The organism is Pseudomonas lurida (genome assembly GCF_013522705.1).
Classification (GTDB): domain Bacteria; phylum Pseudomonadota; class Gammaproteobacteria; order Pseudomonadales; family Pseudomonadaceae; genus Aquipseudomonas; species Aquipseudomonas quebecensis.
Map to the genome: position 1 here is coordinate 168,779 of NZ_JAAMRE010000005.1, position 57,671 is coordinate 226,449.

The following is a 57,671-nucleotide window of genomic DNA, read 5'->3' on the forward strand; positions in this document are numbered from 1 at the left end:
CGCTCAGGGTCCGCTCGAAACTTCTCCTGGCATTTCAGGCTACAGAACCGATACGTCTGTCCCTGGTAAGTCTCAGCAAATTTACTCGACGAAGTGACTGCCATTCCACACACCGGGTCATGTAGATCAGCATCATCCCGGGAAGCAGCATGGGTGTGATTATGGTCGTGATGGCCAGAGGTGGTAGGCATGTCTATTCCCCTTGTAAGGTGCTACTAGAAATGAGCATATTCAGTACAACGATTATTTGCGGCTCCACAGTGGTGCGGTGATGTTTCCGCACGGACCCCGGCTGAGTAAGCGTTGCTATGTTACTTGACTTAGCGTAGCCAACTCTTGCGTCGGGCCGGCAGAAACAGCCGACTCCGGTTTATTTCAGATCAAACTCGCCGACCATTCCCGATTGGTAATGCCCCGGCACGTTGCAGGCAAACTGCAGCCCTGCACTGTCGTTGAAGGTCCAGATCAGCTCTTGGGTTGAGCCAGGCTCAATCAGGACACTGTTAGGGTCGTCATGCTCCATTGCGACCATCTTCATTCCGCCCATGCCGTGGCTCATGCCGCTCATCTTCCCGGTACCGGTAGGGCTTAGTGTTCCGTTCTTGAACATGCTTGCCATTTCTTTCTGGTGTGCTGCATGAGCAGCGGCTTTGCCGATGTTGAACTCATGCAGCAGCGAACCCTCGTTGCGAAGGACAAAGCGGATTGTTTCACCAGGTTTTACGTCAATGCTTTTAGGCTTGAAAAAAATGTCGCCCATCTCGACCTCTACAGTGCGGGTAACGTCAGAGGCCACACCAGGCTGGCCTATGTCGTCTTGTCCATGCCCAGCATTAGCCATAGCCGTAGCAGCGAAAAAAAGGGTCATTGCTGCGATGAACGGAGTAGCGAGCGTAGTTTTCATGGTGACCTCAGGAATACGTGGGAACATTGGCTATGCTAATGATGCTCAGCTGCCGGCTAACTGACTTGGGCATTACTTCTTTGTCAGTTTTCTAAATAGATACGGCGTCCAATTGACGCCGCAACAAGATGCTGACAAGTACTTATCCAGGGGGCGTTTATTGATGGTTTTCTGAAAGCATCAATTTGTGCTCGCGCTGCATCTGGCGCAAAACGTCATCAACGATTTTGTCGTGCTTCTCCATCCAGGCTAGATGCTCTTGGGGTGACATTGAGGCATCTGGGTGATCGTTGTGGAGCTGGCTCATGATGTCCCCAAGCATCTTCATGTGTTCTGCCATGTGGACGTGACGCTCTCCTTCAGGGGCTTGTTCAGCTTTCATCAACGTGGCTTCGGCCTTGTCGCGCAAACCTTCCATACGCTCAATCACACGATCTCCGCCGCTTTCAGCCCACACAGAAGCCGAGACCAGTATCGAGCTTACAAAAAACAGCATTTTCAGGTGGTTCATCGGGGTAGCTCCTCATGAGGGAATCCGACTTCCATACGATTCATCGCTCAGAGGTCGGTCGAGCACCAATGAAGTGCTCATGTCTGAACCCTAGCCAGCACTCGCTGACATCTACCTGAAGCCAAGATTACTTTTCTGTCAGTTGCTGGTTGGCTGCCAGTTTTCGTTGCAGACTCCGCTTAACCTTTATCTGAGAACGACCTCATGAGACTTCTTGTCGCTGAAGACGAACCAAAAATAGGTATCTATTTGCAGCAAGGGCTCAACGAGGCCGGGTTCAATGTCGACCGTTTCACGAATGGAAAAGAGGCGCTTCAGCACGCTTTGAGCGAAGCCTATGATCTGCTGATTCTCGACGTCATGATGCCGGGTTTGGATGGCTGGGAAGTCCTGCAGAAGGTGCGCGCTTCCGGGAAAGACGTCCCGGTGCTTTTTCTCACCGCCAGAGACCGCGTTGAAGACCGAGTGAAGGGACTTGAACTCGGTGCGGATGACTATCTGATCAAACCCTTCGCGTTTTCTGAATTGCTTGCTCGAGTCAGAACGCTGCTGCGTCGCGGTAGCAGCGCACCTTCGCAAACCTTTATGAAACTGGCTGACCTTGAAGTGGACCTGCTCAAGCGTCGAGCCATCCGAGGAGGCAAACGCATAGACCTTACGGCCAAAGAGTTCGCGTTGCTTGAGCTTCTGCTGCGTCGTCGAGGGGAGGTGCTGCCAAAGTCTCTTATCGCCTCCCAGGTTTGGGATATGAACTTCGACAGCGATACCAACGTTATCGAGGTTGCAGTGAGACGGCTCAGGGCCAAGATAGACGACGATTTTGAGGTCAAGTTGATTCATACCTCAAGGGGAATGGGTTACATGCTCGATGCACCAGATTCGGAGTCGTGATGAACCGGATGTCCCTGACGACTCGTATGAGTCTGATGTTTATGCTCGCGGTAACGGCCGTGCTCACGGTCGCCGGACTCAGTTTCAATAACCTCAGCCGGCATCATTTCAAGATGCTGGATCAGCAGGCATTGTACGAAAAACTCCACTCGACCCAGCGGATCTTGTCCGGGCTGAGCAACATCGATCAATTCAGCGAGGCTAAACCGGAGTTAGAAGCGCTGCTGGGCGCACACCGTGATTTGACTGCGCTTATCATCGATGGCGACGGCAAGGTGCTGTTTGCGGATCCCGGCCCGGTCGACGTTCCGAAGGCGTTTCGAACAACCACAAACACAACCGTCTGGGAATGGCGGGAGCAAGAGCAGATGTTCCGTGGTGTGACTGCGCAATCCGTAGTGACGGGACAAGAAAGGCCATTAACTGTCATGTTGATTTTTGACGTTACGCAGCATATGTCCTTTTTCGAGACGCTCGAACGATGGTTTTGGATAGGGTTGGTGATCAGCGCATTGGTCAGTGCTGCACTCGGCTGGATGGTAGCTAGCAGTGGCATGCGGCCTATCCGCCAGGTCACATGGGTTGCTGCCTCCATGTCAGCAAAATCACTCAAGGAGCGTATTCCCCTGGCACCCGTTCCGAAAGAGCTTCAACAGATGGTGTTGTCGTTCAACGCCATGTTATCCAGGCTCGACGATGCATTTGTCCGGTTATCCAACTTTTCGGCAGACATTGCCCACGAACTACGGACCCCCGTGAGCAACTTGATGACCCACACTGAAGTGGTGCTTTCGAGAAAAAGAAACATCGAGGACTACGAAGACAATTTGTACTCCAATCTTGATGACTTGAAGCGCATGAGCCGGATGATTGATGACATGCTTTTTCTGGCGAAATCTGACAATGGTCTAATTACGCACGAGAGCAAGCCAATAGACCTGGTGGCTGTCGTGGAAAAATTGCTTGAGTACTACCGCCTGTTGGCTGATGAACGAGGGATCGAGCTCAAGGTTTCAGGACGGGGGAGCGTGCGAGGTGATGTTCTTATGCTCCACCGAGCGATTTCCAATCTGCTCTCAAATGCGCTGCGCTACACCTATGAAGGGACGTCAATCAGTGTCGATATTCAGCACAAGGATGCGTCGGTAACGGTTGTCGTGGAAAACTATGGTGAGCCCATTGCCCCCGAACACCTTGAAAAGCTGTTTGATCGTTTTTATCGCGTGGACCCAGCGCGGCGAGAAGGAAGTCCGAGCAACGCAGGGCTAGGTCTGTCAATTACCCGATCAATTGTCGAAGCGCACAATGGCAAGATCTGGTGTACGTCAGGCGACGGGAAAACGGCTTTTCATCTTGAGTTTCCGGCCGTCGATTCCACGGTTAGCTGAGCGACAAAACATTGGGACCAACGACGTCTTGGCGTTCTGCGTTTGCTACGCCTCTGCGGATTTTTCAAAGTGATTGAGCTCCCCTGTCCTGCGGTACGCCGTGTCTTTTCCAGGTCTTGCTACGCTCAACGATTAGATGCCAAACATCGGATCAAGCTGACTGAAATGTAATCGAACAGTTTGTGATCGTGTGGCATCGTGTTCTCGCACTGTGACGTTAGGGCTAGCGAGTTTCTCCTGTTCAACCTGGCGAAGAGGACGGGGGCTCCAAGTTAATCAACAGTGGTTTTTAAAGAAATTAAAAACTAGTTCCTCCCAAAAAACCTCGAATCAACAGCGCTTGCTGTGAGGAGTCTTGCATGTCATTCCTTAAAACTACGTCCGTGGCTGTTGCAATCACTGCTGGTTTGCTTCTGAGTGCAGTGGCCCAGGCACATCCAAAACTACTTTCTTCCACTCCGGCAGAAGGCTCGGATGCGGCGGCTCCGTCGAAAATCGAACTGCATTTTTCTGAGAATCTCACCACTCAGTTCTCCGGTGCAAAGCTGATCATGACCGACATGCCAGGCATGCCTAACTCACCCATGGGTGTAAAGGCCGCCGTCGCTGCTGGTGGTGATCCGAAAACCATGGTGATTACGCCGGCTGCACCGCTGACCACCGGCACCTACAAAGTTGAATGGCGTGCAGTGTCTTCGGACACCCACCCGATCACCGGCAACTTTTCATTCAAAGTGAAATAATCCATGAGCGACTCATTAAATATCGTGGTTCGCTTTGCTCTCTATTTTGACCTGATGTTGTTATTTGGACTGGCCATATTTGGCTTGTACAGCCTCAGGGGAAAGGAAAGGGTATCGGGCACGGTCTTGAACTTTGAGTCGCTTCTCTACGGTACTTCTGTTGCAGGTGTAGTTCTGTCCCTTGCTGCGATGTTGTTGCTTGCAAAAGCAATGAGCGGTGTATCGGAGCTTATGGAGCTACATCACCACATTTTTGAAATGGTCATCATGGGCACCGACGTTGGGCTGACCTGGATGGTTCGGATAGCCGCCTTGGTGGGGGCAATTCTGGGCGTCGCGTTGAATAAACGATATCCGACACCCAGCCTCTGGATCGTCACCGTCTGTGGAGCAATCGCGTTGGCCACGCTAGCCTGGACGGGGCATGGTGCCATGGACGAAGGCAGCCGCCGCTACTGGCATTTTCTCAGCGACATTTTCCATTTATTAGCGGCAGGTGGCTGGTTGGGTGCTCTAGCGGCCTTCGCTCTACTGCTACGGTTGAAATCGCTGAAGGGTGAGGAGGAAGCACGTATTCTTGCCCGCGTGCTGACTGGCTTTGAGTCGGCCGGCGGTGTGATTGTTGCGATCATAAGCGTTACGGGAGTAGTAAATTACCTTTTCATCGTCGGTCCCAACCTTGATGAGGTCATGCTCAGTACCTATGGCCAGTTGCTGTTTTTGAAGATCCTGCTCTTTGCCGGGATGATCGTTTTAGCGACGCTGAACCGCTTTCACTTAAGCCCGCTATTGGAGCGCTCGGTTCGCAATGGTCAATACTCTGTAGCGGTCAATGCCTTGCGCCGCAGCATGAAATTCGAATTCCTGATGGCAATCCTCATCATCTGTCTTGTCGCATGGTTAGGCACGCTAAGTCCTGAAATGGAAATGAGCGCGCAATAGAGGTTTCTGGCAGCTAACCCAGAAGCCTGGAGCGTGATTGTTAGCACCATTTCTACTGGCTACACTTCAGCCCATGACACGCTGTCTACGGCTTTGCCTGATTTTCCTGATTAGCCTGGCGCTTCCCTTCAGCGGGATGGCGGGTGTTCAGGCGCCGACAGAGCCGTGCCCGATGCAAACCATGGGCATGGCGATGATGGACGGCATGGGCCAAGACTGCTGCCATGACATGAAAAGCCCAACCGAGCACGGTAAACCCTGTAAGCCGGGCCAGGAGTGCAAGACCGGCGGCATGCTGCAAGTCTCCATCATCAAGCCTCCGGTGACCCTGTCGAGCCCCCTCGCAGCGTCCATCTCCATAGATTCCCATCCTGTCCAAACTCCATCAGGGGTATGGCGACCTCCCCGCATTTGATTCCTGTACCACACTGAGCCTCATTCCGCGTCAGGCGGTATGGGATATCTGCGTGCATCTCTCATGAAGCACGCAGTGGATCATCACAGGAATCGTGAACATGAAATCCAAGTGCTATTGCACAGGGCGGCCCCTCGTGGCCATCTTGGCGGCAAGCGTATTGGCCACGCCGAGTTTCGCTGCTGCGTTGACACTCGATGATGCTTTGCAGCTGGCTGAAACCAATGCGCCGTCGCTGACTGCACAAGATGCAAAAATTCGTGCCGCCACTAGTGCAGCCATCCCAGCCGGGGAACTACCCGATCCCAAGTTGCTGGTAGGTATACAGAACTATCCCATTGGGGGGCCGGATCGCTGGAGCATCGATCAGGACTTCATGACCATGCAAATGGTCGGTGTCAGTCAGGAAATGCCGAACAGCGCCAAACGAAAAGCCCGAATCGAGGTTGCTGATGCAGCCATTGACCGCGCTGCCGCTGAGCGTCTGGTCGAACGTCTAAAGGTTCGTCAGGCCACGGCGCTGGCCTGGATCAGCAGCTATTCCGTTGAGCGTAAAGACGCGCTGTTCCAGGACTTCTATAGGGAAAACCGCCTGCTGGCCGATACCGTCCGCGCGCAGATTGCCGGTGGCCGCGCTCAACCTGCTGATGCCGTCACGCCCAAACAGGAGGCGGCACAACTGGAAGAGCAGCAGGACGATCTGATTCGCCAGAGATCGCAAGCCCGAGCAGCTTTGAAGAGCTGGATTGGACCAGCCGCAAACGATAAACCTGTGGGCAGCTTGCCTGAATGGCCTGTAGAAGCCTCTGGGTACTCTCACAACGTTCAACATCACCCAGAATTGGCAGCGTTTGCCCCAATGACCCGCGAAGCGCAGGCCAAGGTGCGCGAGGCCGAAGCGGAAAAGCGGTCTGATTGGAGCTGGGAAGTCGACTATCAGCATCGCGGCCGAGAGTTCGGCGACATGGTCAGCGTGCAGTTTTCATGGGATCTACCACTGTTTCCTGACTCGCGACAAAACCCAAAAATCGCAGCCAAGCATGCGGAACTCAATCAGCTTGAGGCTGAGCGTGAGGTCCTTTCACGCGAGCACACCCAGCAATTGGAGGATGACTTAGCGGACTATGAGCGCCTGAACCGCGCCGTTCATCGAGCCCAGACCAGCCTGCTCCCTTTGGCTAAGGAAAAGGTCGAGCTCACTATGGCCAGCTATCGCGCCGGCAAAGGCGATCTGAACTCCGTCGTGGCCGCTCGGCGCGAGCTTATCGAAGCCCGTCTCAAGCAGATTGATGTTGAAGAGCAGCGTGCTCTCACCAGCGCTCGCCTGTATTTCGCCTATGGGGAGTCCGCTCAATGATCTCTCGAACATGGAAAGGGGTTTTTGTTGTCAGCATCTCAATTGCTTTGGGAGTCGCCGGTGGTTACTGGTTGGCTCAACCGAGGGTGAGCGCAGTACCGGATGCAGCATCGGAGCCGAAGCCGGAGTCCTCAGTCGATCGCAAGGTTCTGTATTGGTACGACCCCATGTACCCACAACAGAAATTCGATAAGCCGGGTAAGTCGCCCTTCATGGACATGGAGATGGTCCCTCAGTACGCGGATAGCAAGGGGGACAGCGCCACTGTTCGCATTGATCCAAGCCTGACCCAGAATCTTGGTGTGCGACTGGCTACGGTCAATCGAGGTGTGTTTGCTTCGAGTCTGGACGTTGTAGGTGTATTGACCTTCAACGAGCGTGACGTCGCCGTCATCCAGGCCCGTACGGCGGGTTTCGTCGAGCGCGTGTATGCCCATGCTCCTGGCGATGTGATCAAAGCCAACGCCGCCTTGGCGGATATTCTTGTCCCGGAGTGGTCTGCGGCTCAGGAGGAGTTTCTCGCACTTAAGCGTAGCGGCGATGCGGGCTTGCTGGCAGCGGCTCGCCAGCGTTTGCGGCTTACCGGGATGCCGGCGGCATCGATTACTCAAGTAGAGCGCAGTGGCAAAGTCCAACCGAACCTGACCCTCACCAGCCCTATCAGTGGGGTGTTGCAAGAACTCGATGTGCGCGAAGGTATGACAGTGGCTGCCGGCCAAACACTGGCACGCGTGAATGGGTTGAGTAACGTCTGGCTGGCTCTGGCGGTCCCGGAGACTGAATTCGGGTCGATACAGCTGGGACAAGTGGCTGAGGCGCGTTTGCCCGCGTTCCCAGGCGTCGTGCTCAACGGCGTGGTAAGCGCGATTCTTCCAGAAACCAATCCCGATAGTCGCACCCTTCGCGTGCGCGTCGAATTGCCTAACCCGCAAGGCCGTCTCAGGCCGGGTATGACCGCACGCGTGAGCCTTAATCGCGCGACGGAGCAAAGTGTGCTGTGGGTGCCGAGCGAGGCGGTCATTCGCACCGGTCTACGTGCCCTGGTGATGCTCGCTGAAGACGCCGGTCGCTATCGTCCCGTGGAGGTGCAACTTGGGCAGGAAAGCGATGGCAAGACGGCGATATTGAAAGGGTTGGAAGAGGGCCAAAAAGTGGTTAGCTCTGGCCAGTTCCTGCTCGACTCAGAGGCCAGTCTTAAAGGCATCGTTGCCAAATCAGAGGAACCTTCACCCACCAGTGCAGCCGCCGCCGGTTTGCATGAAGCGGATGGGCAAATCGTTGAGATCAACGATAAAGAAGTCACTCTCGCTCACGGCCCTTTTAAGACGCTGGGCATGCCTGGCATGACGATGACGTTCCCGCTCGCCAATCCCGCTCTGATGCAGGGTCTTAAAACGGGCGACAAGGTCCGGATAGGTGTGAATCAGACCGACGACGGCTTGCGTGTTGAGCGTCTGGACAAATCAGGGGGCCAGCCATGATTGCAGCCCTGATTCGTTGGTCCGTAACCAACCGATTCCTGGTGCTACTGGCGACGCTGTTTATCACGGCGTGGGGCATTTGGTCGGTGCAGAGCACGCCCATTGATGCGCTACCAGACTTGTCCGATGTGCAGGTGATCATCCGCACCCCGTATCCTGGACAAGCACCCCAGATTGTCGAGAACCAGGTCACCTATCCGTTGGCCACCACCATGCTCTCAGTACCAGGTGCCAAGACGGTGCGTGGTTATTCCTTTTTCGGTGACAGCTTTGTCTATGTGCTGTTCGAAGACGGCACTGACTTGTACTGGGCTCGCTCGCGGGTGTTGGAGTACTTGAGCCAAGTACAAAGCCGCTTGCCGGCCAGCGCCAAGCCAGCGTTGGGGCCAGATGCGACAGGCGTAGGATGGATCTTCCAGTACGCGCTGGTGGATCGCACTGGCGGGCATGATCTGGCGCAGCTACGCGCACTTCAGGACTGGTTCCTCAAGTTTGAACTCAAGACCCTGCCCAATGTGGCGGAAGTGGCCACTGTGGGCGGCATGGTCAAGCAGTACCAAGTGCAGCTTGATCCGCTCAAACTGGCCAGTCTTGGTATTACGCAGGCCGAGGTGACCGAAGCGATCGGCAAGGCCAATCAGGAAACGGGTGGCGCGGTGCTGGAGATGGCAGAGACCGAGTTCATCGTGCGTGCATCCGGCTACCTGAAGACGCTCAATGATTTTCGGGCGATCCCCCTCAAGCTGGGATCGGGCGGTGTGCCGGTGAACTTGGGCGATGTCGCCACGATCCAGTTGGGGCCGGAGATGCGCCGTGGCATCACCGAACTCGACGGCGAAGGCGAGACGGTTGGCGGCGTGGTGATTTTGCGCAGCGGTAAGAATGCTCGCGAGACCATTGCGGCGGTCAAGACCAAACTCGACGAGTTGAAAAGCAGCCTTCCGGCCGGAGTGGAAATTGTCACCACCTACGACCGTGGGAAACTGATTGACCGCGCTGTTGAAAACCTCAGCCACAAGCTCATCGAAGAGTTCATCGTTGTCGCATTGGTTTGCGGGATCTTTCTTTGGCACCTGCGCTCCTCTCTGGTGGCTATTATTTCCCTGCCGGTCGGTGTACTGATGGCCTTTATTGTCATGCGCTACCAAGGGCTCAACGCCAACATCATGTCCCTGGGTGGGATAGCCATCGCCATCGGCGCCATGGTCGATGCTGCTGTGGTGATGATCGAAAACGCACACAAGAAAGTTGAGGCATGGCACGTGGCCAATCCAGGTGAGGAACTGAATGGTGAACGTCATTGGCAGGTAATGACCGAAGCGGCGACTGAAGTTGGACCAGCCCTATTCTTCTGTTTGTTGATCATCACTCTTTCGTTCATTCCGGTGTTCACCCTGCAAGCGCAAGAGGGTCGGCTGTTCGGCCCGCTGGCTTTCACCAAGACCTACGCCATGGCTGCAGCAGCGGGATTGTCAGTGACCTTGGTGCCGGTTTTGATGGGCTACTGGATTCGGGGACGGATTCCTAATGAAAAAAACAACCCGCTGAGCCGCTGGCTCATCCGGATCTACCAGCCGGCTCTGGATGCAGTGCTGCGGCGACCGAGGATCACGCTGCTTGTGGCGGCGTTGGTGTTTTTTAGTGCGCTATGGCCAATGTCGCGCTTGGGGGGCGAGTTTCTTCCGCCTTTGAATGAGGGCGACCTGCTCTATATGCCTTCGGCGCTGCCCGGATTGTCCGCACAGAAAGCGGCGCAACTGCTGCAACAGACCGACCGCCTGATCAAGACCGTGCCAGAGGTCGAACATGTCTTCGGTAAAGCGGGACGTGCCGAAACTGCCACCGACCCGGCGCCGCTGGAGATGTTCGAAACCACCATCCAGTTCAAGCCACAGGAGCAATGGCGACCAGGCATGACTCCGGAAAAACTGGTGGAGGAGCTGGACCGAGTGGTGCGAGTTCCTGGGCTGACGAATATCTGGATACCACCGATTCGCAACCGAATAGACATGCTGGCTACGGGGATCAAAAGTCCTATTGGTGTAAAGATTGCCGGCACCAACCTGACGGAAATCGATTCGGCGACTCAGGCGGTCGAGCGAGTGGCCAAGGGCGTAGCCGGTGTCAGTTCGGCTCTGGCCGAGCGATTAACCGGTGGACGTTACATCGACGTGGATATCGACCGACAAGCCGCCGCCCGATACGGACTGAATATCGCCGATGTGCAGTCGATCGTGGCCGGCGCTATCGGCGGGGAAAATGTCGGTGAAACCATTGAAGGGCTTGCACGCTTCCCAATCAACGTCCGTTACCCTCGGGAGTGGCGGGATTCGCTTAGCGCTTTGGAGCAGTTGCCAATCTACACCCCGCTAGGCAGCCAGATCACCCTTGGCACAGTGGCGAAGATCAAGGTCAACGACGGGCCGCCGATGCTCAAAAGTGAAAACGCACGGCCTTCAGGCTGGGTGTACATCGACGTGCGTGGCCGGGACATTGCATCGGTAGTCGCCGATCTACGTCGGCTCGTCAGCGAGCAGGTCAAGTTGCAGCCCGGCATGAGCCTGAGCTACTCAGGTCAGTTCGAGTTTCTTGAGAGGGCAAATGCACGACTAAAACTGGTGGTCCCCGCCACGCTGCTGATCATCTTCGTCCTGCTTTACCTGACATTTGCACGCTTTGATGAGGCTTTGCTGATTATGGCCACGCTGCCATTCGCTCTCACGGGCGGAGCATGGTTTCTCTATCTGTTGGGATTCAACCTGTCGGTTGCCACCGGGGTCGGCTTTATCGCCCTGGCTGGAGTTTCTGCCGAATTTGGCGTGATCATGCTGCTCTACCTGAAAAATGCCTGGGCCGAGCGTCAAGAGCTCGGTGACAACACAGAACGCGGGTTGATGGCCGCGATTCGTGAAGGCGCTGTGCAGCGCGTTCGCCCCAAGGCCATGACCGTTGCGGTGGTTATCGCTGGTTTGTTACCAATACTTTTAGGAGGTGGTGCCGGCAGCGAGGTGATGAGCCGCATTGCCGCCCCGATGATTGGCGGTATGGTCACGGCGCCGTTGCTGTCGCTGTTCGTCATTCCGGCGGCCTATCACCTCATGCGCCGTCGACGCCTATCCGCTGAGCCTGGCAGGCACTAACGCGGAAAAAATGTGCAAAAGGGGCTGCGCTTGCAGCCTCGTTTGAGTTGCACATCTCGTTGTCATCAGTTCTACGCGCGGTATGTATCGAAATTAGCGAGTTTATGTATTTTGCATAAACTCGCTAATTTCGATACATACGCTGTGGTCAGTGCCATTCCCCACCAGCACTTGCTAGAAAAACGCCCGCTTCCATCACTGCGTTTCGATGAGCCAAAAAAAGCACCCTGCTCAAAGCCGACTTAGCATTCGTCACCCTGATATCTCTCTTGAAATTGAGGCAAATGACCTTAATATGATCTTATCTTGCCGTCATCGTTTTCGATCATGGATGTTTCTCGGGGGGTAGGTCGGAATGGCAGAACAAGAAGACGCAAAGCCTGCGAGTGGGCGCTTTAATACGAATGATGAGACGAAGCGGATCGTATGGACACAGACCGCTGGTCATTGTGAACTGTGCGGCGCAGATCTAACGTTCGACTATCGTGCCGGCAAGCCAATGAAATGGGGCGAAGTGGCGCATATCCTACCCGCCAGTCCCAAGGGGCCTCGGGGACGTGCGGATCATGATGCTGAGGCGCACACAAACGATACTGCCAACCTGATGCTCCTCTGCCCAGGCTGTCATGACAGAATTGATCGTGACGCAGATGGTTACCCTGAAAATAGTTGGAGCCCAAGCTGAAAGAGATTTTGCATAGGGCAATTCTTGAGGGCTTCGACGAAGCTCGGGTGGCGATTCTGTCCCGAGATTATGGGCGCGCTTACTATTGGCTTGAACGTACCCACATCCTCTCACAACGCCGCACTTTGCTACGTGCAAAGTCACACGTCTTGATGCTGTACGTGGGCGTCAAGACACATGATCCTCGGGAGATCCTGGGACAAATAACACGAGTTATCGCTGCACTGCTATTTTCTAAAGTATGAGTGCCTTCGGGGAATGCTGGTCGTGCCCGGGTCAGTTCTTTTCAGGTGATGCCTCTTTCTCAAGAGCTGGAAACTCTTCTGAATGAAGATTGATCCTCATGCGCGGTCTGAGTCGTTGTCGCATCCGCTTACACCCATGGAGAGACATATGAGCGCTGGTCATAGTCACGGTCAAGCACGTGCAGGACATGAGAAAAAACTGTGGATCGCTCTAGCGTTAACGACGAGTTTTATGATTTCAGAGGTCATTGGGGCTTTCATTACCGGCAGCTTGGCGTTGTTATCGGACGCAGCTCATATGCTGACCGATTCCACTGCATTAGCTATTTCATTGGTCGCTATTCAGATCGCCAAGCGCGCTGCGGATAAAAAAAGGACATTCGGATATGCACGATTTGAGATTCTCGCAGCTGCTTTCAACGCGATTCTGTTGTTCATGGTGGCGGTGTACATCCTATACGAGGCCTACCAGCGGTTTAAAACTCCGACAGAAATAGAATCGATAGGCATGCTGATCGTGGCAGTGATTGGGCTAGTTGTGAACCTTGTCTCAATGCGCTTGCTGATGTCTGCCAGTGACGAAAGTCTTAACGTCAAAGGTGCTTATCTGGAGGTTTGGAGTGACATGCTAGGCTCCATAGGCGTGATAGGAGCCGCATTGATCATTCGCTTTACCGGATGGATTTGGGTTGACGCGATCGTTGCCGCAGCTATTGGGTTATGGGTCCTTCCCAGAACTTGGATCTTGCTTAAAGAAAGCATGAATATCCTGTTGCAAGGGGTTCCAGAGGGCATCGATATCGCTGAAGTGGAGCTAAGAATAAGGGCGGTTGAAGGCGTTGAAGATATTCATGATTTGCATATCTGGGCTTTGACCAGCGGCAAGAATGTCATGAGTGCACACCTTGTCGTCCAACGTTTCTCCCGCACCGAGCAGGAAATATTAGCTGAAGTAACGCACCTTATGAGCGAAGCGTTCCATATTAGCCATACGACGCTTCAATTAGAGGATTCGCGATTTCATGAAGGGCTCGAAGAAAGCGAAGGTATGCAGCACTAGTAAGATACGTCGCGAACAGCCCATGTCAATGGTAGGGCACGTAAGGGGAAGCCCCCTACACCACCAGAGTATTTCTAGAGGTATGGGGGGATTTGAGTGCGGATTATGCAAGCTTGATATTGAAACTCACCCCTGAACCCGTCTTGCCTGCTGCCAGGAAGTTTGTCCCTCGAGGTTTGGAAAGTTCAGCCTGAAAACAGTAATGCTACCAGGCATGCTCTGAACCTCCGCTGTTCCCTGATGAAGACTCATGATCGATCTGACAATCGCCAAGCCAAGACCAGTCCCACCTTCCGCACGGGAGCGACTGGTGTCGACTCTATAAAAACGGTCGAACAAGTGCGTCAGATGCTGAGGTTCGATTCCTGCGCCTGGATTGCCTACAAGTAGCGAGACTCGTTCGGCATGGCTTTCGATAACAATTGAAATAGATTGGCCGGCCGGGCAGTGGCGTATAGCGTTCGACAGCAGATTCGATATTGCTCGCTGAATCATCAGCCTGTCGCCAATGGTCTTGCCGTTTCCGGCGACGCTTAGGCTGATGCGCTTTTCTTCCGCCGACAGCGAAAACAGATCGACGACCTTCAATGCTTCATCTTCTAACGTAATTGTCTCGAACGGGACGAGCGCCGCTGGATGACTGACTTGAGCGAGGAAGAGCATATCCGAGACGATCCGGGTGACTCGGCCCAACTCTTCGGTGCAAGACTCCAACACCGCTTTGTACTCTTCTGCAGGTCGCTCCCGAGATAGTGTCACTTGTGCCTTCCCCATCAAATTGGTGATTGGGGAACGTAATTCGTGGGCCAAGTCATCGGAAAACTGCGACAGCTGCTGAATACCACTGTCGAGTCGGTGGAGCATGAAATTGATACCATGGGCCAGTTCACTCAGTTCCTGAGGCATTTTGACCACTGAAAGACGATGACTGAGATCTTGGGCCGAGATCATGGCGGCGACCTTTCGAAATTCTCTGAGGGGAGAGAGCCCTCGTTGCACCACAGCCCAAGCGCTAATTCCAATGAGTATCAGTAAAAGCGGTAGAGCAATGATCGTCGATCGAAGATACGCGCTGAGCAATGCTTCATCGTTCGCACTATCCATGGACAGCAAAACGGCGACATTTTTACCATTCTTCAATCGGATGAGTTTGTATGCGGTGAGGAAGTGTCGACCCTCACTATCGGAATTTGAAGAATATGAGAGATTGTCGATGGCGGCATTAGCAGCTTTCAATTCGATTCGTGGATCCGATAAACCAGTTCCGAATTTTAGTACTGGCGTCCTGAGGTTTGTCAGGTCATAAATGGACAAATTTAGATTGTCGTGCCCCATGACTTGATCCAGCAAGGAGTGCGGTTTCGAGTTCACCTCCGCCATATCCTCGTAAAATGAGAGGCTGTGTTCCACCTGCTCCATTTTCTTTTCCAGACTATGTTTCGCCAATTTATCCAGCTCATGCGTAAGCGCGAAAAAGGCCAATATAGCCAGAAACACCACTAACAAGGCCCCCAAGATACTCACCGTCAAACCTAGTCGCATTGACAGGCTCGCCGGCTTCATTCGCGTGCCTCCAATACATAACCAACCCCGCGAAGGGTGTGGATCAATTTGTTATCAAAGGGATCGTCAATTTTGGCCCTCAATCTACGGATTGAAACCTCTACAACGTTGGTGTCGCAGTCAAAATTCATATCCCACACTAAGGAGATGATTTGGGTTCGTGAGAGTACCTCTCCAGTCTGACGCATCAGTAGATGCAGAAGCGCGAACTCCTTGGTCGTCAAATCTATACGCTGCGCGCCACGAAAGGCACGGTGGCGCCCTTGATCGAGCTCCAGATCGGCTACTTTGAGTACCTGCGGTACAGGAATGTGTTCACTTCGACGCATAAGGGTTCGTACTCGGGCAAGCAGCTCTGGGAACTCAAACGGTTTAACCAGATAGTCATCAGCACCCAGATCGAGCCCGCGAATTTTGTCCGCAAGCCGTCCCCGGGCCGTCAACATCATCACCCTGGTATTGCTGCTTTGGCGCAGATGTTCAAGAACACCCCAGCCATCAAGTTCTGGAAGATTAACGTCGAGTATCACCAAATCATAGACATGTTGACGTGCAAGATGAAGTCCATCTGCTCCGGTTACCGCACGGTCGACTATATAGCCACTTTCTGTCAGCCCTTGATGCAAGTATTCGGCAGTTTTAGGCTCGTCCTCAATTACAAGGATTCGCATGATATTTCGCCCTCTTCAATAGGAAGTCAGTTGGGTCAGAAGTGTTATTGTTTTATTTTCTGAGAAGAATTATATAATTCGAAACCATTTAATTTTTTGCGCTTACCGATATCCGGCATTAGATATTAAATAATGATCTTAAAGCCTGTAGCCGCTACAGGGTCAAGCTTAAACCCCCGGTCTTGAGCCATCACAGCGACTCCTTGCGACAACGTGTCGCACTTTGACCGTTGAATCGAACACTGGGCAAGCGCCACACATGGTTAACCAAAATCGACAAGTGCTGTTCGGCAGATACCAGGTTGGTATTTGTTTCGGCATATTGCTGCCCCCACGTTCGAATCTTTCATTCCTCCTATGCTAGTGCAAAAAAAATAGCTGCATCGTTGGATAACGTATTTGTAATTTTTCAGTCACCTTGCTGATAAGTGCAAAACTTTACATTTACGTATAGAGAATAGGCGTTGAAGGAACTATGAAATTGCGTCCGCATAGAAAGTTAACTGCACCCTTGAACATACAAAAGTCCTTACTAGTTGTAGGCTTGAGTTGTATGTTCTTAATGGCAGACACCAGTTTTGCCGCAGTTTCGTCTTCTCAGACGCTGACCATGGATCAGGCACTGGAATCGGCCTTTGCTAACAATCCCGATTTGGCGGCAGCACAATGGGAAATTGGTATCAGCCAAGGAGATCGAAAACAAGCGGGTTTGATTCCCAACCCCGAGCTTTCTTGGGAAGCTGAAGATACCCGACGGAGCTCGCGCACTACGACGGTAATGATCAACCAACCGATTGAGCTTGGCGGCAAGCGCGGAGCTAGGATAGACGTTGCCAGTCGAGCCCAAGACGCGGCTAGTATTGAATTGGAGCGTAAACGCAATATTCTACGTGCAGAAGTCATCCAGGCCTTTTCTAGCGCCTCGACGGCCCAGCAGAGATTGCTCTTATCGCGTCAATCCCTTGTGCTTGCCGAGCGCGGTGTTCGTGTTGCTCAAGGACGGATTAATAGTGGTAAATCATCCCCCATCGAAGGTACACGAGCAGAGGTACAGTTATCTGAAGTGCGCCTAGAACTGCGGCGTGCTGAGCGCGACGAAGCAAATGCCTATCAGCAGCTTGCGCGCGTAATGGGCGCACCGTTGCCTTCGTTTAAATCCGTCGGTGAGTCAGACCGGCCAATGCCCAACGTTCCGGAACCGTCACTGCTGCTCAACCGCATCGGTGAAACTGCCGAATTACGATTGGCAAAACTACAAATTGATCAGCGTGAAGCTTCTCTTGATCTGGAGAAGTCTCAGCGTGTTCCAGATCTCACCGTAAGTGTGGGCAGTCAATACGATGAACGAGAACGCGAGCGTGTGAACGTTGTGGGGCTGTCGATGCCCATTCCGTTGTTCAATCGTAATCAAGGCAATGTACTGGCAGCAGCCCGCCGAGCCGATCAGGCCCGCGACCTTCGCAATTCAAGCGAGTTACGCCTGCGTACAGAAATTCAGATCGCTCTGGATCAGTGGATGACGGCGAACACCGAAGTTACCTCTTTCAATCAAACCATCCTGCCTGCCGCCCAAAATGCCGTCGACACCGCGACCCGAGGTTTCGAAATGGGCAAGTTCAACTTCCTGGATGTGCTCGATGCACAGCGCACGTTGATCAGCGCACGTAACCAATACATCCAGGCCATTGCAGAGGCAACAGACGCCTGGGTGCGCATTGAGCGAGTTTTCGGTGATGTCACTCAATTAACTCGTTCCCAGTGAATTTCATATAACGCTTTTGTACCGCTGCTCAGCACTGCATTGTCACGCTAATCCGTGACTGCCCGATTGAGCTGCGTAGGGAGTTTCCATGGATAAAAAACAAATCTTTGTGATCGCGCTGACCCTGACGGTGGGCATGGGAATCGGCTCATTCTGGGTTGGTAAAACGTCTGCACCGTCCGCCGAAGCTCAGCCTCATGAGGAGCATGGCCACGATGACGACGGCAACAAGGATGCCGGTGGGTCAACAGCTGTAGGCGAACATGCCGAGGGCGAAGAGGAGGAAGGTCACCTGACACTTAGCGAGGAGCAGATTAGCGCGGCTGGCATCCAGTTGGCCGAAGCAAAGGCACACAGCATCAGCCTGTCATTGCCCTTCCCAGGAGAAGTCCGGTTCGATGACGACCGGACTTCCCATGTCGTGCCCCGAGTGCCTGGCGTCGTCGAGTCGGTACATGTCAATCTTGGCCAGCCGGTGAAAAAAGGCCAGCTACTAGCCGTGATCGCCAGCCAGCAAATTTCTGATCAGCGTAGTGAGCAAGCCGCAGCGCAACGTCGTCTGGAGTTGGCGCGTACCACCTACGAGCGTGAGCGACAGTTATGGCAAGACAAAATCTCTGCCGAACAAGATTTCCTTCAAGCCCGTCAGGCTCTGCAAGAAGCTGAAATCGCCCTCAGCAATGCCCGTCAAAAAATCAGCGTACTCAGTGGCAGCTCGGTAGCCAGCGGCGGCAACCGGTATGAGCTGCGTGCGCCGTTCGATGGCGTCGTGGTTGAGAAACACTTGGGCCTTGGTGAGGTTGTCAGTGAAACCACCAATGCCTTCACTCTCTCGGACTTGTCGCGTGTGTGGGTAACTTTTGGCGTCTCCCCCAAGGATTTGAACAAGGTGCTGGTGGGCAAGTCCGTCACCGTCAATGCCCCAGAGTTAAGTGCCGAAGTCACCGGCACCGTGGCCTACGTAGGAAGTTTGTTGGGCGAGCAGACCCGTACCGCCACGGTCCGCGTGACCCTACCCAATCCGAAAGGCGCCTGGCGTCCCGGACTGTTCGTTACCGTGCTGGTAGATACCGATACCCGGCAGACGAAAGTCGCGGTGCCAGAAGTGGCGATCCAGACGGTCGAGGATAAACCGACAGTTTTCGTTCGAACTGATGACGGATTTAAGGCGCAGCCGGTGGAAATAGGCAGTCGTGCGGCGGGTCTGGTTGAGATCACAGAGGGCCTGGAGCCCGGTGTTCAAGTCGCTGCTGCCGGCAGCTTCATTCTGAAATCAGAGCTGGGTAAAGCCTCGGCTGAACACTCCCACTGATCCGCCATTTCCACGAGAAGGTTCTTATGTTCGAACGCCTGATCCAATTTGCAATCGAGCAACGCATCATCGTGCTGCTCGCGGTTCTTCTCATGGCTGGCCTCGGCATCGCCAGCTATCAGAAACTTCCGATCGACGCAGTACCCGACATTACAAACGTCCAGGTGCAGATCAACACGGGTGCCGCAGGTTTCTCGCCACTGGAGACAGAACAGCGAATCACCTTCCCCATCGAAACCGCCATGGCCGGCTTGCCAGCTCTTGAGCAAACGCGTTCGCTCTCACGCTCAGGTCTGTCGCAAGTCACCGTGATATTCAAGGAAGGCACCGACCTGTTTTTCGCCCGGCAATTGGTCAATGAGCGACTGCAGGTGGCCAAGGAGCAATTACCCGAGGGCGTGGAAGCGGTCATGGGGCCGATCTCTACCGGCCTGGGTGAGATTTTCCTCTGGACAGTCGAGGCAAAAGAAGGCGCCGTTAAAGAGGACGGCAGCCCTTACACCCCGACCGACTTGAGGGTGATCCAGGATTGGATTATCAAACCTCAGTTGCGCAACGTTCCCGGCGTCGCCGAAATCAACACCATTGGTGGTTTCGCCAAAGAATATCAAATTGCTCCCGATCCAAAACGCTTGGCGGCGTACAAGCTGACTCTGACTGATCTTGTGACGGCGCTGGAACGGAATAATGCCAACGTCGGTGCCGGATACATTGAACGCAGTGGTGAACAACTCCTGATTCGTGCTCCCGGGCAGGTGGCAACCACCGACGACATTGCCAACATCGTGATGGCCAACGTCGATGGCACGCCGATCCGCATCAAGAATGTGGCAACAGTTGATATCGGCCGTGAGCTGCGCACGGGGGCCGCTACCGAAAACGGTCGTGAAGTCGTGCTTGGCACTGTGTTCATGTTGATCGGTGAAAATAGCCGAACCGTCTCTCAGGCCGTTGCCGCCAAACTGGAGCAAGTCAATCGGTCACTACCTGAGGGGGTGGTGGCGGTCACGGTATACGACCGTACCAATCTCGTGGACAAGGCGATTGCCACGGTCAAAAAGAACCTGATTGAAGGTGCGATCCTGGTCATCGCAATTCTGTTCCTGTTCTTGGGCAACATTCGCGCCGCATTGATCACTGCCATGGTTATTCCTTTGGCCATGCTGTTCACATTCACCGGTATGTTCACCAACAAAGTCAGCGCCAACCTGATGAGTCTCGGCGCGTTGGACTTCGGCATCATTGTTGACGGAGCGGTGGTGATTGTCGAAAACGCGATCCGGCGCTTGGCTCATGCACAACAGCACCATGGACGTATCCTCACACGTTCCGAACGGATGCATGAAGTGTTTGCAGCGGCAAAGGAAGCGCGCCGCCCATTGATTTTCGGTCAGTTGATCATCATGGTCGTGTATCTCCCGATTTTTGCCCTGACCGGTGTTGAAGGGAAAATGTTCCACCCCATGGCGTTTACAGTCGTAATTGCCCTGCTGGGCGCCATGCTGCTGTCCGTTACCTTTGTTCCTGCGGCGATTGCCATGTTCGTAACTGGCAAGGTCAAGGAACAAGAGAACGTGATCATGCGTGGCGCGCGTCGGATGTATGCACCTGCGCTGGATTGGGTCATGAACCACCGATCAGTAGCCTTTGCCATGGCACTAGGCCTCATTGCAGTGTGCGGGGTTGTCGCCAGTCGAATGGGAAGTGAGTTTGTACCGAGCCTCAGCGAAGGGGATTTTGCCCTGCAAGCACTACGCGTGCCGGGCACCAGTCTGACGCAATCGGTAGAAATGCAGCAGCGTTTGGAAAAGCTAGTGCTGGCAAAAGTGCCTGAAGTCGAGCGAGTTTTTGCTCGTACCGGTACCGCAGAGATTGCCTCCGATCCAATGCCGCCGAATATCTCTGACAGCTATGTGATGCTTAAGCCTAAGGATCAATGGCCTGACCCGAACAAATCCCGGGATGAGTTAGTCGCGGATATTCAAAAGGCTACGGCCGCGATGCCCGGCAGCAACTATGAGCTTTCGCAGCCAATTCAATTGCGTTTCAACGAGCTGATATCAGGCGTGCGCAGTGACGTAGCCGTTAAGGTCTTCGGTGATGACATGGTAGTGCTTAACAGCACAGCTGCGAAAATCGCTGCCTCTATGCAGAAGGTCGAAGGAGCTTCAGAGGTCAAAGTCGAGCAGACCACAGGGCTACCAGTACTTACCATTAACATCGACCGTGACAAGGCCGCGCGTTATGGCCTGAATGTTGGTGATGTACAGGACACCATAGCGGTAGCGGTTGGTGGTCGCCAAGCGGGTACGATGTATGAAGGAGACCGTCGTTTCGATATGGTTGTGCGTTTATCCGATGCCATGCGCAAGGACATTGAAGGGTTGTCTACGTTGCTGATTCCAGTACCGGCGCTGGTCAATGGCAATGCAGAACAGATTGGTTTTATTGCCCTCTCAGAAGTGGCAACTCTCGATCTGGTGCTTGGGCCGAACCAGGTCAGTCGCGAAAATGGTAAGCGTCTGGTAATCGTAAGCGCTAACGTGCGAGGTCGGGATATAGGCTCTTTTGTTCAAGAGGCCAGCAGCGCTATTGATCGAGAGGTACAGGTGCCGGCTGGTTATTGGACTAACTGGGGTGGGCAATTTGAGCAACTCCAGTCGGCTGCGAAACGTCTCCAAATCGTTGTCCCGGTGGCCCTGCTCCTTGTATTTGCCCTGCTTTTCATGATGTTCAACAATCTCAAGGACGGCCTCCTGGTATTCACCGGTATTCCATTCGCGTTGACTGGAGGGGTCATGGCTTTGTGGCTACGTGACATCCCGCTATCGATCTCGGCGGGTGTTGGTTTCATTGCTTTGTCGGGGGTTGCGGTGCTGAACGGTTTGGTGATGATAGCGTTCATTCGCAATCTTCGAGAGCGGGGGTATTCGTTAAATTCTGCTATCAATGAAGGAGCCCTCACGCGGCTTCGTCCGGTATTGATGACAGCTTTGGTGGCTTCCCTCGGCTTTATACCTATGGCTCTGGCCACTGGCACCGGGGCAGAGGTTCAACGACCACTGGCCACCGTTGTGATTGGGGGCATCCTGTCCTCGACTGCATTAACGCTGTTAATACTGCCTGCGCTCTATCAATGGGTGCACCGCCACGATGAAGATGAACCCGCAGAAGGGAGAATAACAACCCAATAGTTCTTTTGGTTTTGAGCCCGCTGCGGTTGTTCATCAGCGGGTTTTTTATACCAGGAACGATTACGAATATGTAATCTGAGCGCCACCGTGATGATAGGTTCGCATTGATACCCTAATAGCGTTATCTATATGAGGTGTCAGAATGAAACTTACTAAAATCTTTGCTGTTGCGGGCGCTTTGGCCCTTTCTTCATTCGCTATGGCGGAAGGCGGTGGAGACAGAACATTCGAGAAGATGATGGCGGCAAAAGATCTGGCAATGGAGAAGTATGTGGCGAAACAAGGAAAAAATGCCTCAGTGGTGTCAAGTGACGAAAAGAATGAGAAGGCTAAGTAAGCGTAGCCATGCAGTTTGGAATCAGCCCGCCCCTAGGCTCCTAGTGGCGGGTTTTTTTTGCCGGTTTGATTACATACTTGTAATTTTAGCGCCACCCGGTCGCAATCATTAGCCTGATATTATCTTGACTGTATTAGTTGAGGTGCTGAATATGAAATCTATCAACATTTTAGCTTTGTTCGGAGTTTTAGCTGTCTCGTCAAGCGTGTTTGCAGAGGGGGGAGGAGATAAGGCTTTCGAAAAAATGATGGCTGCCAACACCAAAGCTATGGAGAAGTACGCAGTCAGCCAAGGAAAAAGCGCGCCGGTACCGAAGCGATATGAATATGGAATGAAGGTGGATGTGGTAAAGGTGATCAGTGTGGTGCGGCCTGCGAAAATCTGCGCAGTAGTGCCGGCCGCAATGACTTATGAAGACTCCGTAGGGCAACTAAACACGATCACTTACACTGTAGCTGGAGACTGCCGTAGGCGAGGCGGTTAATACCTGCGCTGTCATATGACAATTAAACGCGCGACCCGCTTCGTTAGTCAAAGGTGTCGGGCGTTTTTGTTTGTTCGAGTTCTGAAAGGCAAAAAAAGACGCCCCGAAGGGCGTCTCAAAATTCACCTTACCAAAGGAGCAAAGGAGCTTCCAAAGGTGAATGGATATGACAACTGAACAGCATTGAGTTTGGATTTTCACAATCTAGCTACTCATCCATAGAACCCCAGCCAGATGCGCTAGCTAAGATTCTATCAACTCACGATAAGTATAAAAAACATAACCTAACGTGAAGATGATTGAAAAATGACATTTCTGTAACTTTTCGAAGGACGGGACGCTCGCACAGCGAGTCATCCCGTTCGATGTCACATGACAGCTAATGGATACTCAACAATCACACGTACTTCATCAAGGTCAGATTCAAACGCTGTAGCACGAGTGTTTGCTTGGCGCAGGCGGAAAGACATGTCCTTCAAAGATCCGGTCTGAACGACATATTTCACCTCAATATCGCGTTCCCAGCGTTTCTGATCGGTCAGCGGATTTCCCTCTGCATCCCGTCGCATGTAGGTTCCATTAGCGTTGGAGTAATCGGCATCGGTGCCACGGGCGTAACGTGTCATAAACGACAGTCCTGGCACGCCATATGTCGTCATATCCAAGTCGTATCGGACCATCCATGAACGCTCTTTAGGCGAGTTGAAATCGCTGTATTGGATTGAGTTGTCGAGAAAAATGGAATCCGATTGGCGGAGGTAGTCGAAGTCGTCGTTACCATTGTTTCGTTGGTGAGACAATGCGACAGAGTGTGCGCCATACTTCACGCCGACTTTAGCACTCCAAATATTATTGTTGAATTCACCTAGCAATTTTTTGCCTTCGTCGACGGCTTTGTAGTAGTTCAAGCCGCCGAATACGGAGAGTTCATCCGAAAGCGAATAGTTTAATCCCGTGCCGGCATAATATTGATTCCAGGCGTCTTTAAGGCGGCTGGAGTAGAGGCTAACGATCACATTCTTGTTCAGATTGTAGTCACCGCCAAAGTAGCCGACCCACGGTGAATTAACAGGTCCGGCATAAAATGTCGCGAAATTGTCGCGCATATTGCTGGAAGTTGGCTGGCTCATAGCGTGAAGGCGGCCCGCCTGAACAGTCAATCCGTCAAAGCTGGTGTTTGTCGCCGTTACGCCTGTGAAACTTTCTGGTAGAAGTCTGGAGTCACCAGCGGCAACGACTGGGTTAGATGGGAATACGTCGCCGACCTTTACTACCGTGTCAAAGGCGCGAATTTTTGCTGCACCTCCAATTTTAGTATATTCGTCTCTAGCCTGCCCATCACTATTGACCGGTAGTACATCGAACGAACTACGGCCACCATTACGCCCGTCACCTGTGTCGAGTTTCAATCCGATCATGGCGAACGCGTCAACACCGACACCCACAGTGCCCTGAGTAAACCCGGACTCGAATTTACTAATGATGGCATGTGCCCAGGCCTCGGAGTAACCGTTGCCCGTTGCACTCGATTGGCCGTTGCGATGATCACGATTGAAGTAATAGTTTCGGTTGAGAACAGTAAGGCTGCTGCCTTCCACAAATCCTTCGGCCTTTTCTTCCGCAAATACCGTGGACGGGCCAGAACTGACAACGATCGCCAACGCGGCCATCGAAAATTTCGTGTTGTTATTCATACATCACTCCTTAGGTTCGGCAGAACTAGAAAGCTCTTCGGCTGGAATTATTGTTTACAGAAAGCAGGATGTGCCTCCCGCATCGTCGCCGAGCTGTATCGTTGCAATCTGGAGATAACGTGGACATGATCAGAAAATTACAATTTTGTAATGTAAATCTGCTTTTTTAAAATTGCCTTTATTTGGAGCGCGTGTCAGCTGATGTGCAGATCTTGTTTGCTACCTTAACGTTCATGGGAGCCTTATGATCCGCAGCGCACCGGGTATTCACACGCAATCTGCGCTCAGATCGTATCGGTCCAACGAAACGCCTTTTTTGACGCAACTGCGAAGCTAATGATGTCCGCCGAGCCAATACGTGGGTGGCTGTATTCGCGGTGAGGTGGGAGCCTGTTGGTAATCCAGAATGTATTACGCTTACTTCGTAGGTGGGAGGGACACGAACCATGGCTTGCCAGCGGCTAGCGACGAGTCCTCCCCGAGCGACATGTACGTACTAGATACGAAATCATCTAAGCTTATCCATGGCTGGGAACGGCTCAAATCGTTACTCGACCAATGCCTAAGCTTCATGCTTACAGCCATTGGCTGACATCTCTGAACGGCCGGAAAGAGCGACTGATGCATTTTCAAACGGCGCGCATACCGGCTGCTTCGCTTTTCCTAGCTATGGGGCTCGAGGGTACGAGATCACCTCTTCGGTATATTCTAAGACGGAGCAGACAAGCTTAAGACAGGAATTGTGCGATCACTGAAGAGACGTGTACGCAAATTAGCGAGTTTATCTCTTTCACATAAACTCGCTAATTTCAGTACATACGCTGTGGTCAGCGCTCTTAATAAGTCGCATTTACCATAAAACGGCGCCGCCATTCCCCCTTCCGTTGGGGTCAAATACGACCTTGGTGCTTAAGACGATTCAGCCTCCGCCACTCTCAGATCTTTCTTGTATTTGGGGTGAATGACCTTAAGATGATTTTATCTGGCCATCATCGTTTTTTTCATGGATGTTTCTCGGGGGTAGGTCGAAATGGCAGAGCAAGAAGACGCTAAAGTCGCGAGCGGGCGCTTTAACACGAATGATGAGACGAAGCGGATCGTGTGGATACAGGCCGCTGGTCATTGTGAACTGTGTGGTACAGATCTAACGTTCGACTATCGTGCCGGCAAACCGATGAAATGGGGCGAAGTGGCGCATATCCTACCCGCCAGTCCGAAGGGGCCTCGGGGCCGCGCAGATCATGACGCTGAGGCGCATACCAACGATACCGCTAACCTGATGCTCCTGTGCCCAGGCTGTCATGACAAAATTGATCGTGACGCAGATGGTTACCCTGAAAATGATTTGAGTGGTTTACACCAAGCGTACATGGAACGCATCCGACTCGCCGCAACGACCCCCGATGGTGGCAGAGCCATTCCTCTCATCGTCCAGAGTCAGCATTTCCAGACTGTCACCGATATTCCCGTTCGCGATCTGTTGACTGCGATGTCTGCTGAGGGATTTATCGCCTTCGATCAAGGCATCAAAATCACTTTCCCTGCACCCGGACCGCGAGGTAGGGACGCGACCTATTGGCAGAACATCAAAGACAGTGTCCAGTATGAGCTGGAGCAGCAACTCAAGCGTCGCGGCGGCACCTATGGAGACTCGCCCGCGCTGGCGGTAGTCGGCTTGGCCGACATTCCGGCCTTGATGATGTTGGGCCAAAGTATCGGCGACCGTTCCAAACGCTTGATCTTCTCCTTTCACCGCGAGCATCTTTTGCGCTGGCCCGATCAGTCCGCTGAGCCGCCCGCTTTTTTGTTTACACCTCCCTCCGACGGCGACGGGCCACTTGCGCTTGTGCTCTCCATTTCTGCGCAAGTTCCAGTTCGCGACGTGACCGACGCTCTGCCCGGTGCACGTATTGCAGAGCTGTCGATCCCAGAGCCAAGCTATGCGATGGTACAAAACCGTCGGGTGATTCATGCCTTTCGTGACGCACTTCAAATACGACTGAGCCAGCTTGAAGCTTTGACTCCTGACCCTATTCACGTCTTCGCCGCTATTCCTGCGGCATTGGCCATCGAGTTTGGCGCGTTGCTCACTACGCAGCATCAACATACGTACCTGATCTTCGATCGGGACAAAGAAAACCAAGATCGGTTTACGCAAACACTGCAATTGGGCTCGGTGGCCCAGGAGGCTAGGTAAATGCTTTTGAGCAACGAACAGACCAAGCGCAGCAGTTGGGAATATTTTCTGCTTCGCGCCGCGCGGGAAATCTCGCTGTCGGAAGCGCAGTACGAAAAAATTAATGACCGCTACTCCCAACTGGAAAAAATCCTCTCGGCTTCCGACAACCCGCTGCTCGCTGAGGCCCATATTTTCGTTCAAGGCTCGATGCGGCTGAAAACGACCATCAAGCCAATCCCCGGCGCGCCTGCGGATCTGGACACCATTGATGCGGACGCGATTATCTGGCTCCCTCACGCTCAAGGCGCTGGTGCGAAGGAAGTTCTAGAAGCGATTGAGCAGCGTTTTAGGGAAGGCTCCCGCGTTCAGGAAGAAGTTAAGCAATTACGTCGTGGCATCCGGATCGTTTATGCCGACGAAAATCCAGGTTTCCACATTGATGTCACGCCTGCCCGCGCGATCAACGGAAATGGCGAAGCAAACGGCGAGGGTAAGCTGGAGGTTCCGGATCGGGTCACAGGGTGGAAAGCAAGCAGCCCTATCCCTTACTCGAACTGGTTGCAGGTTGCTTCTGCCCAGGAAATCTCTCTGGAAAGCTTGGTAGTTGCCAAAAACCAGCGGATGCTCGATGCCGCGACACAAGATCCATTGCCGCATTATCAGGATTACATCGATCAAGATCCCCTGCGTGCGACCATCAAGCTGCTCAAGCGGCATCGCGATGAATGGGCCATCAACACAAGGAGCGCTGATACTCGCCCCATATCTGCGGTCATTACCACTTTGGCTACTCACGCATACCTGGATGTCGTAAAGGAATCGCAGTCGAAGCCTCTGGCTCCGCTCGATGCAATTTTGGAAATCGTTCGCAGAATGCCGCAGCACATCGCGCATAGAGGTAGCGACTGCTATGTCTGCAACCCTGCCGATAACGGCGAAAACTTTGCAGAGAAGTGGAATCGACCGGGCGAGGGGCAAGGCTATCGTCAGGCATTCGCCAAGTGGCATGCGGACGCCAGTGCGTCTGTGTCATTAGGTTTGGAAAGTTTTGAATCCAATGATTCCTTTGCCGAGGCAGTGAAAAAGAATTTCGGTATAGCACCGGCATTCATCACGGCAGTGAACAATGAAATCCCTGCGAATTGGACGATGCCCGGCCGACCAGATGGCACTACTCGAAACTCTGCTTCGATGGGTTCGCTCTTCGGAGGGGCCAGCGGTGGCGGAACCTCTCAGTCGAGCGTAAAGCCAGTTGGACGCCTTGGCTGATCCTATTAAGACGCCATTGCAGCGCGGAATCGCCGCACTGCGAAACACCCTAGGTCAGGATGCTGCCGATGCATTGCTCCAGCCCGCACCCATGCGGGCTGACGAAGCGGCGTGCTTTCACTTCCCCTTGCCCATCGATTACACGGGGCAGGAGCGGCGACTGCGTATTGGTTTCCCCTCCAACTTTCCCCGTGGGCTCTTGCGCCTAAACGTCGAACCCTCTCCATGGCTGGTTTGGCCGCATGCCACCAAGTCGGGGCTTTGCCTTCATGGCTTTCAGGAACGCCCCATCATGGGCTCCCCGGAGGTCGTGGTAGAGGACAGCCTTGCTCGCTTGGCCCAAATCGTTTCGTTGTCCAAGATGGGATCAAGCCAGGCAACGCGCGATATCGAATTTCAGAATGAGATCACTACCTACTGGTCGTTTCAGCATGGTCAGTCATTCCAGAACCTCTTACTGTTGGATCGACCTCAGACTGCCTCGCAGTTGTTTGCGCTCAGCGATCCGCGCCGAGCTGTGCCATCCGGTCAGGAAACGGTTTGGTTAGCATCGAACGTAGCTGCACTCAAAGGGCATTACCGACGGGTTGTCGGGCGCTCCGCTGTCATTCGCGCGGCCGAAACTCCCGGTTTTTACGTCAAGCTTCAGACTTATCCGGACATACGCACCCCGGATCCCGAAGATTTATTGCTCTGGCTCACGCCACACCTTCAACCAGACGATGCCGAGCAATTGCTGGCATGGTTTGAGCTGCATGGAACGTTGCCGAGTCGATGGATTGTTCTGGAGCTTCCAGGAGGGGCAGATGCTCCAACATATTGCCTCAATGTTCGGTCGCTCGGCGTACAGCAGGAGCGGGGCGCAAAGTTTGGCTTGCGTACAGCGCGCCGTCGGCCAGCTATCGCAAATGCACATCCTCCGGCGCTCGTCCGAGCAACTGCCCTGGACGTGCTTGATCGAGCGTCCATTCTGTCCCGCGATATAAGTGGCACTGCACAGCATCTTGAAAATGCTCGAGTCGTTTTTGTTGGCGTTGGCTCATTAGGCAGTGCGGTGGCAATACAATTGGCACGATCCGGTGTCGGCCACCTAACCCTCATCGATCCTGACACTTTGGTGTCAGCCAATCTGGGGAGGCACGTACTGGGAGCGGATAGCCTAGGGAGACTGAAAGCCTTAGCGTTGAGGGACAAGATTCTGTTAGATCTTCCGACGACAGAATGTACCGCTTATGCGACTTTTGCCGAAGTGGTGATGAGCAGCAAACCAGAAGTGTTTGATAACGCAGATCTGGTGGTGATCACGACAGCAGACTGGCAGTCGGAGGTCACTGTATGGCGAGCCAAATCAAGCGGCGCTCCTTGGGGGCTTTTACAAGCCTGGAGCGAACCGTATACACAGGTAGGCCATGCTCTATTCGCACCAGCCGGCACCTTTGATGGCCGTCAGTTGTTCACGGACGTCGGCGATTTTCTGCATAGATTTACAGAGTGGCCGGGAGGCGGTGTTGTTCCACTGCCCGCGTGTGGCGAGAGCTTTATCCCAGGCGGCTCGCTGGGAATGACCAATATCGCCTCCATGGTGTCGCACACGGCCTTACGCGCATTGACCGGCAACATCGCCACTGCATCTTGGGTCAGCAGCATTTACAGACCTGAAGATGTGCTGAGCCTAGGAGGCCAATACCATGGGCCCAAGCTGCCAGAGGGGGCGCAGCAGATCCTACTCGAGCGCGGATGGCCGGAAGATAAGGACGAAACGGTATGACGGATATCGCATGGCGCTGGCGATGGCCGGAGGTGAATTCCGAGCTGTTGGTGTCCCAAGCTGTCGCGGACATCTTGGATAGCCATCGGCAGGGCCTTTTTGGCGTGGAGCGAGGGGGACAGTTATTCGTCAACCCGGTTGATCCGAAAGGGTTGCTGCTGGCCTTGGCCACGTTGCCTCATCGCGCCGATCGGTCAGGCTGGTCTTGGCTAGAGTTGGATGCGGAGCGGTGCCGTCAGGAGATCCAGGCTGCCAACGAACAAGGGTTACGTCTGGTGGGCTATTGGCATACGCACCCCCAATCCGTTCCGGTGATCTCTCCGGCAGACATCGGAAGCTTCTCCAAATTTGCTGCACGTTACACGCAGGATCTGCCGCACCCAATAGCCATTATTGTCGGCAAGTCCGAAAAACCAGAAGGTATCAAGGCGTGGTCGTTCAGGGACGGCAGATATGTTGAGGCAACCTGGGTCAGATGAGCTTCAAGTCCGTGCGGTGGAACGCAGGTCAGCGTTTACCTTTACCCGCTAGCATTAGTGCGAAGAGCTCTGCCTGAAAGCGGGCATCATCCAATGCGTTATGGTTCGGTTCGCTGAGTGGCTTCAGCGCAGCGGTCATCTTGGATGATTTTGTTTCCTGCCAGCTGCACCCTACAGCTCCCATGAAGTAGGCCTTCATGTCGATAGCTGTAAAACCAAAGGGGTTGGTTTCCAGGTATTTGTGGAAGTAGTAATTGACGAATGACCAGTCAAACGGTGCATTGAGTCCTACGAAAATGACTTTTTGTCCCGTTTGGCAGGACGATTTCAGCCACTGATCAAATGTCAGCATCGCCTGTTGCGGAGCGAGGCCCTCGCTCTCCAGCTTCTCCAGACTCAGCCCCGATACTGCCAGCGCTTCGGGGTCGTGTTTCGGACTGTCAGGCCGCAGTTCAAGATAGATGGACGTTTCAGGTTGGGCTACAAGACAAGCTCCAATGGAAAGCAGACTGTATTCGCCTGGTATAGGCCCAGAAGTCTCGACGTCGACGGAAACATAAAGCTCATCAGGGTGCATGTCATATCCTTTCGTGTAGTTACCTGATTACGCTCAGGCTCTTAGCCATGTGAAGGTGGAAAGGCAGGTATAGCCGTTGACCCATTTTTTGCCCTTTCACTCGTTATCCGGCGTTCGAGCAGCGGCAGTGCCTGTCTGTCAGCGGTTGCCCATTCCTTTGGTCAGCTCTGCGCCCAGGCATAATGATGTGTGTCATTCTGATGGCGGATGAGGGCCGGACGATCATGAGTGAAACCGAGCGTTGGATAGTCAAGTGCCAAAAAACTGAGGACGGTACTGGCGACATCATCATCGATCTGCCTCAAGAGTTGCTTGACCAAATGAGGTTAGGTGTTGGGGACGACCTGGAGCTAACCGTAGCGAATGGCACACTAGTGCTTACGCCCGTGCACAACGCAACATCATTGCGGCCCATGGTTTCTGGCGTCCTGCGTCAGGATGTCTATCATGCTTACCGCATGCGTCTGGAGAGGCTTCTTCATATCTCTGTCAATGCCTCGGATCTGGACATTCACGACATGATAGTAGCTGGCTTCTCGGTCAGCCTGATCAAAATGCTTTGTGATGATGGAACCTTAAGCGACGAAGAGCGCGACAGAATCATTCAACCCAAAACGCTAAAAACAAAACTGTCAGCCAATCAGCTCTTAACCCTGCCTGAGAGCGATCGCCTTTTCCGGTTTGTACATATTACCGCCATGGCCGAGGTGATCTTCGGTGACAAAGTTAAGGCCAAACAATGGCTTTCCAAACCCAAAGCCCGCTTTTTGGGAGAAAGCCCATCGTCGATGGTTGCTACAACCTTTGGCACACATCTAGTCGAAGAAATGCTGATTCAAGTGTCGGAGGGCATGTCATTTTGATTCAGCCGCAGCCAAACGGCGTCTACCGCTCCTTGAGTAACATGGATTTCAGGCGCCTATACCGGCGTCGCCTTGCCGATACGGCATCCACGGGCATCCATTGAAGCACTAGGTTTCACTCACATCGGCACGTACCGTTGAGAAAGATACACGCACGGCAATGGCATAGCTGGGTACTGGCGCAAACCACTTTATCGGGTGGCAGCTCGATAGAAATCATCCCGTTCAGTGAGATGAAGGGAGAAGACGAAACAGCCATGAGGTCACCCTGCTGCTATCCGTCGGCATCGGAACCTGGTGATCCGCTAGCAGCTAAGCTGAGTGATGCTTCTCGTTCGAATCGGTTTTTTTGATCGGCAGGAGGTAGTCATGAATTTGGCAGATTATATTTCAGTGCTTTCTGATGGTGAGAAAATAGACGGATGCCAACTCACCACACCAGATGCTGTAGCGCTCGCCCGCCTGCATTTCCCTTCCCGTGCCTATTGTCTTGTTGCTGATTGGGCAATATTGGATCTCGACGTCACAACAAGTCAGCTGAAAGCCATTAAGGACAGGGAGCTAATTCCTGCTCTCGTTTACGCTTCGACCGTTATCCAAGATAGTAAAGGTCGCTTCGCACCTGGTGATTGGGTCAAAACAACACTGGGTGTTTCTTTCACCCACAACTGCCTGTTTCCAACAAAAAACACAGTTTATGTGCTGATGGGGGCCGGTCGAAGGTTGCGTACAGATTTAGACATCGCACTGAGCCTGTGCTGAAAAACTCACTCCCACACAGGTGAGTGGCAAGTCGCGCTCGCATAGCGTTTCGGCATGAATGAACGCCGTCGCTGTTGTGTCAATCTATGTTGTTACCAATCGAGCATCGTATTTGAAATGTGACGCGTCTGTGTCAGTCTATGTTGCTGTTGTATGGACCCCGGATCATCCTACAGGCCCCGGTTTACTTGAGGGGCTGTGTCAAACTATGTTGTTGGTAACCACGCCCGTTCGGGTCTCCACTGCCAACCCTCCCTAAGGCACAAACTCCACCCGCAACCCCCGACTCGCACTGCGCCCCTGATCGTCGCTGACCCGCAACCGGTACTCCCCCGACTTCCCCGGTCGCCAATTCAGCGTGGCCTGTGGCGAGCCCTGGCCGATCAAGGTTTGGTCAGCAAACCAGTACAGGGTCACCGCATCGCTGGCCGCGTTCGCGTTCAGCGGGATGCTTTCCTGGGGCTGGGACAGGCGCAGTTGGTAGCTTACTTGGGTCAACGGCGAACGAATCTGCGGCGCTTCGCTCTGGTCGCTGATGCGGTTGGGCTGGCAGTTTTTCATCACATTGGGCGGTGCACGGCGCGGCAGGCCGGCGGCGCGGTACAGGCGTTGTACGTCGCTCGGCCAGAACTCGAAGACTTCCTCGCGGGTGTATTGCGGATCGAACGGTGGGCAGGCCGCTTTGCCGGTGCGGGTGTCGATCAGCACCGGGCGGTGCAGGTTGGACACGCGAATCGGTGAGACGCCAGGGATGTACCAGGTCTTGCGGGTTTGCGGGCACCAGCGGTTGGGCAGGTCGCCGGAGGCGGCGCAGACGTCGATGCGCACCAGTCCGGCAGGTGGCTTGTCGGCCTTGATGACGACGTTCGGCAAAGCCAATGGCAGGGCGTCGGCGATACGGAAGAACAGCGGCGCGGCGGTCTTGGCACCGATAAATGCAGGGTTGGGGCGCCCGTCGAAGTTACCCACCCACACCACCAGCACATACGGGCCCACCAGGCCGGCGCTCCATGCATCATGAAAGCCCCAGGACGTGCCGGTTTTCCACGCGGTGCGCCAATGGTGCGCGGGCAGGCCATCCGGACGCGGGTTGCGGCGCAGCATGTCGCGCACCATGAAAGCGGCCTGAGGGGTGAGCAATTGCACGCCTATGGATGGCGGTTGTTCCTGCACATAGCGCAACGGTCGCAGATGCCCGTCGCCCGCCAGCATTACGTATAGACGCGCCAGCTCCTCCGGGGTCATCTCACCGCCGCCAAGGGCCAGGGCCAGGCCATAGTGGCTCTCATCGCGCAGGCCCTTGATGCCGGCGCGTTGCAACAAACCATACAACGACGGCGACTTGACCTGGCTGGCCAGCCACACCGCCGGGATATTGCGACTACGGATCAAAGCGTCCCGCGCCGTCAGCGGGCCGACAAAACTGCCGTCGAAATTTTCCGGCTGGAAGTAGCCGAAGTTACTGGGCAAATCCTTGAGGATACTCATGGGATGGATAATCCCCTGGTCCAGCGCCAGCCCGTACAGAAAGGGCTTGAGCGTCGACCCCGGCGAGCGTCGGGACAACACGCCGTTGACCTGGCCGTGGATGCCTGTGGATAAGTAATCCGCCGAGCCCACCAACGCCTTGACGCTCTGGTCGCGGCTGTCGATCAGGATGGCCGTTGCGTTTTCCACACCCGTGCTGCGGCGCTCGGCGATAAAACCGCTGATCAAACGTTCAAGCAATTGCTGAAGCGGCAGGTTGAGAGTGCTGTTGATTTGCGTGCCGGTCTGGGAGGCCAGCAGCTGTTCGCTCAGGTGCGGCGCCAGAAACGGGATCTGCTGGCGGTTGCGTGCTTCAAGGGGCAGGTCGAGCAGACTGTCATTGCGCGGGTCTTGTGGATAAGTGTCGCGCCAGTCGGCCATCAAGCGCAGCCGGGCGTTCTGCAGCGACGGCCCGAAACGCGCCCGTCGCCCGGGTTGCTGGGGGATGACCGCCAGGGCCAGTGCTTCTGACAATGACAGCGTTGCCGCAGCCTTGCCGAAGTAGATGCGGCTCGCCGCTTCGGCGCCTTCGATATTGCCGCCCATGGGCGCCAGGTTGAGGTAAGCCTCAAGAATCTCGTGCTTGCTGTAGCGCGCCTCCAGCCACAGCGCCAAGGCTATTTGCTGCACTTTGCCCGGCACCTGGCGGGTGTTCAAATCCCACAGGCGCCGCGCCAGTTGCATGCTCAAGGTCGATCCGCCCTGACGCTGGCCGCCGCTGTAGGTGGCCATGGCCGCACGCAGCAATGCCGCCGGATTGACCCCCGGATGCCAGTAGAAATTGCGGTCTTCCTTGAGCAACAAGGCGTCGATCAGTGACGGCGACATGCGCTCCAGCGGCAGCCACAGGCGATATTGGCCGTCATCCGCCAGGGTCATGCGCAGCAACGAGCCGTCATCGGCCAGCACCACCCGTGATGAGGTGACGGCCTGTTCCAACGAAGCATGGGGCCACAGCCGCAGCCCCGCCAGGAGCGCCGCCGCTGCCAGCAGCGGCGCCAGGCGTTTAAGGCTGGGTGATTTCAAGCTGGCCTACTTTGCCGCGCCCTTGCAGGGTGGTTTCGTACATGCCTTCGGCGTAGGCCGGTGGTGTGTTGAAGTTGCCCGCGTTGGTGGCGCGCACGCGGTACACGAAGGTGCCTGCGTCACGCAGCGCAGTGCCGTACAACACCACCCGATCATCACGCACATCCACGTAATCCGGCTGCCAGTTGCTCAGCTCGGTTTCACCGATGGGCGCCTGCCAGGTGTCGGCCTCTTGGCTGTCTTCACTGGACTCCACGTACTCGGCGTCGTCGCCTTCGCCTTCACTGTCCTCGGTGCTCGCCGCTTCCGGCTCCGGCGCCACGTTATACACAGGCTCGACACCGCCGGGCAGCAGGTCGACCACCGCCACCTGCTGCACCTGGTCGCGGTCGGTGGCGCGCAGACGCAGGCGCACCAGGAACTCTTCGCCCACCGCCACTGTGCTCAGCGGCTCGCCTTTGAGGTCGAGGTACTCGTGGATGATTTCCAGGCCATTGTTGATTGGCTTGAGCTTGGCACCCTTGTCGAAACCGGCTTCGCTGAGCATATAGAACGCCGCCGGGCCGTCGGACTTCTCCATCACCAGCTTCTTAGTGGCGGCCGGTACGGCAGCACGCGGCGGCTGGCCGGCCATGTCCAGCAGTTGTTGCTGCTTGTCGCTCAACCACGCGGTGGCCTTGAGAGTCATGTCGCTTTGGGCGCGCTGGCCGTAGTTGTCCAGGGCGCGCAGCAGCAGGGCCGCCGACAGCGAGTTATAGCGCTGCTCATTGAGCCGCTTGCCGAGCTTATCCAGCAGTGCCGTGGGCACATCGTCCATCAGTTCAGGGAAGTGGCGCGCCAGCAGGTGCAAGTGTTCGGCATCGTGCACCAGCGGGTCGTAGTACAGGCCGTCGCTGTCCCACTTATCCACAAGGGTGCGCCATGGGATCTTGCGGAACAAGGCATCGGCCTGCCGATCCTGCTTGAGCAACTTGTAGCTGGCGGCCAGGTAAGCTGCGCCCAGGTCGTTCTGCCAGGTGTCCTTGAAGTAGCTTTCGTAACGTTCGCGGATATCGCTCAAGGCGCCGCTGACCAGAATCCCCTGACGGCTCAACAGGTAACTGGCGTAGGCGCGATTGCGCAATTCCGACAGGCCTTCGCTAGGACCGTTGGCCAGGTCTGTCAGATAAGCATTCGAGCGTACCAACAGGTCTTCCGGTACCGGCAGCCCGTGCTCTTTGGCTTCGATCAGGAAGTCGGTGGCGTATAGGCTGGCGTACGGCGCCACGTCGGGGTTGGCAGCCCACAAGCCGAAGCCTCCGGCCTGGTTCTGGCGCTGGCGCAGCATGCGTACCGCACTGCCGAAGGCTTGCTCGGCCTCCGGTGCCGTGCCCCCCCAAATCAACGCCGGCATGGCCTTGGACACCAATTGTTCGGTGCAGGCATAGCCGTAGTCATCCAAGTAATGCTTGAGGCCGTTGGCCCATACCATCGGCGAAGCAGCCACGCCCAGTTGCACGTCGCGCAGTTGGCCGAATAGCTCACGGGTGGGTTTGAGTTCTTTGCTGGCGCTGTCGAAGCGTCCCAGGCTCAGGGCCACGCGATGCTCACTCAGAGGACGGATCGACGTGGTCTCGGCCACTTGAATACGTTTGCCGTCCGGCAGCACCGCGACAAAGCGCAGGTCTGCCGAACCCAGGGTTTCGCCCACTTTGATCCTGAACTGCGCAGTGCCTTCTTTGCGCGGTTGCAGGGCCAGCGTGCTGGCCTTGTCGCCCTGTACCACCAGACCGGTGCTGGTCTGCAGTTCAAACTTCACGTCCGCCGCCGCCTCCAGGTTACTGAAGACCCCGGCACTCACGTTGAACACATCGCCCGGTGCCACAAAGGCCGGCACGTTCGGTGTGATGACCAGCGGCCCGCGCACGTCGGTGTTGGTCTCGCTCACGCCGACGCTGTCGCTGTCCACCGACACCGCAAACAGGTGCAGTTTGCCGTTGAAGCTGTCCGGCACTTGATAGTGCAGCACGGTTTCGCCGGCAGGCAGGTCCACCAGACCCGACCACCAGGCCACCGGTGGCTGATGTTTGCGCTTGAACGGGTTGAGATGGTTCGCCAGGGCGCCTTCGGTATCGCCGCCGGGCGCGGCCCCACTGAGCAGACGGCTGAATTCCGGCAGGATCAGGTCAAGGATCTGACTGGTGCCGACCTCCAACGCGCGCTTCTGGAAGAAGAAACCCAATGGGTCCGGCGTCTGATAACGCGCCACCTGCAGGATGCCTTCGTCCACCGCGTACACCACCGCACGGCCCGGACGGTCGGCGGTGACCTTGATATCCAGGGTCTGCCCCGGCTCGATCTTCGCCGGGCCTTCCACCTTCAGCGCCATGCGTCGTGCATCCAGGTTGATGCTGAACGGCACCACACCGTAGGACAGCGGGCTCATGTACACCTCCGGCGAGCCCATATCGCGTACGAATTGCACGTTAACGTAGGCATTGCCCTCAAGCCCTGCCGGTACGCGGATATGTTGCACGCTGGTGGTGCTGTCGGCCTTGAACCACTGTTGGGTGTAGACCTTGTCGCGTTCGATGGTGATCAGGCCCGCGCCGGTATACGGCGCCCGCAGGCTGATGGCGATCTCGTCACCGGTGGCGTAGCTGGATTTATCCAGGCGCAATTGCAGCTCGGCGTTGCGCTCCAGGGAGCGCGAGGTATTGCCGTGCCCGGCCACGCTGTAGTCGATCTGGTTGAGCAGGTTACCGTTGGCATCCTTGACCTGCAGGGTGAAATCTCCCGGCGTCGCGGTGTTCAGTGTCTGCCTGGCGCCGTCCTTGGTCATCGCCAGCGGTGAGGCCGGTTGGCTGATGTTCTTGATGCGCGACTCGTACTTGTACGTGCCGTTGGACTGTTTCACCAGCACCGAGACATAGCGGTGTTCCACCACTTCACTGGTCAGGCCATCTACCGCCAGCGGCGTGAGGTCCGGTGCCACGGCCAGCCATTGCACCTGGCGTGGCGCATCCTTGGCGACGTACGACAGCGAGTCCTGACTTTTCACACCCACCAGGTAGGGCGCGGACGACACAAGCAAAGCACTTTGCGCGGCCACGTTACGGCCGCCCTCGGCTTCATACACCTGGGTCATCACTTGCAGGCGGTAAGTGCTGTTGGCGAAGCGTTGCAGGTTAAGGTCGAGCACGGCCTGGCCGTTATCGTCGAGGGTGCTTTCGGCCAGGTCTTCGGTGCTCGCATCTTGCAGGGCATCGTTGAGGCGGAAGCGATAATCGGGGTAGCGGTCGAAGGCCGCCAGGGTCGGGCTCAGGGACATCTTGCCGGTGACACGACGGTCCGCCGCCGGCGCGCCGAACAGGTGCATGGCGGTGACCTTGGCCACCACTTGGTCAGGCGCGATCCAACCCGCTACCGGGGTGTCGTGCAGGCTCAGGCTGACCTTCATGCGGTCCGGTTCGAAGTCACGCACCTTGAAGCTGACACTGCCCAGGTCGGTGCGCGTCTGTTTCTGGCCGATCAGTTGCAAGGTTGCGGTGTAATCCCCGGCGGGCGCGACTTCGCTGCTGGGGAAATCAAAACTCTCAAAACCGCTGGCGGACAGTTTCAGCGGCTGGCGAATCACTTCCAGGCCGCGTGGGTCGGTGATTTGCAGTTCCACCGGCAGGCCTTGCAGTGCGCCTTTCCAGTTGCCGCTGCGCACGATCATGCCCAAATGCGCGGTTTCGCCGGGCCGGTACAGGCCACGGTCAGTGAACAGGTAGGCGCTGAGACGATCAATCGCGCCGTCTTCCTCCAAACCGCCTACGTCGAAGCGCGACAAATCCAGTTGCTGGGACTGACGGGCAATGGGCAGAAACGACTGGTCATTACCCCGAGTGACCACATACATGAGCGGCGTTTTCTCACGGCGCAGTTCATCGAGCTTGGCGAAATGCGCGTGGCCTTCGGCATCCGAGTGGCCACTGGCGACCGGCAGACCGTTGCGGCCGATGATGTCGACCTGCGCGTCAGCCACCGGTGAACCGTTGCCGATGGACTGCACATAGACATCATGGCTGCCATCACTGGAACGCTTGGCGATGATGCCCAGGTCGGTCACCACGATAAACCGCAGGTCGCTGGTGCCGCTGCGGTCGTAGTCGAAGGTGCGTTCGGCCTGTTCGTCCTGGGGGCTGAGCTTGAGCACAAAAATACCGCGGCGGCCGCCATTGGCGGTGAGGTAGTGGCTCAGGTCCACATTGTCGTAGACGGTTTTCGCCGGGTCGTTGGACGACAGCGCAATGTCCAGTGACTGACGCTCGACCATACGATCGAAGTATTCGTTACCAAAGTTGGGGCGGGCGAAGCTGCCGCTGCTCTGGTCCACCAGATGCTGCAGCTGATTAGGCAGCAGGCGCGCAATTTCCACATGCGCGCCAGGCACGCCACGGGCCATGAAGCCCAGGCGTTTTTCGCCATTGAGGCTGAGCAATGCGCCATCAGACAAGAACTGTAATGTGCGTGGATACGCCGGCATGCTCACCAGCGACGCCGTAGGATTCTTCGCCAGATAGCCGCCGATGGCTTCCAGGTTGGCGGGTACACGCACATACAGCGCGCGGCCGGCCGGGGCCTTGAACTTGAAGGCGTGCAGGGTATTAAGCGGTTCGACGCTGGGCACGTGGGTCAGCGTGACCTTGGTGCTGCGGGCCAACAAGGCGTCATCGATCTCGTTAGTGTTATAGGGACGGGTGTCGTCCTCGGCTTTTTCCGGCAACAGCCAGGCCTGCACCTTACCGGCGATGGTGTCATCGGCCACGGCGCTGGAACTGCTGAACATCAGCACCGGCTCGGGCTCGCCGCGTGCGTTATCCACAAAGCTCACTTCGGCGCCGGTGAACGTCAGGCGATAACGCCCGGGCACGGTCACTTCCGCTACCAGCGGTGCAGTGCTGGCGTTGCCACCGTCGCGGGCCTTGATGCCTTCATCCAACTTAGCGCTGACGGGCGTACTTTCCAGCGGCGTGGCCAGGGCGGCGGAGCGCACGTAGGCGTTGAGTTTATGCTCGTCGAAGGTGATTTCCGGGCGGTTGGGCAACTGCGCATCACGGTACGTCAGGCCTTTGCCGAGAATGACCGACACACGCTTGCGCAGGCTGTCTTCATCCACTGGGTGGGAAAAGTGGAAGGTGGCTAGCAGCTGTTTCAGCGTCGGGTTGGACGGGTCTTGATACAACTCGTTTTGTCCCAGGGTGACGCGCAATGGCTGGGTGGAAAATTGCGCGCTGTATTGGTCGAGCAATACACCGTCGGCCAGCAGGTTTTTCTTTGCCAGGTCCAGGGTGTAATGGGCGTCGATGGGCCAGTCTTTTTCCGGTACGAATACCAGGGTGCGGTCATCCGCCCAGCGCCAGCTGCCGGCAACCTCGGGTTTAAGAGTGATGCCCTCGGTCACCGGTTTGCCGATCGCCGACAGCGGCGCCACGGATTCGCCGAAACGCACCTGCAAGTTATCCACAACCGGTGTTTGCTGGGTGTAGTCGGTCAGGTTCGGTTTGTGCAGCGAATAACTCGCGGTGTGCGGCTGCGGCAGGTGGGAATACCAGTGCCAGCCGTAGAACCCGGCAGCGGCGAGCAGCACAAGGCCGAGCACACCGGCACCGGTCTGGCGTGGGTACGCGCGCGCTTTGCCCCCCAGGTTCGTCACGCCACGGCCGACAGCATGCAGCCACAGCGGCGGCTGCCAGCGACCGAAAACGGCGCCCACCACGGTCAGAAACACACCGACAACACGACGGCTGATGGCTTTGAGCGAATCGAACATGATGGGCATCCCTGGCTAAGTGCGGCGTATCTTACACGCGTCTTTGATACAAAAGATGTCGCCGATACGCCGCACGCGAGGATGTTTACGGGGTTAGTGAACGCTTATGCATTCCAGCGAGCGGTCGACCTGATCGTCCCCACGCTCTGAGTGGGAGTGCCGCCTGGGACGCTCCGCGTGCCGCCAAGCGCTGCAAGTTCTGACTATTGCGCACAGGTGACGCAGAGCGTCACGGGCTGCATTCCCACGCAGAGCGTGGGAACGATCTTTGAAGGGGCCGCTTCGCAGCCCAGGGCAGGCCTGCTCACCACAGCGAGCCCCCTCCCACAATTTGATCTTCGTTCGGCTTGCGGGGGTCAGGTCCACCAGTAGCGTACGAGGTGGAAGAAAATGGGGGCCGCGAAACACACCGAATCCAGCCGATCCAGCATGCCGCCGTGCCCTTCGATCATATGTCCCCAGTCCTTCACCCCCCGGTCACGCTTGATCGCCGACATGACGATGCCGCCAGCGAAGCCGAGCAGGTTGATCAGCAGCGCAATCAAAAACGACTGCCACGGATTGAACGGCGTGGTCCACCACAACGCCGCGCCGATCAGGGATGACAGCAGAATCCCGCCGACGAAGCCTTCCACGGTTTTGGACGGCGACAGGTTCGGCGCGATCTTATGTTTGCCGAACAGCTTGCCGCACACGTATTGCAGCACGTCCGACAACTGCACCACGATCACCAGGTAGGCGATCAGCAGCAGGTTGCGGCCTTCATAGCCGGGAATGTCCAGTGTCAGCAGCGCGGGTACGAACGACACGCAGAACACCGCGATCATCAGGCCCCACTGCACCTTCGACGCGCGCTCCAGAAAGTGCGTGCTGTCGCCGCCTAACGACGCGAGGATCGGCAGCAGCAGGAACACGTACACCGGGATAAAGATCGAGAACAAGCCGTACCAGTCCGAGTAAATCAGCAGGTATTGCAGCGGCAGGGCCAGGTAGAACGCGGCCACCAGGGCCGGGTAGTCGCTGCGGCGGGTGGGGGTGAGGGTGAGGAATTCGCGCAAGGCGTAGAACGACACCGCATAAAACAGCAGGATTACCGCGCCGGTGCCGAGCCAGAAGGCGATACCGATCACCACCACCATGACCCACCAGGCGTTGATGCGCGCGTTGAGGTTGTCGATCACCGCGTTTGGCGTGCCACGGGTGCGCAGTTTGAGAATCAGGCCGATCAGCGAGGCCAGGACCAGGATCGCGCCGATCCCGCCGAACAACATCAGGGTTTGGCTATCCATCTCAGGAGTGCTCCGGGGCAAGGGCGAGCAGTGCATCGCGGGTGCGGGCGAGGAACAGCGCCTTGTCTTCGCCGTCTTGCAGTTGCAGGGGGGCACCGAAGCTGGTGGTGCACAGCAGGGGCAGCGGCAGGACGCGGCCCTTGGGCATGACCCGATTGAGGTTGGCGATCCACACCGGGATCAGCTCGGCCTGTGGGTAACTTTTCGCCAGGTGATACAAACCGCTTTTGAACGGTAGCAAGCCGTCCTCCAGATTGCGCGTGCCTTCCGGGAAGATGATCAGCGAGTCGCCACCTTCCAGCGCCGCCAGCATCGGTTGCAGAGGGTTATCCACAGGCTCTTTGCGCTCACGATCAATCAGCACACCGTTGAACACGCGGTTGATGATGTAGCGGCGCAGGGCGCTTTTATTCCAGTAATCGCTGCCGGCCACCGGGCGTGTGAACTTGCGCAGGTTCTGCGGCAGCGAGGCCCACAGGAGCACGAAGTCGCCGTGGCTGCTGTGGTTGGCGAAATAGATGCGCTGCACCGGCACCGGCGCGCAACCCAGCCACAGGCTGCGAGCGCCCGTGACAGTGCGGGCCATGGAGGTAATCAGCGTGGCGACCACAGGTTCGAACATGGGGGTTCCTTATCCGGCGAAAGGCAGCCAAGGGCTGGCGAGGATCACGGCCAGGGTCAGCAGGGTTTGAGCGCCCAGCAGCCAGGCTTGTTTGCGCAGCAGTTTGAGGGCGCCGCGACGCCGTTCGGTCCAGGGCCGGCCGGCACGCTTGGGCGATTGCAGGCCCAGAGTCTGCAGAGCCTGGTCGAGGTCGGCGGTACGCTCGGTGTCGCGGGCCAGGAGGTCGAACAGGTCGGCGTCGAAGGCCACCCGCAGCGCCCAGTACTTCTGCAGCAGCCCGAGCAGAATCATCCACAGGCTGAGCAGCAGGCAGATGGGCGAAACGCTGACCATCAACAGCTGTGCCAGGCCGAATAACACCCCGACCAGCGTCAGGCCTGTGGATAACTGATCCAAGGAGCGGCCGCGGCGCAGCAGGCTGGCGACGACCTGAAGTTCCATATCAGCGGGCATGGGCCAAACCCTCAAGGGCTGAACGATGAGCGGGGTGCAGGACCACCTCGGTCCGCGCTGTACCAATCATAGCCAGTGCTTTATCTACCGTGGCGGCGCGGCCGCTGTGCAGCAGCCAGGCCGCAACAGCGGTGGCACTGCGCGAATAACCCAGGGCACAGCACACCAGCAGCGGACCTTCGATGCGCAGGCGCTCAATGGCCTGGGCCGCCTGCAGGCATTCGGCGGGTGTGGGCGCAGTCAGGTCCAGGACGGCGATGCATTGATAAGCCCGGCCCTGTGGATAAATCGGTAACTCAGCGCAGAGGTCGACGATGGCCTTGAAAGACGTTTGCTCGCTCGTCGTGGGTATTCGCCCGAGCCAGACGTTATCCACAATCAGATCCGGCTGTGGATGCTTGCGTGTCCATAGCCGTGAATTTATCCACGCCGCCGCCAGATAAGGCGCATACAGCCAGCGCGCGGCTGGCGTCAGTCGGCCATCGCTGCGCTTCTGAAACCCCACAGCGCCCAGCACGGCGTAATTGGCACTGACCAACCCCAGCGACACGGCTGGCCACAGCAGCCATAGCCAGCCGCCATCCAGCTTCAAGGCCGCTGTCGCCAGGGCCAAGGCCCCCAAGCCGTAGCGCAACCCCAGCCGCCAACGTTTCGGGTCGCGAGCCAAACGTGCATTCAACAGCGGGCTGGGATGTTCCACCGGCCACAGCCATACGCACAGCCAGCCGGCGAGGGCGCCTGTGGGTAAGTCAATAAAGTGATGTTGATAAGTGGTCAGTACCGAAATACCGATCAAGGCGAACCAGCCATGTACCACCCAGCGCCACGCACCTTGGGTGTGGCGCTGGTACATCACCCACAGGATCACCAGTAGGGCGATATGCAGCGAAGGCGCTTGGTTGAACGGCTTGTCGAAGCCAGCCAGCACGGCAAACAGCCAGCCGAATACGCCGTCCAGTTCCGGCCGCTCGAACGTGAAGCGCAGCGGCCAGATCAAAAAGCAGCTCACGGCGATGATCTGGGCGGACAGCAGGCGCAGGACATGTTGTTTGAGTTCATGGCGGCTGTTGGGCAGCAGCAGGGAGAAGCCATACAGCAGGTCAATGGACCAGTAGGGCACGATGGTCCAGGCCCAGAACGGCATATGGCTTTCCCAGTCGAATACCAGCGTACCCACATCGCTGCGCTGGCTGGTGACCCAGGTGGCAAAGCCGTAGGTGCTGAAAAACAGCGGCGCCAGCAGCAGCAGCCACAGGACCGCAGGCTTTAACAGGCCGGGTTCGCGCATGGTCAGATCTTCTGTGCCAGGGACACGGTGAAAATGCCCCATTCATCCACGCGCTGGGTGATCTTGCGGAACCCGGCGGCTTCCACCAACTGGTCCATTTCCGCCTGGCTGCGACGGCGCATCACCCACGCCTGACCCTGGCGATGGCTGGTCAGCGCACGGGCGATCAGCTCCAGCTGCGGGTGCCATGGCTGGCCGGTGTAGACCAGATAACCGCCAGGCTCCACTGCCTCGGCCAGACCGGCCAGCGAGCCACCGACCATACCGTTGTCGGCGAACAATTCGTACAACCCGGACACCACCGCCAGGGTCGGTTCAGGGGTCAGCGCCGCCAAATCCAGGCGGTCGAACGCGTCGCCTTTCACGAATTGCGCGATATCCCCCAGGCCTTTTTCGCGGATCAATGCGCCACCGTCGCGCACGTTGATGTCGCTGTAGTCGCGCAGCAGGATCGATTCCGGCAGCGGCGATACACCCTGCAAAGCCTCCAGAATGTAACGGCCATGGCCGGCGGCGATGTCAACGATGCGCACCTCGCGCTGTTCATCGCGCAACCGGACCATGGCCAGGCGCAGCAGTTCTTCGACGTTCAGCTTGCGCTGGCGAATGCCGCGCCAGCCGATGGAATTGAGGTAGTTGGCGTCGATCATGCGCCCCAGGGCGCCTTTGCCCGTGGGAGTGTTGCGGTACACATAATCCAGGGTGCTGCCGGAGTCGAAACCGGTATCGAAACCCAGTTTGACGCCTTCGGACAGGTTCTTGCCCAGACCCATGCTCGCACGGGTCATGCGCCAGTACAGGTCGCGTGGGGAATTGTGCGGCAGCGGCGCGGCCAGGGATTCGGACTCGGCGCACGTGGCGCCCAGTTTGTCGGCGTCCAGCAGCGAGGCGCGGTCCAGCGGGTGCTCGAAATTCTGCAGGATAAAGCGCCGGGCGCTGCTTACCGCCACCGCACGGTCGCGTTCGCCGAGGGTGTCATGGAAGAACCCGGGCAGGATGTGCAGTTCTTTTTTCAGGCTGCCCAGGCGGTCGAAAAACTGCTGTTGCGGTTTGCGATGCACCACAAAGTCAGCGCCGGACACCAGCAGCTGGGTCGGCACCTGGATCGCCTGGGCGTCTGCGACCACGCGGTCGGCGGCTTCGTACAGGCCCAGCAGCACATTCACCGAAATCGCCTTGGTGATCAGCGGATCGCTGTCGTAGGACGCCACGCGCTCCGGGTCGTGGCTGAGGAACTTGGCCTTGACGTAGCTGTTGACGAAAAAGTTGCCGCGAAACTTGCGCATCAAGGCCAGGCCAGTTCGTGCGAACGGCACATACAGCTTGACCTTGAACGCCGGGGAAGCGAGCACCAGCGCGCGGATTTTCGGCGCGTAATCGTGTACCCAGGTGGCGGCGATCACCGCGCCGACACTTTGAGCAACCACGGCGAAGTTCTCTTGCTCAATGCCATAGGTGGCGCCGATGTGGTCGCAAAAGGTCTGCACGTCGCGCGCGCTGGTGGCGAAGCTGGGGCTGTCACCGCGGTCACCGGGCGACTGGCCATGGCCACGGGCGTCCCAGGCGAAGAAGTCGAATTGCGGCAGGTCGAGTTCATCGACCAGGTGCGCGATACGCCCCGAGTGCTCATGCCCGCGATGGAACAACACGATTGCCTTACGCGGCTCGCCGCCCGCTGGGGCGGTGGCCGGCCAGTGCCGGTAGAAAAGCTCGACGCCATCATGGGTACTGAAGGTGTGCTGTTGCTGTTCGCGCATCGCAGAATCCTTTATGCAGAAGGGGAGGTGGTTTGAGCTTCTTTGAGGCCTTGGCGCACGCGGTTGACCAGGGTGTAGGCCAGCAGTGCGGCGACCAGCCACATCAGCGTGTCGACCCAACCGCTGCCCAGCCAGCCGAGCGCCACGCCGGTGGCCAGCACGCCGAGTACGAAGGCCCGGTCGCTTTTGCCCATCGGCCCATCGTAACGGCGCGATGCACCGACCATCGGCCCGAGCACGCCAGCGTATTCGCTGAACACCGCCAGTAACGCCACCAGCAGCACCGCCGCCAGGCTGACGCCGGGGATCAGCGCAAATGGCAGGATCAGGGCGCTGTCGGCGATGACGTCGCACAGCTCATTAAGGTACGCACCCAGGCGCGATTGCTGGCCGAATTCGCGCGCGAGCATGCCGTCGATGGCATTGAGCGCCATGCGCAGGATCATCCACACCGGGATCAGCGCAAACAGCCACAGGTGTTGGGCAAAGCCGGCAATCAACAGGCCGACGAGCAGCGAAATAATGCCGGCCAGCACGGTGATCTGGTTGGCGGTGGTGCCGTTGTCGTAGAGGCGCTGCACGAGGGGACGCAGCAGGTTTTGAAACCGCGGTTTGAGCTGATAGATCGAAATCATGGGGGATGACGCTTCCTTGTCCGTGAGCCCGCTGGAGTGTGCCGATTATTCCGGGCCTGCACCAGCGATAGCGTGTGTTTATGGGGGGTTAATCACGCTCCTGACGGCAATGAAGGTCAAGGGTGGGCAATGTTTGAAGCAGGGGTTACCGAACAAAAATTTCACGCTGTGTGTTATATCGTAACGAATTGTGTACGAGCGGGCGTGTTGGGATGCAAGTGGATCTAGAAGCTGACGGCGCTTCGGTAGAGGGCCTGCCGCGTTTTCAGCAGGGGCTGTTCCATGCCCGGCGGTTGCGTCAGGCCGGTATCAGCCTGACGGTGCTGGCGGTGATCGGCTGGGTGCTGGCGTTGTTTGTCGCGCTGTTTGCGCCGCTGTCGATCTGGCCGGTGGTGCTGATCAATTGCGCCTCGGCGTTGCTGGTGCTGGTGGCGGGGTTGCAATCAGCGTGGTGGGTGGCGGATTGGCGCGCGCAGGCGCTGGAGCCGACCGTTGAGTCGGTCGAACCCGGCGAGGCGGCCAGCGGCTGGTCTGCACGGTTGCTGGAGCGTTTCGGCACTGGGCTGCTGGCCCAGGTCGGTACGCCGGTGTTGTGGCTGTGCGGCTGGTCGCTGCTGGCGCTGATCAGCATCGCGGAGTTTTGGAACCTGGCGTTACCGGCCGCCCAAGTCGGCCAGTCCGCCAGCATCGGCGCCGCGTTGGCGTTGGCCCTGGCGTTTGGCGTGCTGGTGTTCGAGCGCCGGCTGGCCCAGGAAACCGCCGCGCAATGGCCCGAAGCCGCGCAGTTGGCACAGTTGAGCCGGGTGGCGATCAGTTGCCTGGTGGTCAGCGCGGTTTGCCTGTTGTTCGCCGGTGAGGCATCGGTATGGCCGCTGCGTCTGGCGACCCTCGTGGGGTTGTTGCCGGCGCTGGTGGCGCTGGAGTTCTTGTTCAGGGCCGTGCTGTCGCTGTTCAGCCCGCGCCAGCCACGGCGGGAGCCGCGCCTGATGGCGCAGAGCTTTATCGCCGGCCTGCTGCGTTGGCCGCCGCGCCCGTTGCTGGCGTTGCAGCATGAATTGCACAATCGCTTCGGTATCGATCTGCGCCAGATCTGGGCGTTTACCTACATGCGCCGAGCGTTTTTGCCGGTGCTGGTGGTGGTTCTGGCGATCGGCTGGGCGCTGACCGGCGTGCATGAAGTCCCGCTGCAAGGCCGTGGGATTTATGAGCGCTTCGGTAAACCGGTCGAGGTGTTCGGCCCCGGGCTGCACACCGGGTTGCCGTGGCCATTAGGGCGTGTGTTGCCAGTGGAAAACGGCGTGGTGCATGAGCTGGCGACCAGTGCCAGCGACGCCGCGGCCCCGGCGCCGGCGCCCGCCGAAGGCCCGCCGCCGCTGATCGCCAATCGCCTGTGGGACGCCAGCCATGTGAACGACAAATCCCAGGTCATCGCCAGCCGCCGTGGCGACACTCAGGGCTTCCAAATCGTCAATATGGACGTGCGTTTCGTCTACCGCATCGGCCTCAGCGATCAGGCCGCGCTCGCCGCCACCTACAACAGCGCGGACGTACCGATGCTGATCCGCAGCACCGCCAGCCGTATCCTCGTGCACGATTTTGCCTCGCGCACCCTCGACGAATTGCTCGGTGAGCAGCGCACCCGCCTGGCGGATGAAATTGGCCGTGCCGTGCAGGCAGATTTGCAGCGCCTGGACAGCGGGGTGGAAATTCTCGCCACGGTGGTGGAAGCCATCCACCCACCGGCCGGCGCCGCCAATGCTTATCACGCCGTGCAAGCCGCACAGATCGGCGCCCAGGCCCTGATCGCCCGCGAACGCGGCGCCGCCAGCGAGCAGACCAACCAGGCCCTGCTGCGCGCCAGCAGCGCTCGCGACCAGGCCCAGGCCAGCGCCCGTGAAGTGAATGCCGGGGCACAGGCTGCCGACCTGCGTTTCACGGCCGAACAAAAGGCTTACGCCACGGCGGGCCGGGCATTTGTGCTGGAGCAGTATTTCAGCCAGCTCAGTCAGGGCCTGGCCCACGCCAAGTTGCTCATTTTGGATCACCGTCTGGGCGCCGATGGCGCGCCGACCATCGATCTGCGTTCTTTCACTTTGCCGGCCGACCCCATGGCGCCGCGTAAAGCCGTGCAATAAGGAGTCTGTCTGTTGAGCGCTCATTCTCACGATCACGGTCATCACCACGGCCATCATCACCACCATCATCATGACGAGGAGCACGCCGGCGGCCCGTTCCCTTGGCGGCGTATGGGCTGGGCCGTGTTGCTGGTGCTGTTTGCGCTGGCGGCGGCGAGCCTGGTGCAGGTGCGTTCCGGCGAGGCCACGGTGATCACCCGGTTCGGCAACCCGTCGCGGGTGTTGCTGGAACCGGGCCTGGGCTGGCGCTGGCCGGCGCCGTTCGAAGCAGCGATCCCGGTAGACCTGCGCCTGCGCACCACTTCCAGCGGTCTGCAAGATGTGGGCACGCGCGACGGCCTGCGCATCATCGTGCAGGCCTACGTGGCCTGGCAGGTGCAGGGCGACGCCGAGCATGTGCAGCGCTTTATGCGCGCGGTGCAGAACCAACCGGATGAGGCGGCGCGGCAGATTCGTACGTTTGTCGGCTCGGCGCTGGAAACCACCGCCGCCAGCTTCGACCTGTCCAGCCTGGTCAATACCGACGCCGGCCAGGTGCGTATCGCCGACTTCGAGGCGCAGTTGCGTCAGCAGATCGATCAACAATTGCTCGCCACTTACGGCGTGCGCGTCGCGCAGGTCGGGGTCGAACGGCTGACCTTGCCGTCGGTGACCCTTACCGCCACCGTCGACCGCATGCGCGCCGAGCGGGAAACCATCGCCACCGAACGCACCGCCGTGGGCAAGCGCGAAGCGGCGCAGATCCGTTCGGCCGCCGAGCGTGACGCGCGGATCGTGCAGGCGGACGCCACGGTCAAGGCCGCCGATATCGAAGCGCAGTCGCGGGTCGAGGCGGCGCAGATTTACGGACGCGCCTACGCCAGCAATCCGCAGCTGTATAACCTGCTGCGCTCGCTCGACACCCTGGGCACGGTAGTCACGCCAGGCACCAAGATCATCCTGCGCACCGACGCAGCGCCGTTTCGCGCGCTGGTGGACGGGCCCAAGGATGTTCAACCATGACCGAGCGTGACAGCCCGGACAGCCCCTGGATCCAGGCCGGGCGCTTGACCTTCATGGCGCTGTATGCGGTGACGGTGCTGGCGGCGTTGGCGTGGGCGTTTTCCAATGTGCGCCAGATCGACCCGCAGAACCGCGCCGTGGTATTGCACTTCGGCGCGCTGGACCGCGTCCAGAATGCCGGGCTGTTGCTGGCCTGGCCGCAGCCGTTCGAGCAGGTGGTGTTGCTGCCGGCGGCGGACCGTGTGCTCGAGCGCCGGGTGGAAGGCCTGCTGCGCTCGGACGCGGCGATCCAGGCCGACCGGGTGGCCAGTTTCGCCACGCCGCTCAGCGACGCCCTGGCCGGTTCCGGGTACCTGCTGACCGGTGATGCCGGCGTGGTGCAACTGGATGTGCGGGTGTTCTACAAAGTCACCGAGCCCTATGCCTTTGTGCTGCAGGGCGACCATGTGCTGCCGGCGCTGGATCGCCTGGTGACCCGCAGCGCGGTGGCACTGACGGCGGCGCGAGACCTGGACACGATCCTGGTGGCCCGCCCGGAACTGATCGGCAGCGACAACGGCGCCGCCGAACGCCGCGAGCGCCTGCGCGGCGACTTGGTGCAAGGCATCAATAAACGCTTGGCCGAGTTGACCGCCAGCGGGCTGGGCCTGGGCATCGAAGCCACCCGTGTGGATGTGCAATCGAGCCTGCCGGGGCCGGCGGTGAATGCGTTCAATGCGGTGCTCACTGCCAGTCAGCAGGCTGATAAAGCCGTGGCCAATGCGCGAACCGAGGCTGAAAAACTCACCCAGGCCGCCACCCAGCAGGCCGACCGGCTGGTGCAAGTGGCGCACGCCCAAGCCAGCGAACGCCTGGCCAATGCCCAGGCGCAGACCGCCACGGTGACCAGCCTGGCGCAGGTGAAAGACCCGGGCCTGCTGTTGCGCCTGTACCGCGAGCGTTTGCCGAAGGTGCTCGGCCAGGCCGGGTCCGTGACCACGGTGGACCCCAAAGACGACGCCCGCTTGATCATTCAGGGAGCCGAACAATGAGCGCAGCGATGCTGACCTCCGCCGAGCAGCGCAGCGCAGCCCGGCAGTTGACCCTGGCGATGCTGGCCCTGGGCTTGTTGGTACTGGGGCTGGTGTGGCGCTGGCTGGCGCCGGACCAGAGTGGTGTGAGCCAACTGCTGCTGGGCGTCGCCTCGCTGCTGGTGGCGGTGCCGGTGATGCGTTCGGCCTGGTACAGCCTGCGTTTTCCCAGCCTGCATGGCATCACCGACCAACTGATCGCCCTGGCCATGCTCGGCGCCTGGGCCACCGGCGACCTGCTGACCGCTGCGTTGCTGCCGATCATCATGATCTTCGGCCATGTGCTGGAGGAGCGCAGTGTGATCGGCTCTCAGGAAGCGATCCATGCCCTGGGCAAACTGACCCGCAGCCACGCGCGCCTTGTGCAGGCCGACGGCAGCGTTCAGGAAGTGGACAACGGCACACTGAACACCGGCGATATCGTCGAAGTGCGCGCCGGTGACCGGGTACCGGCCGATGGCGTGGTGCTGTCGGGCCAGGCCAGCCTGGACACGGCGCCGATCACTGGTGAATCGGTACCGCTGGAGGCCAGCGCCGGTGTGCAGGTGTTCGGCGGGGCGATCAATCTAGATGGCTTGTTGCGTATTGAAGTGACGCGTACCGGTAGTGAGTCGACCTTGGGCAAAGTCATTGCATTGATGCAGAACGCGGAGCGCTCCAAGCCGCCGATCACGCGGCTGCTGGAGCGCTATGCGGGCAGTTACATGGTGCTGGTGCTGCTGTTGGCGGCCGTTACCTGGTTTGTGACCAACGACGCTCAGGCGATGCTCGCCGTGCTGGTAGCGGCGTGCCCGTGCGCGTTGGTGTTGTCGGCGCCGGCCACGGCGATTGCCGGGATTGCCGTGGCGGCGCGCCATGGGATTTTGATTCGCAGCTCGGCATTTCTAGAGGAGTTGGCGGACCTGACGTCCCTGGTGGTCGACAAGACCGGCACCCTGACCTTTGGCACCCTGCGCCTGCAATCCATCGAAACCACTGCGCCTGATCGGCAAGTGTTGCTGAATTTGGCAGCCAGCCTGGGCTCGGCCAGCAGCCACCCGGTCAGCCGGGCGTTGGCGGGGTTAGCGACGCAGGAACAGATGTGGGTGTTGACCGACATCCGCGAACGCCAGGGCCTTGGGGTAGTGGCACAGACCGAGGAGGGCGAAGCGGCCTTGGGGCGCCCTGAGTTGTTCGAGCAATTGGACATCGTGACCAGTGCCGTGCCGACCCATGACGGGCCGATCGCCGGGCTGGCGCTGAACGGGCAATTCCTCGCCTGGCTGCTACTGGCCGACAGCGTCAAACCGGAGGCCCGCCAGGCCCTGCAAGAGCTGCGCGAGCTGGGCCTTGGGCGTCAATTGCTGCTCACAGGCGACCGCCAGAGTGTCGCTGACAGCCTGGCGCTGGATGTGGGCATCAGCGATGTCGCCGCCCAGGCGCTGCCGGAGGACAAGCTCAACCGCGTGCTGGCCGAGATCGATAGCGGCTTCCGGCCGATGGTGGTGGGTGATGGCATCAACGACAGCCTGGCACTCAAGGCCGGCGTGGTCGGCGTGGCCATGGGCGCGGGCGGGGCGGATATCGCACTGGCCTCGGCGGACGTGGTACTGATCGGCAGCGATCTGCGTCGCTTGGGCACCTGTGTGCGCTTGAGTCGCCAGTGCCGGCAGACGCTGCAGGTCAATGTGATCATCGGCCTGGGCTGGACGCTGGCCATCGTCGTGTTCGCGGCCTTCGGCTGGTTGGGCGCAGCGGGGGCAATGATTGCGGCGCTGTTGCATAACCTCAGCACGTTATTGGTACTGGGCAATGCCGGGCGCTTGCTGCGGTTTCAGGAGCCGTTGCTGAAACCGGAAGAATAAATTTTCAGGAAAAAATGCGAGCGGCTGTAACGCCGATGGGGGGCCTCACTCTAGTGGCGTGTCAGGACCGAGCACTCCGCCCGGCCGACGCCACGACTGAACAATGAGGATGACCCCATGAATATCAAACAAGCCGTTTCCGGTGCTGCCCTGGCTATCGCTGCCGCTTCCCTGTTTGCCGGTGTTGCCACCCAGGCACAAGCGGCTGACGCGCCGGTTCATTGCTACGGCGTCACTGCCTGCAAAGGCATGAACGACTGCAAGACTGCGGAAAACGCCTGCAAGGGCCAGGCTGTCTGCAAGGGCCACGGTTTCAAGACCATGACCAAGGCTGAATGCGATAAGGCTGGCGGCAAAGTCGGCGAATAAGCGCAAGCCGGGTGTTACCGCAGCGTGTTTTGCGACCGCTGCGGACACTTTTCCTGGAGTCCACGATGGCCACCTCGCTTCCTTTCCTGGGCTACGGCCTGGGGTTACGCAACGAATATTACGAACAGATCCTTGAGCAATCGCCTGCGGTGGATTGGTTCGAAGTGATTTCCGAAAATTACCTGGTCCAGGGCGGCAAAGCCTTGTATTACCTGGACGCGATTGCCGAGCGCTACCCAGTGGTGATGCACGGCGTATCGCTGTCGATCGGCGGGCCTCATGCCCTCGATCTCGATTACCTGAAGCAGATTAAACAGCTCGCCGAGCGCATCCAGCCGGCGTGGGTGTCCGATCACCTGTGCTGGAGCCGCGGCAACGCGCACCAGTTGCATGACCTGCTGCCTTTACCCTACACCGAAGAAAGCCTTTACCACGTGGCTGGCCGCGTTCGTCAGGTGCAGGACATTCTGCAACGGCCGCTGGTGCTGGAAAATGTCTCCAGTTACGTGCGCGCCCGGTCGGACGAGTTCACCGAGTGGGAATTCCTCAACGCCCTGGCCCATTTGTCGGGGTGCCAGTTATTGCTGGACGTGAACAACGTTTACGTCAGTGCGCGTAATCATGGTTTCGACGCCTGGACCTTCATCCGCAACCTGCCGCCGCAGAGCATTCGCCAACTGCACTTGGCCGGGCACCTGGACTATGGCGACTATGTGGTCGATACCCATGATCATCCGGTGTGCGACCCCGTGTGGGCGCTGTATCAACAGACGCTGGAACACATCGGGCCGGTATCGACGTTACTGGAACGCGATGACCGTTTCCCACCCTTTCATGAGTTGCTCGACGAGTTGGATAAGGCCCGTGAGCTGGGCGCATCGACCCTGGCCAGGAGAGCCCTATGCGCCTGATCGATTGGCAGTTGGCGTTCGAGCAGCACCTGCTGGCTGATAACCCGGCGCTTGAGCCTGGGTTTGCCGCCACGTTGCGCGGCGGGCCGACCCTGGATGTGGATACGGGCCTGGCGATTTATCACAACGCCTACCGTGCTCGGTTGCAGGAAGTGCTGCGGCATGACTTCAGCGCCATTCGTTACTGGCTGGGGGATGACGAATTCGCCGCACTGGCCGATGCCTATGTGCGCCGCTACCCGTCCGCGCATTACAGCCTGCGTTGGCTCGGCGCGCGGTTCGCCGCGTTTATCCTGGAGCACCTGGTGCCGCAGCACAGCGCGCCACTGGCCGAACTGGCGCGGTTGGAGTGGGCCTTTACCCTGGCGTTCGATGCGCCTGAGGGCGAACCGCTGAGCCTCGCGGAGTTGGCCGGGCTGGCGCCTGAGGCCTGGCCTGGCTTGCGCGTGGCGCTGGTTCCGTCTGTGCAACAGCTGTTGTGCCATTTCAACTCGGTGGCAATCTGGCGCGCCAGCAAGGACGAGACGACTTTCCCCGGCAGCCAGGCCATGGACCCCGCGCAGATTTGCCTGGTCTGGCGCCACGAACAGGTATGCCGCTATCGCAGCCTGGATGTTGCGCAAGCCTGCGCCCTGGCCGGCATGGTGACGACCGGTTGGTGCTTTGGCGAACTGTGCGCCGAACTGGAAGTCACTTATGCAGAGGGTGCCCCGCTGCAGGCTGTTACGTGGCTGAAACAGTGGGTCCAGGAAGGGTTGCTGCAGCGTCGAGACCCATAGTCGTGCTCGATGGAATCGATAGCCTCCTACTCGTCTTGGGATGGTCTACCCTCACAGCAGACGTCTGAAACAAGGGGGGACTACTCATGCTCGCGCAACTTCCACCGGCCTTACAGAATCTTCAGCTGCCGCTGCGTCTTCGACTCTGGGATGGCCATGAATTCAACTTGGGCCCCGAGCCCAGCGTCACCATCGTGGTCAAGGACCCCACGGTCGTGCCTCAGCTTTCCCATCCCACGCTCGACACCTTGGGCGAAGCCTTTGTGGTGGGCAAATTGGAGCTTGAGGGCTCCATCACCGAAGTGATCCGGGTGTGCGACGAGTTAAGTCACGCGCTGGTGGATGACGACGAAGGCAGTCGTCCGGTGCGCTCGATTCACGACAAGGCCACGGACGCGGCGGCCATTTCCTACCATTACGACCTGTCCAATGCCTTCTACCAGCTGTGGCTGGATCAGGACATGGCGTACTCCTGCGGTTATTTCGAAACCGGCAGCGAATCCATCGACCAGGCCCAGCAGGACAAATTCCGCCACCTGTGCCGCAAGCTGCGGTTACAGCCGGGCGAGTACCTGCTGGATGTCGGTTGCGGCTGGGGCGGACTGGCGCGTTACGCGGCGCGGGAGTTCGGGGTCAAGGTGTTCGGCATTACCTTGAGCAAGGAGCAACTGCAACTGGCCAGGGAGCGGGTCGAGGCCGAGGGCCTGCAGGATCAGATCGACCTGCAACTGCTCGACTACCGCGACCTGCCCCAGGATGGCCGCTTCGACAAAGTGGTCAGCGTAGGCATGTTCGAACACGTCGGCCACGCCAACCTGGCGCAGTACTGCAAGACCTTGTTCGGTGCTGTGCGCGAAGGTGGCCTGGTGATGAACCACGGCATCACGGCCAAACATACCGACGGCCGCCCGGTTGGGCGTGGTGCGGGTGAGTTTATCGAGCGCTACGTGTTTCCCAATGGCGAACTGCCGCACCTGGCAATGATGACCGCCGAGCTCAGTGAAGTGGGGCTGGAGGTGGTCGACGTCGAAAGCCTGCGCCTGCATTACGCGCGCACGCTGGACCACTGGAGCGAGCGCCTTGAAGACAACCTGGATGCGGCGTCCAGGATGGTGCCGGAGCAGGCATTGCGCATCTGGCGGCTGTACCTGGCGGGCTGTGCCTATGCGTTCGCGCGGGGCTGGATCAACCTGCACCAGATCCTGGCGGTCAAACCTCATGCCGACGGCAGCCATGAACTGCCGTGGACGCGGGAAGATATCTACCGCTGAACCAGGGGGGCAGATGTGGGAGGGGGCAAGCCCCTCCCACAGTTTTTCTACCGTGTTGGCTGTTAGAGAATCGGTGAGATCAAGCGCGCAATGCGCATCCCCAGGTGTTGCAACCGGCGGGTTTCGAGGCTTTCTTCCTGGCTGACCTCATGGGCTTGGGCAAAGTCGTTGAGCAACATGTGCTCCACCTGCTGGGCGAAGGCTTCGTCGACCGTCAGCAGCATCACTTCAAAATTCAGGCGGAACGAACGGTTGTCCATGTTCGCACTGCCGATGGCGCTGATTTCGCCGTCCACCAGCACCACTTTCTGATGCAGAAAGCCGGGGGTGTAGCGGAACACTCGCACGCCGGCGCGCACGGCTTCGATGGCGTACAGGCTGGAGGCGGCGTAGACGATGCGATGGTCGGGGCGCGATGGCAGCAGCAGGCGCACATCGACGCCGCGCAACACCGCCAGACGCAGGGCAGCGAACACCGCTTCATCGGGAATGAAATACGGGCTGGTGATCCACACGCGTTCGGCGGCGGCGTGAATCGCTTCGACGAAGAACAGCGAGCAGGTTTCGTACGCGTCGGCCGGGCCGCTGGCCAGCAGCTGACAAAGCACGCCGTCTTCGGGGTAGGCGTCCGGCAGGATCAGCGGCGGCAGTTCCCGTGCAGCCCAGAACCAGTCTTCGGCAAATGACTCCTGCAGGCACGCCACTACCGGACCGGTCACTTGCACATGGGTGTCGCGCCACGGTGCCAGCGGCGGCTTCTTGCCCAGGTATTCGTCCCCCACGTTGTGCCCACCGACAAACCCCGTGATGCCGTCCACCACCACGATCTTGCGATGGTTACGGAAGTTGACCTGGAAGCGGTTGAGCCAACCGCTGCGGGTGGCGAAGGCTTTGATCTGTACACCCGCGTCACGCAGTGATTGCACGTAGTGATGGGGCAGGGCGTGACTGCCGATGCGGTCGTACAGCACGTGAATGGCCACGCCCTGTGCGGCTTTCTCCTTCAATAGCGCGTGTAATTGCCGGCCGAGTTCGTCGTCATGAATGATGAAAAACTGGAACAGCACGGCCGTTCTGGCGTTGCGAATGGCTTCGAAGATCGCGCTGAAGGTGGCCTCGCCATTGACCAGCAACTGCACTTGGTTGTTGGCCAGGCACGGCATGCGGCCCAGCTTGGGCATGGCGCGCAACGAGGCGTAGGCACTGGAGTGGCGTGCGGC

At 57.7% G+C, this 57,671-nt stretch carries 45 protein-coding genes and 1 pseudogene (2 of these 46 running past the window's edge); 30 read left to right on the forward strand and 16 right to left on the reverse strand.

All coding sequences use genetic code 11. The annotated features are described in order from the left end of the window. From G7025_RS06710 to G7025_RS06720, 3 genes are all read right to left on the reverse strand, one after another. A protein-coding gene (locus tag G7025_RS06710) for a heavy metal translocating P-type ATPase (RefSeq protein ID WP_083293927.1) crosses the window boundary here: on the reverse strand, positions 1-191 show its 5' portion. The gene continues 2,167 nt to the left of window position 1, outside the view; 191 of the gene's 2,358 nt are visible here — the first part of the coding sequence; the start codon lies at positions 189-191; its stop codon lies beyond the left edge, outside the window. A 179-nt stretch (positions 192-370) separates the two neighbouring features. Continuing rightward, positions 371-904 carry a cupredoxin domain-containing protein gene (locus tag G7025_RS06715; RefSeq protein ID WP_019816982.1) on the reverse strand — a complete coding sequence of 178 codons (534 nt, stop codon included), beginning with the start codon at positions 902-904 and terminating at the stop codon, positions 371-373. Between the two features lie 157 nt (positions 905-1,061). Further along, positions 1,062-1,415 (reverse strand): co-regulatory protein PtrA N-terminal domain-containing protein, encoded by a 354-nt coding sequence (locus G7025_RS06720; RefSeq protein ID WP_181077574.1) that lies wholly within the window; start codon positions 1,413-1,415, stop codon positions 1,062-1,064. A 204-nt stretch (positions 1,416-1,619) separates the two neighbouring features. On the opposite strand from G7025_RS06720, the gene G7025_RS06725 reads away from it, so the two are divergent. The 11 genes and pseudogenes from G7025_RS06725 to G7025_RS06770 all read left to right on the forward strand — a co-directional run bounded on the left by G7025_RS06725 (position 1,620) and on the right by G7025_RS06770 (position 13,762). Continuing rightward, a complete protein-coding gene (locus G7025_RS06725) occupies positions 1,620-2,306 on the forward strand; it encodes a heavy metal response regulator transcription factor (protein ID WP_019816984.1) in 687 nt (228 codons plus the stop codon). Then, a complete protein-coding gene (locus G7025_RS06730; protein WP_019816985.1) occupies positions 2,306-3,694 on the forward strand; it encodes a heavy metal sensor histidine kinase in 1,389 nt (462 codons plus the stop codon). The genes G7025_RS06725 and G7025_RS06730 overlap by 1 nt, the downstream gene beginning before the upstream one ends. 359 nt (positions 3,695-4,053) lie before the next feature. Next, entirely contained in the window at positions 4,054-4,437 is a 384-nt protein-coding gene (gene copC / locus G7025_RS06735) for a copper homeostasis periplasmic binding protein CopC (protein WP_024014909.1), read from the forward strand. 3 nt (positions 4,438-4,440) lie between these two features. Beyond that, complete coding sequence (copD, locus tag G7025_RS06740; protein WP_019816987.1) at positions 4,441-5,379, forward strand: copper homeostasis membrane protein CopD; 939 nt, start codon at positions 4,441-4,443, stop codon at positions 5,377-5,379. Between the two features lie 73 nt (positions 5,380-5,452). Further along, entirely contained in the window at positions 5,453-5,794 is a 342-nt protein-coding gene (locus G7025_RS26715) for a hypothetical protein (RefSeq protein WP_258197646.1), read from the forward strand. Between the two features lie 100 nt (positions 5,795-5,894). Continuing rightward, a complete protein-coding gene (locus G7025_RS06745) occupies positions 5,895-7,151 on the forward strand; it encodes a TolC family protein (RefSeq protein ID WP_024014906.1) in 1,257 nt (418 codons plus the stop codon). Continuing rightward, on the forward strand, positions 7,148-8,632 hold the full coding sequence (locus G7025_RS06750; protein WP_039593196.1) for an efflux RND transporter periplasmic adaptor subunit: 1,485 nt from the start codon (positions 7,148-7,150) through the stop codon (positions 8,630-8,632). Before G7025_RS06745 ends, G7025_RS06750 begins: the two co-directional genes overlap by 4 nt. Further along, on the forward strand, positions 8,629-11,772 hold the full coding sequence (locus G7025_RS06755) for an efflux RND transporter permease subunit (protein WP_024014904.1): 3,144 nt from the start codon (positions 8,629-8,631) through the stop codon (positions 11,770-11,772). The genes G7025_RS06750 and G7025_RS06755 overlap by 4 nt, the downstream gene beginning before the upstream one ends. 499 nt (positions 11,773-12,271) lie before the next feature. After that, entirely contained in the window at positions 12,272-12,457 is a 186-nt protein-coding gene (locus G7025_RS26985) for an HNH endonuclease signature motif containing protein (RefSeq protein ID WP_230383560.1), read from the forward strand. 8 nt (positions 12,458-12,465) lie between these two features. After that, positions 12,466-12,795, forward strand: a pseudogene (locus tag G7025_RS06765) (DUF3703 domain-containing protein). A 55-nt stretch (positions 12,796-12,850) separates the two neighbouring features. Beyond that, positions 12,851-13,762, forward strand: a complete 912-nt coding sequence (locus G7025_RS06770; RefSeq protein ID WP_024014903.1) for a cation diffusion facilitator family transporter — start codon at positions 12,851-12,853, stop codon at positions 13,760-13,762. Between the two features lie 126 nt (positions 13,763-13,888). Here G7025_RS06770 and G7025_RS06775 read toward each other — a convergent pair whose 3' ends face one another. After that, positions 13,889-15,325 carry a heavy metal sensor histidine kinase gene (locus G7025_RS06775; RefSeq protein ID WP_024014902.1) on the reverse strand — a complete coding sequence of 479 codons (1,437 nt, stop codon included), beginning with the start codon at positions 15,323-15,325 and terminating at the stop codon, positions 13,889-13,891. After that, complete coding sequence (locus tag G7025_RS06780; RefSeq protein WP_039593197.1) at positions 15,322-15,996, reverse strand: heavy metal response regulator transcription factor; 675 nt, start codon at positions 15,994-15,996, stop codon at positions 15,322-15,324. Before G7025_RS06780 ends, G7025_RS06775 begins: the two co-directional genes overlap by 4 nt. 553 nt (positions 15,997-16,549) lie before the next feature. Between G7025_RS06780 and G7025_RS06785 the strand changes: the two genes are divergently transcribed. From G7025_RS06785 to G7025_RS06805, 5 genes are all read left to right on the forward strand, one after another. Further along, positions 16,550-17,758, forward strand: a complete 1,209-nt coding sequence (locus tag G7025_RS06785) for a TolC family protein (protein ID WP_024014899.1) — start codon at positions 16,550-16,552, stop codon at positions 17,756-17,758. 88 nt (positions 17,759-17,846) lie between these two features. Next, positions 17,847-19,070 carry an efflux RND transporter periplasmic adaptor subunit gene (locus G7025_RS06790; RefSeq protein WP_024014898.1) on the forward strand — a complete coding sequence of 408 codons (1,224 nt, stop codon included), beginning with the start codon at positions 17,847-17,849 and terminating at the stop codon, positions 19,068-19,070. Positions 19,071-19,096: 26 nt separating this feature from the next. Beyond that, positions 19,097-22,264: a CusA/CzcA family heavy metal efflux RND transporter gene (locus G7025_RS06795; protein WP_024014897.1), complete on the forward strand. Its 3,168-nt coding sequence runs from the start codon at positions 19,097-19,099 to the stop codon at positions 22,262-22,264. Between the two features lie 142 nt (positions 22,265-22,406). Next, positions 22,407-22,601 (forward strand): co-regulatory protein PtrA N-terminal domain-containing protein, encoded by a 195-nt coding sequence (locus G7025_RS06800; RefSeq protein ID WP_024014896.1) that lies wholly within the window; start codon positions 22,407-22,409, stop codon positions 22,599-22,601. Between the two features lie 151 nt (positions 22,602-22,752). After that, positions 22,753-23,085, forward strand: a complete 333-nt coding sequence (locus G7025_RS06805) for a DUF2790 domain-containing protein (RefSeq protein ID WP_024014895.1) — start codon at positions 22,753-22,755, stop codon at positions 23,083-23,085. 368 nt (positions 23,086-23,453) lie between these two features. Here the strand turns inward: G7025_RS06805 and G7025_RS06810 are convergent, their stop codons facing one another. Then, on the reverse strand, positions 23,454-24,779 hold the full coding sequence (locus G7025_RS06810; RefSeq protein ID WP_024014894.1) for an OprD family porin: 1,326 nt from the start codon (positions 24,777-24,779) through the stop codon (positions 23,454-23,456). Between the two features lie 1,030 nt (positions 24,780-25,809). Here G7025_RS06810 and G7025_RS06815 point away from each other — a divergent pair. From G7025_RS06815 to G7025_RS06830, 4 genes are read left to right on the forward strand one after another with little or no spacing between them, the layout of a single operon-like run. Further along, the gene (locus G7025_RS06815; RefSeq protein WP_108184652.1) at positions 25,810-26,976 is read left to right on the forward strand and encodes an SAVED domain-containing protein; all 1,167 of its coding nucleotides are present in this window, start codon (positions 25,810-25,812) and stop codon (positions 26,974-26,976) included. Continuing rightward, a complete protein-coding gene (locus G7025_RS06820; RefSeq protein ID WP_108184651.1) occupies positions 26,977-28,227 on the forward strand; it encodes a nucleotidyltransferase domain-containing protein in 1,251 nt (416 codons plus the stop codon). Then, positions 28,211-29,995 (forward strand): HesA/MoeB/ThiF family protein, encoded by a 1,785-nt coding sequence (locus G7025_RS06825; RefSeq protein ID WP_108184650.1) that lies wholly within the window; start codon positions 28,211-28,213, stop codon positions 29,993-29,995. Before G7025_RS06820 ends, G7025_RS06825 begins: the two co-directional genes overlap by 17 nt. Beyond that, positions 29,992-30,474: a Mov34/MPN/PAD-1 family protein gene (locus G7025_RS06830; protein WP_032901850.1), complete on the forward strand. Its 483-nt coding sequence runs from the start codon at positions 29,992-29,994 to the stop codon at positions 30,472-30,474. The genes G7025_RS06825 and G7025_RS06830 overlap by 4 nt, the downstream gene beginning before the upstream one ends. Positions 30,475-30,502: 28 nt before the next feature. Here G7025_RS06830 and G7025_RS06835 read toward each other — a convergent pair whose 3' ends face one another. Beyond that, a complete protein-coding gene (locus tag G7025_RS06835) occupies positions 30,503-31,051 on the reverse strand; it encodes a 3'-5' exonuclease (protein ID WP_032901853.1) in 549 nt (182 codons plus the stop codon). A 224-nt stretch (positions 31,052-31,275) separates the two neighbouring features. Between G7025_RS06835 and G7025_RS06840 the strand changes: the two genes are divergently transcribed. Further along, complete coding sequence (locus G7025_RS06840; protein ID WP_231740518.1) at positions 31,276-31,914, forward strand: antitoxin Xre/MbcA/ParS toxin-binding domain-containing protein; 639 nt, start codon at positions 31,276-31,278, stop codon at positions 31,912-31,914. 369 nt (positions 31,915-32,283) lie between these two features. Then, positions 32,284-32,676, forward strand: coding sequence for a DUF6957 family protein (locus G7025_RS06845; RefSeq protein ID WP_070411934.1), 393 nt, complete (start codon positions 32,284-32,286; stop codon positions 32,674-32,676). A 255-nt stretch (positions 32,677-32,931) separates the two neighbouring features. On the opposite strand, the gene pbpC is transcribed toward G7025_RS06845, so the two are convergent. The 8 genes from pbpC to G7025_RS06885 all read right to left on the reverse strand — a co-directional run bounded on the left by pbpC (position 32,932) and on the right by G7025_RS06885 (position 47,070). After that, entirely contained in the window at positions 32,932-35,229 is a 2,298-nt protein-coding gene (gene pbpC, locus G7025_RS06850; protein WP_181077576.1) for a penicillin-binding protein 1C, read from the reverse strand. After that, the gene (locus tag G7025_RS06855; RefSeq protein ID WP_181077578.1) at positions 35,210-41,026 is read right to left on the reverse strand and encodes an alpha-2-macroglobulin; all 5,817 of its coding nucleotides are present in this window, start codon (positions 41,024-41,026) and stop codon (positions 35,210-35,212) included. The genes pbpC and G7025_RS06855 overlap by 20 nt, the downstream gene beginning before the upstream one ends. 356 nt (positions 41,027-41,382) lie before the next feature. Further along, a complete protein-coding gene (locus G7025_RS06860) occupies positions 41,383-42,315 on the reverse strand; it encodes a phosphatidate cytidylyltransferase (protein WP_017528659.1) in 933 nt (310 codons plus the stop codon). Between the two features lies 1 nt (position 42,316). Then, the gene (locus G7025_RS06865; protein ID WP_181077580.1) at positions 42,317-42,937 is read right to left on the reverse strand and encodes a lysophospholipid acyltransferase family protein; all 621 of its coding nucleotides are present in this window, start codon (positions 42,935-42,937) and stop codon (positions 42,317-42,319) included. Positions 42,938-42,946: 9 nt separating this feature from the next. After that, complete coding sequence (locus G7025_RS06870) at positions 42,947-43,390, reverse strand: hypothetical protein (RefSeq protein ID WP_181077581.1); 444 nt, start codon at positions 43,388-43,390, stop codon at positions 42,947-42,949. Then, the gene (locus G7025_RS06875; protein WP_181077583.1) at positions 43,380-44,678 is read right to left on the reverse strand and encodes a phosphatase PAP2/dual specificity phosphatase family protein; all 1,299 of its coding nucleotides are present in this window, start codon (positions 44,676-44,678) and stop codon (positions 43,380-43,382) included. Before G7025_RS06875 ends, G7025_RS06870 begins: the two co-directional genes overlap by 11 nt. 2 nt (positions 44,679-44,680) lie before the next feature. Continuing rightward, positions 44,681-46,435 carry a bifunctional alpha/beta hydrolase/class I SAM-dependent methyltransferase gene (locus G7025_RS06880; RefSeq protein ID WP_181077585.1) on the reverse strand — a complete coding sequence of 585 codons (1,755 nt, stop codon included), beginning with the start codon at positions 46,433-46,435 and terminating at the stop codon, positions 44,681-44,683. Positions 46,436-46,446: 11 nt separating this feature from the next. Beyond that, complete coding sequence (locus G7025_RS06885; protein ID WP_181077586.1) at positions 46,447-47,070, reverse strand: CDP-alcohol phosphatidyltransferase family protein; 624 nt, start codon at positions 47,068-47,070, stop codon at positions 46,447-46,449. A 212-nt stretch (positions 47,071-47,282) separates the two neighbouring features. On the opposite strand from G7025_RS06885, the gene hflK (G7025_RS06890) reads away from it, so the two are divergent. From hflK (G7025_RS06890) to cfaB, 8 genes are all read left to right on the forward strand, one after another. Then, positions 47,283-49,205, forward strand: a complete 1,923-nt coding sequence (gene hflK / locus G7025_RS06890) for a protease modulator HflK (RefSeq protein WP_181077588.1) — start codon at positions 47,283-47,285, stop codon at positions 49,203-49,205. A 9-nt stretch (positions 49,206-49,214) separates the two neighbouring features. After that, entirely contained in the window at positions 49,215-50,207 is a 993-nt protein-coding gene (hflC, locus tag G7025_RS06895; protein ID WP_181077641.1) for a protease modulator HflC, read from the forward strand. Beyond that, positions 50,204-51,238, forward strand: a complete 1,035-nt coding sequence (hflK, locus tag G7025_RS06900; protein WP_181077589.1) for a protease modulator HflK — start codon at positions 50,204-50,206, stop codon at positions 51,236-51,238. The genes hflC and hflK (G7025_RS06900) overlap by 4 nt, the downstream gene beginning before the upstream one ends. Further along, on the forward strand, positions 51,235-53,121 hold the full coding sequence (locus tag G7025_RS06905) for a cation-translocating P-type ATPase (RefSeq protein ID WP_181077591.1): 1,887 nt from the start codon (positions 51,235-51,237) through the stop codon (positions 53,119-53,121). Before hflK (G7025_RS06900) ends, G7025_RS06905 begins: the two co-directional genes overlap by 4 nt. 117 nt (positions 53,122-53,238) lie before the next feature. Beyond that, the gene (bufA2, locus tag G7025_RS06910) at positions 53,239-53,490 is read left to right on the forward strand and encodes a BufA2 family periplasmic bufferin-type metallophore (protein ID WP_181077593.1); all 252 of its coding nucleotides are present in this window, start codon (positions 53,239-53,241) and stop codon (positions 53,488-53,490) included. Between the two features lie 65 nt (positions 53,491-53,555). After that, a complete protein-coding gene (gene bufB / locus G7025_RS06915; RefSeq protein WP_181077595.1) occupies positions 53,556-54,401 on the forward strand; it encodes an MNIO family bufferin maturase in 846 nt (281 codons plus the stop codon). Beyond that, the gene (locus G7025_RS06920; protein ID WP_181077596.1) at positions 54,392-55,180 is read left to right on the forward strand and encodes an HvfC/BufC N-terminal domain-containing protein; all 789 of its coding nucleotides are present in this window, start codon (positions 54,392-54,394) and stop codon (positions 55,178-55,180) included. Before bufB ends, G7025_RS06920 begins: the two co-directional genes overlap by 10 nt. An 86-nt stretch (positions 55,181-55,266) precedes the next feature. Further along, positions 55,267-56,451 carry a C17 cyclopropane fatty acid synthase CfaB gene (gene cfaB, locus G7025_RS06925; protein WP_181077598.1) on the forward strand — a complete coding sequence of 395 codons (1,185 nt, stop codon included), beginning with the start codon at positions 55,267-55,269 and terminating at the stop codon, positions 56,449-56,451. A 62-nt stretch (positions 56,452-56,513) separates the two neighbouring features. On the opposite strand, the gene cls is transcribed toward cfaB, so the two are convergent. Beyond that, positions 56,514-57,671, reverse strand: the 3' portion of a protein-coding gene (cls, locus tag G7025_RS06930) for a cardiolipin synthase (RefSeq protein WP_181077600.1). The gene runs 282 nt beyond the window's last position; only the last 1,158 of its 1,440 coding nucleotides appear in the window; its start codon lies off the right edge, out of view; it ends in the stop codon at positions 56,514-56,516.

Excerpts from the sequence above, each read along its gene's own strand:
- hflK (WP_181077588.1), top strand. The coding sequence starts at position 47,283 with ATGCAAGTGGATCTAGAAGCTGACGGCGCTTCGGTAGAGGGCCTGCCG.
- G7025_RS06835 (WP_032901853.1), bottom strand. The coding sequence starts at position 31,051 with ATGCACCCTGATGAGCTTTATGTTTCCGTCGACGTCGAGACTTCTGGG.
- cfaB (WP_181077598.1), top strand. The coding sequence starts at position 55,267 with ATGCTCGCGCAACTTCCACCGGCCTTACAGAATCTTCAGCTGCCGCTG.
- G7025_RS06725 (WP_019816984.1), top strand. The coding sequence starts at position 1,620 with ATGAGACTTCTTGTCGCTGAAGACGAACCAAAAATAGGTATCTATTTG.
- G7025_RS06865 (WP_181077580.1), bottom strand. The coding sequence starts at position 42,937 with ATGTTCGAACCTGTGGTCGCCACGCTGATTACCTCCATGGCCCGCACT.
- G7025_RS06860 (WP_017528659.1), bottom strand. The coding sequence starts at position 42,315 with ATGGATAGCCAAACCCTGATGTTGTTCGGCGGGATCGGCGCGATCCTG.
- G7025_RS06780 (WP_039593197.1), bottom strand. The coding sequence starts at position 15,996 with ATGCGAATCCTTGTAATTGAGGACGAGCCTAAAACTGCCGAATACTTG.
- G7025_RS06775 (WP_024014902.1), bottom strand. The coding sequence starts at position 15,325 with ATGAAGCCGGCGAGCCTGTCAATGCGACTAGGTTTGACGGTGAGTATC.
- copD (WP_019816987.1), top strand. The coding sequence starts at position 4,441 with ATGAGCGACTCATTAAATATCGTGGTTCGCTTTGCTCTCTATTTTGAC.
- bufB (WP_181077595.1), top strand. The coding sequence starts at position 53,556 with ATGGCCACCTCGCTTCCTTTCCTGGGCTACGGCCTGGGGTTACGCAAC.
- G7025_RS06785 (WP_024014899.1), top strand. The coding sequence starts at position 16,550 with ATGTTCTTAATGGCAGACACCAGTTTTGCCGCAGTTTCGTCTTCTCAG.
- G7025_RS06855 (WP_181077578.1), bottom strand. The coding sequence starts at position 41,026 with ATGTTCGATTCGCTCAAAGCCATCAGCCGTCGTGTTGTCGGTGTGTTT.
- G7025_RS06845 (WP_070411934.1), top strand. The coding sequence starts at position 32,284 with ATGAATTTGGCAGATTATATTTCAGTGCTTTCTGATGGTGAGAAAATA.
- G7025_RS06715 (WP_019816982.1), bottom strand. The coding sequence starts at position 904 with ATGAAAACTACGCTCGCTACTCCGTTCATCGCAGCAATGACCCTTTTT.
- bufA2 (WP_181077593.1), top strand. The coding sequence starts at position 53,239 with ATGAATATCAAACAAGCCGTTTCCGGTGCTGCCCTGGCTATCGCTGCC.
- G7025_RS06820 (WP_108184651.1), top strand. The coding sequence starts at position 26,977 with ATGCTTTTGAGCAACGAACAGACCAAGCGCAGCAGTTGGGAATATTTT.
- G7025_RS06920 (WP_181077596.1), top strand. The coding sequence starts at position 54,392 with ATGCGCCTGATCGATTGGCAGTTGGCGTTCGAGCAGCACCTGCTGGCT.
- G7025_RS06720 (WP_181077574.1), bottom strand. The coding sequence starts at position 1,415 with ATGAACCACCTGAAAATGCTGTTTTTTGTAAGCTCGATACTGGTCTCG.
- G7025_RS06885 (WP_181077586.1), bottom strand. The coding sequence starts at position 47,070 with ATGATTTCGATCTATCAGCTCAAACCGCGGTTTCAAAACCTGCTGCGT.
- G7025_RS06745 (WP_024014906.1), top strand. The coding sequence starts at position 5,895 with ATGAAATCCAAGTGCTATTGCACAGGGCGGCCCCTCGTGGCCATCTTG.
- G7025_RS06905 (WP_181077591.1), top strand. The coding sequence starts at position 51,235 with ATGAGCGCAGCGATGCTGACCTCCGCCGAGCAGCGCAGCGCAGCCCGG.
- G7025_RS06795 (WP_024014897.1), top strand. The coding sequence starts at position 19,097 with ATGTTCGAACGCCTGATCCAATTTGCAATCGAGCAACGCATCATCGTG.
- G7025_RS06805 (WP_024014895.1), top strand. The coding sequence starts at position 22,753 with ATGAAATCTATCAACATTTTAGCTTTGTTCGGAGTTTTAGCTGTCTCG.
- G7025_RS06790 (WP_024014898.1), top strand. The coding sequence starts at position 17,847 with ATGGATAAAAAACAAATCTTTGTGATCGCGCTGACCCTGACGGTGGGC.
- G7025_RS06875 (WP_181077583.1), bottom strand. The coding sequence starts at position 44,678 with ATGCGCGAACCCGGCCTGTTAAAGCCTGCGGTCCTGTGGCTGCTGCTG.
- G7025_RS06755 (WP_024014904.1), top strand. The coding sequence starts at position 8,629 with ATGATTGCAGCCCTGATTCGTTGGTCCGTAACCAACCGATTCCTGGTG.
- G7025_RS06800 (WP_024014896.1), top strand. The coding sequence starts at position 22,407 with ATGAAACTTACTAAAATCTTTGCTGTTGCGGGCGCTTTGGCCCTTTCT.
- G7025_RS06840 (WP_231740518.1), top strand. The coding sequence starts at position 31,276 with ATGAGTGAAACCGAGCGTTGGATAGTCAAGTGCCAAAAAACTGAGGAC.
- G7025_RS06815 (WP_108184652.1), top strand. The coding sequence starts at position 25,810 with ATGGCAGAGCAAGAAGACGCTAAAGTCGCGAGCGGGCGCTTTAACACG.
- G7025_RS06770 (WP_024014903.1), top strand. The coding sequence starts at position 12,851 with ATGAGCGCTGGTCATAGTCACGGTCAAGCACGTGCAGGACATGAGAAA.
- G7025_RS06810 (WP_024014894.1), bottom strand. The coding sequence starts at position 24,779 with ATGAATAACAACACGAAATTTTCGATGGCCGCGTTGGCGATCGTTGTC.
- G7025_RS06750 (WP_039593196.1), top strand. The coding sequence starts at position 7,148 with ATGATCTCTCGAACATGGAAAGGGGTTTTTGTTGTCAGCATCTCAATT.
- hflK (WP_181077589.1), top strand. The coding sequence starts at position 50,204 with ATGACCGAGCGTGACAGCCCGGACAGCCCCTGGATCCAGGCCGGGCGC.
- copC (WP_024014909.1), top strand. The coding sequence starts at position 4,054 with ATGTCATTCCTTAAAACTACGTCCGTGGCTGTTGCAATCACTGCTGGT.
- G7025_RS06830 (WP_032901850.1), top strand. The coding sequence starts at position 29,992 with ATGACGGATATCGCATGGCGCTGGCGATGGCCGGAGGTGAATTCCGAG.
- G7025_RS26715 (WP_258197646.1), top strand. The coding sequence starts at position 5,453 with ATGACACGCTGTCTACGGCTTTGCCTGATTTTCCTGATTAGCCTGGCG.
- G7025_RS06730 (WP_019816985.1), top strand. The coding sequence starts at position 2,306 with ATGAACCGGATGTCCCTGACGACTCGTATGAGTCTGATGTTTATGCTC.
- G7025_RS06880 (WP_181077585.1), bottom strand. The coding sequence starts at position 46,435 with ATGCGCGAACAGCAACAGCACACCTTCAGTACCCATGATGGCGTCGAG.
- G7025_RS26985 (WP_230383560.1), top strand. The coding sequence starts at position 12,272 with ATGAAATGGGGCGAAGTGGCGCATATCCTACCCGCCAGTCCCAAGGGG.
- G7025_RS06870 (WP_181077581.1), bottom strand. The coding sequence starts at position 43,390 with ATGCCCGCTGATATGGAACTTCAGGTCGTCGCCAGCCTGCTGCGCCGC.